This is a genomic window from Halomonas sp. HP20-15, from assembly GCF_033446685.1.
GTDB lineage: Bacteria > Pseudomonadota > Gammaproteobacteria > Pseudomonadales > Halomonadaceae > Modicisalibacter.
This window is the reverse complement of the sequence record NZ_JAWQLY010000001.1, coordinates 456,707-513,896: the sequence shown is the minus strand read 5'-3', so window position 1 is coordinate 513,896 and position 57,190 is coordinate 456,707. Positions and strand designations below refer to the sequence as shown.

The window sequence follows — 57,190 nt, the reverse complement described above, 5'->3', positions numbered from 1 at the left end:
CTACGGCCGTGAGGTGGATGCCTGGCATGGCTCGCTGAGTACAGGCGACGAGGATCTTGAGGTCGACTATCTGCGCCTGGGGCGGCTGGGCTGGTACTGCCTGACCCCCGATGGTCAGCAGGGCGGCGTCTGGCGCAGCGGCGAGCAAGGCTGGCGCTCGCTCGACGCTGACGCCTTGCGTGAGGTGCGCAAGGGCCTGCGTATCGCTCACGAGGAGCGCGCGCCGGCGATGCTCGACCTGCCGCTGTCGGTAACCCCCGAGCAAGGCCAGGAGCAGCCATCGCAGCAGGGTCAGGAGGACGCATCATGAGGCGATTGCTAGCGATGAGCGCATTGCTCGCTACGGTGCTGTCACCCGTGGCCCTGGCACAGCAAACCTCGGAACAGGCCGGTGGCGAGGCGACACCGTCGTTGTCCCGGGTGCTCGAGGATTTTCGCGCCGACAGTCAGGCGGCCACCGGCCGCGACAGGCAGCGCCTGGCGGCATTGCTCGATGACCGCGAAGCGCTCGAGGCCGCGCTGGGCGAAGCCCGGGCGCGGCTGACAGCGGCCCAGGGGCGGCGTGAGGCGCTGGAAAGCCAGCGCAACGAACAGCGCCGGCGCTTGAATCAGTTGCGCGAGCAGGCCGGCAATCAGACCGGCGATCTCGGCGGCGTTCAGGATGTCATCAGCCAGCGGATCGGCGCCCTGCGCGACGAGATCGGCGATAGCTGGCTCACGGTAGGCAGCGCCCTCAGCCTGCCCGAGCGGCCGGCCGACGATGCCTTGCTCAACCTCGAGGACCTGGCGACGCTCGGCGATAGCCTGGCGCAACTGACCGCGGAAAGTGGCCGCGTGGTGCGCTTCGAGGCGCCGGTGGCCGGGCGTAGCGGTGAAGTGACCCGGCGCGAGGTCATGCGTCCCGGGGCGTTCGCCGCCTTTAGCGAGGGTCAGTTGCTGCGCCAGCCGGGCGACGGCGATGCGCTGGCGGTGATCGAGCGTACACCCGACGAGGTGAGCGAGGCCCTGCGGGCCTATCAGCAGGGTCAGCGCGAGGCGCTGCCTCTCGATCCGAGCCAGGGTCAGGTGCTCAAGGCGCTGTCGCAGCGTCCCGACGTGTGGCAGCGCTTTCAGCATGGTGGCTACGTCGGTTATGTCATCGTCGCGCTGGGCGTGCTGGGGCTGTTGGTGGCGGTATTCCAGTACGCTTACCTGTTGCGTGTGTCGCAGCGCCTGCGCCGACAGCTGCGCGATACGACGACGCTCCACGACGACAACCCGCTGGGACGGATCCTCAAGCGCTTCAAGGCGCTGGGCGAAGGGCACGCTCCCGAGGCCCTCGAGGCGCGTCTCGACGAGGCGTTGCTCGCCGAGCAGCCGCGCCTCGAACGCGGCCAGCCGCTGGTCAAGCTGCTCGCCGCGGTAGCGCCGCTGCTCGGCCTGCTGGGTACGGTGACCGGGATGATCGTCACCTTCCAGTCGATCACCGTGTTCGGCACCGGCGACCCGCAACTGATGGCTGGCGGGATCAGCCAGGCACTGGTCACCACCGTGCTGGGGTTGATCACGGCGGTACCGTTACTGTTCGCGCAGACGGCACTGGCCAGCCGCAGCCGCAGCCTGGTCGGCCAGCTCGAGGGGCGCGCCAGCGCGGTACTGGCCGATCATCTCGAGGGGCGCCAGAGCCATCCGGAGAGTCGTCATGCCCATCCTGCTTGAGCCCTTGGCGCGGCTGGTTGAAACCGGCGGCATCGTGCTGGTGGTGATCGCCGTGGTGGCCATGGCGCTGTTCTCGCTGGCGCTGGAGCGTGGCCTCTACTGGCGTTTTACCCATCGCCGCGCGCGCCGCGAGCTGATCGCTCGCTGGACCTCGCGGTCCGAGCATATCAGCTGGAGTGCGCTGACCCTGCGCGAGGTCTGGACCCGCGAGCTGATCGCCCGCTTGCGCCGCCCGCTGCCGTGGCTAAAGTTGCTGGTCGCGCTGTGCCCGTTGCTGGGGCTGCTGGGCACCGTGACCGGCATGATCCAGGTCTTCGACAGCCTGGCGCTGACCGAGGTCGGCCAGGCCCGGGCGATGGCCGACGGCGTCGCCCGGGCGACGTTGCCGACGCTCACCGGCATGGCGATCGCGGTGGTCGGGCTGCTGTTCACTACCCGTCTCGAGCAGGTCATCCGTCGCGAGGACCAGCGCCTTCACGACCGGATGGCGCGCGCCGTGGAGGCAAATCATGCGTAGACGTCGAATGAGCAACGGCGACGAGGGCGCTGAGGTCAACCTCACGCCGATGCTCGATGTGGTATTCATCATGCTGATCTTCTTCATCGTCACCACCAGCTTTACCAAGGAGAGCGGCGTCGAGATCGAGCGTCCCGAATCGTCGGCCGCCAGCGCGCGCCCCGACGCCCAGGTGATGGTCGCCATCACCCCGCAGGGCGCGGTCTGGGTCGACGGCGAGCCGGTCGACGTGCACCGCGTCGGTACCGTGGTTGCCGGACTGGTCAGCGAGCGCGGCGGAGTCGTCGTGCAGGCCGACCGCGAAGCCACCACCGGGCTGCTGATCGAGGTCATGGATCGCATCCGCGAGGCCGGCGTCGACAACCTGGCGGTGGCGGCGACGCGGGGCAGTCCCTGATGCGTCACCTGCTCGGTTCGCTGGGCGGCGTACTGCTGACGCTGGTGCTGTTGACGTTACTGGCGCTGCTGGTCACGCCCCCGGTCGACGATCGACCGAAGATCGAGGAGCCGCTTTCGATGTCGATGGTCGAGGCGCCCCGGCAGCAGTCTCCGAACAACGCACCGGCGCCGGCCCAGGCGGCGCCCACGCCACCCGCCGAGGCACCGCCGCCCCCTCCGCCCGCGCCATTGCCAGCGCCCAGTCCGAGCAGCCCGGTCGCCTTGCCGACGCCCGAGGTACCGGCGATGGAAGTTCCCGAGGTGCCGCTGGACGCGGAACTGCCCGAGCTGACGACTCAACAGCCGAAGCCCAAGGCTCAACCGAAGCCGAAGCCCAAGGCTCAACCGAAGCCGAAGCCGAAGCCCGAGCCGGCGCCCGAGCCCCAGGCCAGCCCCGAGCGGGTCGCCGAGGCCGACGCGACGCATGCCAGCGAGGACTCCAGCCAGCGGAGCGAGCGGGATAGCGCCCAGGGACCGGCCAGTGCCTCGGGGCCGGTGGGCTCGCCGCAGCCGACGCGCAAGGTGCCGCCCGAGTACCCGGCGCGTGCGCAGCGACGCGGTCTGGAGGGCTATGTCGAGGTGCGCTTCACGATCCTCCCCGACGGTAGCGTCGACAGTGATTCGCTGCGGGTGACCGATGCCGAGCCGCGCAACGTCTTCGAGCGAGCGGCGATGCGGGCGATCTCGCGCTGGCAGTTCCCCGAGTCCGCGTCGCCCCGTGAGGCTCGTCAACGTCTGGTGTTCCGACTCAAAGGGTAGTCATGATGCATGCGCGCTTGCCCAAGCCCGCCGTCGTACTGTTGGCCGGCTTGCTGTCGTTGACGCTGCCGGGCCTGGCCTGCGCCGCGCCGGCGTTGCGCCCGGACATGGTGCAGAGCCTCGAGCGCATGCAGTCGCGTCTCGACGGTGGAGATCCCGCGGCCCTGGCTGACGATGCCCGCGCGGCCGCGGCACGCCTGGAGGGTGGCAACGCGGCCGATCGCTGGGCGCGGGCGCTGTTCCTGCAGATCGCCGCGAATGCCGAGCGGCGTCGTGACAACCCCGTTGCCGCGGCCGAGCTGCTGGCCCAGGCGCGAAGCCTCGACGGTATCGAGCGTGAGTACCGCCGCCGATGGCTGCATCAGGAGGCGCGGCTGCGGCTAAGTGCCGATCAGACCGCACGCGGCGTCGAGTTGCTCGGGCAGTGGCTGGAGCAGGACGAGGCAGCGGCCGATGACGGCAATCGCTGGTTGATGGCGCAGGGGCTGGCCCAGCTCGAGCGCTGGGAGGCGGCCGCCGAGTGGGTCGATCGCGCGCGGCGGGGAGCGGGCGCTACTGCGGATGGTCGGCGCCTGGAACTCGCGGCGAGCATCTATCAGCGTGCGGGCCGCGAGCGCGAGGCCCTCACGAGCCTCGATGCCTTGCTCGGCGCCGCTGAGGTGACAGCCGATACCTGGCGACGTGCCGCGGGCCTGGCCCAGCGGCTCGATCATCCCGGTCGCGCCGCGGCGATCTGGGAAGCCGGCTGGCGGCGTGGCGCGCTGCAGGGCGAAGCCGCCCTGCATCAACTGATCCAGCTGCACAGGGCCGGCGGTACGCCGGCGCGCGCTGCCGAGCACCTCGAGCGGGCGCTGGCCAACGGCCAGTTGGAAGATAATCTGGCCAATCGTCGGCTGTTGGCGCAGGCCTGGAGCGCGGCGCGTGATCGTGACGCGGCGCTCGAGGCATGGCACGCGGTAAGCGAGCGTAGCCAGAAGGGTGAAGACTGGCGTCAATTGGGCGAGCTTGCCTATGCCTGGGGGCGCTGGGAATTGGCCATCGAGGCGTTGCGTCGAGCACGTCGGGCGGGCGAGGCGACACCGCGCGACTGGTTGCTGGAAGGCGTGTCGGCACTCGAGCAGGGTGATCGCGAGGTCGCCAGGGCGGCCTTCGAGGCGGCCCGCCAGGCGGGTGCCGAGCAGGCCGAGGCATGGCTGGATTCGCTGCAAAGCCGCGCCGCTGGTGTCGGCGCGGAAAGTGCGAAGAAGGCGCGGTCGGGCTAGCCGGGCGACGGAAATCCTTCCAGGTCCAGATCGAGCCATACCGGGGCATGGTCCGACGGTCGGGTCATGCTGCGCAACGGATAGTCGATGCCGGCGTCGCGGACCCGCTCGGCGAGCGGGCGCGTGACCAGGATGTAATCGATGCGCAGGCCGCGCTTGGGATCGCGCTCGAAGCCGCGCGAGCGGTAGTCGAACCAGCTGAAGGTATCGCAATCCTCGGGGTGGCAGAGCCGGTAGCCGTCGTCCAGGCCCCATGTCCTAAGACGCTGTAGCCATTCGCGCTCCTCCGGCTGGAAGCTGGTCTTGCCTTCCCGCAGCCAGCGCTTGCGGCTGGACTCGCCGATGCCGATATCGATGTCCTCGGGCGAAATATTGAAATCGCCCATCAGGGCGAGCCGCTGATCGGGGCGGAAGTCGCGCTCGAGATGCTCGCTGAGCTTGGCGTAGAACGCGCGCTTGTGCGGGTACTTGACCGGATGAGCGATGTTCTCGCCCTGCGGGAAGTAGCCGTTCCAGACGATCAATTCCTCGCCGTCGTCGCCGCACAAGCGGGCGCCGATCAAGCGCCGCTGGGCGTCCTCACCATCTTCGGGCAGACCGTAGAAGACTTCTTCGGGTTCGCGCCGGCACAGCAGGGCGACCCCGTAATGGCCTTTCTGACCGTGGTAATAGACGTGATAACCTAGGGCGCGAACGGCCTCGAGCGGAAACTCGTCATCGTGGACCTTGGTCTCCTGCAGGCCGATCACCGCGGGGCGATGGCTTTCTATCAGCGCTTCGAGCTGATGCAGGCGCGCACGTAGCCCGTTGATGTTGAAGGATACCAGGCGCATCATGCATCTCCCTTCGGCGCGTCGCCATCGCGCGAATCGCTGCCGTGAAGGTCGAGCTTGCCCGCCTGCTGCTGGCGGGCAAGCTTGCGTGCAGCCTGAAGCTTGCGCTGCTGGCGCTTCTTCTCGGTGAAGCGACGCGACGAGACGATCTCGTCGGGATTGTCGTGGCGCCAACGGCGATAATCCTTGCGCTTGCCGGTGCGGATGGTCACCTTGTCGGCCAGCGAGCGAGTCTTCTTCTTGCGCGTCATGTAGGGCGGTTTCCTGAATCGTGCATTTGCGCATTCTACCAGCTCCCGGCCGGCTACCGACAGGTTGTGACCCGCGATGCGCGTGACGGGCTCTTGTTGCCAAGGGCTGGTACAATGGCGCCTTCATTATTTCCCATCGAACCGGAACAGAACTGCAAGCCTATGAGTGAGTCGGAAAAGACAGCCGCACCGGCCCAGAACCGCAAGCCCAAGCGTCGTCGCCGCAAGCCGCGCAAATCGCAGTCCAACTGGGATCTGCGCCAGTTCCAGGTGCCGCCGGTCGCCGGCAAGTGGCGCTTCCACGACTTCGACCTGCCGCTGCCGCTGATGCGGGCGATCCATGCGCTGGGCTTCGAATACTGCACGCCGATCCAGGCCGAGGCGCTGAGCCAGACCCTGCTCGGCGGCGACGTGGTCGGCAAGGCGCAGACCGGGACCGGCAAGACCGCGGCCTTTCTGATCGCCGCGCTGACCTACTTCCTCGAGGAGCCGGCGCCGGATGGCCAGAAGCCGGGTGCGCCGCGCGCGCTGATCGTAGCGCCGACCCGTGAGCTGGCGCTGCAGATCGAGAAGGACGCTAAGGCGCTGGCCCGCTTCACCTCGCTGAATATCGCCAGCGTGGTCGGCGGCATGGATTACCAGAAGCAGCGCGAACAGCTGGCTAAGAAGGTCGACCTACTGGTCGCCACACCGGGTCGCCTGCTCGACTTTCACGAGAAGCGCGACGTCGATCTCAGCCAGACCGAGGTGCTGGTGCTCGACGAGGCGGATCGCATGCTGTCGATGGGCTTCATTCCCGACGTCAAGCGGATCATCCGCCATACGCCCAAGACCGAGGAGCGTCAGACCTTCCTGTTCTCGGCGACCTTTACCGAAGACATCCTCAACCTAGCCAGCCAGTGGACGCATCAGCCGGCGCACGTCGAGATCGAGGTCACCGTCGACAACGCCGCCGACATCGACCAGCGCGTCTATCTGGTCAGCGACGACGACAAGCAGCGGCTGCTGGTCAACCTGCTCAAACAGGAATCCTTCGAGCGGGTCATGGTGTTCGGCAACCGTCGCGATCTGGTGCGCAAGCTCGATGAACTGCTGCGCAAGGCCGACGTCAATGTCGCCATGCTGTCCGGCGACGTGCCGCAGAATCAGCGCATCAAGACCCTCGAGCGCTTCCGCGAAGGCGAGCTCACGGTGCTGGTGGCGACCGACGTCGCCGGGCGTGGCATCCATATCGATGACGTCAGTCATGTCATCAACTATACCTTGCCCGAAGACCCGGAAGACTACGTGCATCGCATCGGACGTACCGGACGCGCCGGCGCCAAGGGCGTGTCGATCAGCTTCGTCGGCGAGGAGGACGCCTTCTCGCTGCCCGAGATCGAGCGCTATATCAACGACAAGCTGCCCTGCGAGCATCCGCCCGAAGGGCTGCTGTAGGGCTGTCGTAGGGATTTTGAAAGGATCGATCGATGCTCGACGAGGCCCTGAAGAACGAGATCCAGGCCGCTTATCGCCGGGTCCTAGAGGGCCTCGAGTTGACCCCGCGTTATGGTCAGCGGCTGATGATCGCCGAGATCGCGCGGACGCTGGCCGGCATCGAGGCCGACGACAGCGGGCGGCGGCTCTCCAACGAACACGTCTGCGTGCTCGAGGCCGGCACCGGTACAGGCAAGACGCTGGCCTATCTGCTGTCGGCGTTGCCGGTCGCCCAGGCGCGCGGCAAGCGGCTGGTGATTTCGACCGCCACGGTGGCGCTGCAGGAGCAGGTCCTGCATCAGGATCTGCCGGCACTCAAGCAACATAGCGGTCTGCAGTTCGACTACGCCCTGGCCAAGGGGCGGGGCCGTTATCTATGCGTCGCCAAGCTCGATCAGGCGTTGGATGGCACCGAGGAGAACCCGACCTACTCGTTGTTCGAGCAGGCCCTGGAGTCGCGCGACGGCGACGATTTCCACGGCCTGGTGCAGGAGCTCGCCGAAGCCTACGGTACCGGCCGCTGGGAGGGCGATCGCGACAGCTGGCCGGTGGCCATCGAGGACACCAGTTGGCGCAAGCTGACCACCGATCACCGCCAGTGCACCAACCGACGCTGCGGCCACTTCAGCGCCTGTGCCTTTTTCCGGGCCCGCCGGCATCTCGATCAGGCCGACGTGATCGTCGCCAACCACGACCTGGTGCTGGCCGATCTGTCCCTGGGGGGCGGGGTGGTGCTGCCGCCTCCCAAGGACTGCATCTACATCTTCGACGAAGGCCATCACCTGCCCGACAAGGCCCTCGAGCACTTCTATCATCGCTTCGGCGTCAACGCCACGCTGCGCTGGCTGCGCACTCTCAAGAAATCGCTGACCGAGTTGAATACTGCCCTGGCGGTGCAGCCGACCCTGGCGCGGCTGCTTGCGGGCTTTCCCGAGTCGATCGCCGCACTTGAGCCTCGCCTCGGCGAAGCCTATGCGCTGGGCCACAGCCTGGCCGAACTGCCCGATGGCGCCGGCGACGACACTCGCCATCACCGCTTCGCCATGGGCCGTGCGCCACAGGCTCTGCGCGAGTTGGCGGCGGCGCTGGTCACGCCGTTCGCCGAGTTGTCGCGCAATCTCGAGACGATGGCCGATATCCTGCGCGAGAGCCTCGATCCCGAGAAAGCCACCGGGCTCGAGCGCGAGCAGGCCGAGCCCTGGTTGCCACTGGTGGCGTTGCTGCACGGCCGCGCCCTCGAGGCGCATGCGCTGTGGCAGGCGATGGCCGCCGACGACAGCGAAGGCGAACCGCCGCAGGCGCGCTGGCTGACCTTCGACCAGCAGGGCGGCGAGAGCGAACTGACCTTCTCGGCGAGCCCGGTATCGGCGGCGGAGACGTTGGCGCGTTATCTCTGGGGCAGTTGCTACGGGGCGGTGGTGACCTCGGCGACGCTGACCGCGCTGGGGCGCTTCGAGCGCCTGCAGGAGCGGGCCGGACTGGCCAATCGCTACCGCTACCAGCGACTGCCGAGCCCGTTCGACTATTCCCGTGCGGTGCTCAGCGTGCCCCGCGAGGCGGTCGACCCGAGCAATCGCGATGCCCACGAGCGGGCGATCGGCGAGTTCATCGCCGAGCTCGGCGAACGCGAGGCGGTGCTGATGCTGTTCTCATCGCGGGCGCAACTACGTGCCGTCGAGAAGGCCTTGCCCGAGGCGCTGAGCAAGCGCGTGCTTGCTCAGGATCGTCTGCCCAAGCGCGAACTGATCGACCGCCATCGCAAGCGCGTCGATGCCGGCGAGGGCAGCATCATCTTCGGCCTGGCGAGCTTCGCCGAGGGCATCGACCTGCCGGGGCAATACCTGACCCATGTCGTCATTACCCGGCTGCCGTTCGCGGTGCCCGATGATCCGGTCGGCGCGACCCTGGCGGAATGGATCGAAAGCCGCGGTGGCAACCCCTTCATGCGCATCTCGGTACCCGATGCCTCGATCAAGCTGGTCCAGGCATGCGGGCGACTGATTCGCAAGGAAGCCGACGAGGGACGTATCACGTTGCTCGACCGGCGCGTGCTGACCCGCCGCTATGGGCAGGCGCTGCTCGATTCGCTGCCGCCGTTTCGCCGCGAGATCGATGGCCAGCCGAGCGCCTGATTGTTGATAAGAAACCGACAAGAACCACCGGGGCCTGCTCAATGCAGGCCCCGGTGGTTTGGCTCAGGCGAGTTCGACGGGTTGCCGCTTGTCGCTCAGGTACGCTTGCCGCGACGCTCGGCGAGTACCGGCTTGAGCTTGCCGGCCATGCGCTTGAAGGTGTCCTCGGTGGTCGGCCAGTCGATGCAGGCATCGGTGATCGACACCCCATATTCGAGCTGGGTCACGTCGTCGGGAATCGTCTGACTGCCCCAGCCGATGTGCGACTCGATCATCAGACCGATGATCGAGCGGTTGCCCTCGAGGATCTGATTGGTGACGTTTTCCATGACCAGCGACTGCAGTGCCGGGTCCTTGTTGGAGTTGGCATGGGAGCAGTCGATCATGATGTTGGCGGTAACGCCGGCCTTGCTCAGTTCCTGCTCGGCCAGGGCGACGCTGACGCTGTCGTAGTTGGGCTTGCCGTTGCCGCCGCGCAGCACGACATGCCCGTAGGCGTTGCCGCGGGTACGGATCACCGCGACCTGACCGGCCTGGTCGATGCCCAGGAAGTTGTGCGGATGAGCGACCGACTTCAAGGCGTTGACCGCGACGTCTAGGCTGCCGTCGGTGCCGTTCTTGAAGCCTACCGGGCTCGACAGCCCCGAGGCCATCTCGCGATGCGTCTGCGATTCGGTGGTGCGGGCGCCGACCGCGGACCAGCTGATGCAGTCCTGAAGATACTGCGGCGAGATCGGGTCGAGCGCCTCGGTGGCCAGCGGCAGCCCCATTTCGGTCAGCTCGACGAGCAGGCGGCGGGCGATATGCAGGCCCTCTTCGATCTCGAACGAGCCGTTGAGATGCGGATCGTTGATCAGCCCCTTCCAGCCGACCGTGGTGCGCGGCTTCTCGAAATAGACGCGCATCACGATATACAGACTGTCGCTGACCTCGTCGGCGAGCTTGCGCAGGCGGCGAGCGTAATCGCGAGCGGCCTCGATGTCATGAATCGAGCAGGGGCCGACCACCACTATCAAGCGTGGATCGTCGCCGTCGAGAATCCGCTGGATGGTCTGGCGTCCCTCGATGATGGTCTTTTCGGCGGTCGGAGAGAGGGGAATCTCCTGCTTGAGGGCATCGGGCGTGATCAGGACGTCTTGGGAGAGGACGTTGAGGTTGTTAACCTGCTGCTGGGACATTCAGCTACCTGCGATTCAGTCGGCAAAGGGAAAGCGTCTACTATCGCCCGGCTGCCGCGCTGAAATCAACGCCGGGGGCGATCGTCGAGACATGTGGCAGGCTGTCAATAGTGCAAAAAAATCGCTGTGCCTTGATGCGGGTCCCATAAACAGGAACACTTAGGCGCTAAATCGCTATCCAGCCCCAGGTCGAATCAATGAATCGTAATCGCGCCATGGCATTGCCGCGCTGCTTGCCGTCAGATCCGCTCATCGACGATGCGCGCCTGGAGAGGCATTGAATGGCCAACCGGGAAACCGACCAGCAGCTCGTCGAGCGCGCTCAGCGAGGCGATAACCGGGCTTTCGACCTGCTGGTCAAGAAATACCAGCACAAGATCATCGGCCTGATCGGCCGCTACGTGCACGATCATGCCGAAGTGCACGATGTGGCGCAGGAAGCCTTCATCAAGGCCTACCGGGCGTTGGCCAACTTTCGTTCGGAGAGTGCCTTTTATACCTGGATGTACCGGATCGCCATCAATACCGCCAAGAACCATCTGGTCTCCAAGGGGCGTCGCCCACCGGGCAGCGACCTGGACATCGGCGATGCCGAGATCGTCGACCACAGCGGCCGGCTGTCCGACATCGAAACGCCCGAGGCGTCGATCGCCCGCGACCAGCTCGAGGCGGCGGTGTTCGAGGCGATCGAGCAGTTGCCCGAGGACCTGCGCACGGCGATTACGCTACGCGAGCTCGATGGCCTGTCCTACGAAGACATCGCCAATATCATGCAGTGTCCGGTAGGTACGGTGCGCTCGCGGATATTCCGGGCGCGTGAGGCGGTGGATCGGCATATCCAGCCGCTGCTCGAGAACCCGCGCAATCAGGACCTGGTCCAGCAGTGAGCGTTGACAAATTTTTGCCGCCCGCGGCTGAACTGTCTGCGACCAATGGCGTCTCAGTGGGTATTCGCACGCAGGGGTGCGATATAAAAGATGAAAAAGGCGCGGTGGGATCGGCGGCGTCTCGGCATGTGGTCGGATGCTTCCGCCAGTTCGGGACATACAAGCGGGTCAGTTATCGGCCTCAAGCCTTGGCGACTGTGAGGGTGTGAGATGAATGACAAACTGCGGGAATCGTTGTCTGCGTTGATGGACAACGAAGGCGATGAGCTCGAGCTGCGGCGTGCGCTCAAGTCGCTCGACGATTCTCCCGAAACAGCCGACGTCTGGCGTCGCTATCATCTGGCACGCAGCCTCATGCAGCGCGACCGTGACATCGAGACTCAGGCCGACCTGTCGGCCGGAATAATGGCGCGGATCGCCGACGAGCCGGTCCCCGCGCCTGGCGAGTTCGTCGCGGTCAGGCGTAAGGGCGGCTTGTCATTTGCGGGTAGCGCCGCGGTGGCGGCCACGGTGTCGGTACTGGTGATTTCCGGCGTCCAAGTCTATAACGGCTTCGATCCGGCCACGCCGGACGACCTCGCTAGCCAGGCCCCGTCCGGCAGTGGCGCTGCAACCAATAGGAGCGGCGTCTCCTTGGCCAGTTCGACGCTGGACGCCGATACGCCGACCAGCCTGCCGCCGTTGTACCCCGCGTTCGGCGGAGGCGACGGTGGTGTGATGACCGTGGGCGCCGATCTGGGGATGCCGATGCTCATGGCGCCGAACCAGCGTCAATCGCTGCGTAGTGACGTCGAGCAGGCACGGCTGCTGCAGACATATCTCGAACGCCATGCGCAAGGCGCGGCCTATCGCTCCGGCGAGCCCTGGATGCCGCTACTGCGCGCCTCTGCCCTGGAACCGATGAGCCCGCGGTGATGTGCACGTCGAAGAGAGCAACACGCATGCCGGCGGCCTTGATGGCCGCCGTTTGTCTATTGTCGAGCGGTCTCGCTGCGGCCGACGAGACGCCATCGAGCGGTTTCGACTGCCAGCAACTGGCGCAGCGGGAGACCCCCGAGACGGCGATCGGCTGGCTGGAGCGAAGCCTCTGGGCCAGTCACTGCTACCTTTTTCAGGCCCGCGCCGTGCGTATCAGCGGCGAGGGGGTGCGTACCCTGGCGCTTTCCCACGAGATCCGCGATGGCGTCGAGCGCGAAGCGGCCAGTTATCTCGACGGCCCGGCCGTGGTCTACGAGCGCCATGGCCGCATCGCTCGAGACAGCCTGCCGGCGCTGGCTGTCCGCGGTGCTTCGCCACAGGCGAGCCTGCCGACCATCGAGGATCATTATCGCGTGTCGCTGGGCGGCGAGTCGCGCATTGCCGGGCGGCATAGCGTTCGTCTGGATATCGAGCCGCTCGATAGCCTGCGCTACGGCCATCGACTATGGCTCGACCGGTCGACGGGGCTGCCGCTCAAGCAGGTGTTGATCGACGTCGGCGGACAGATCATCGAGACCTTTCAGATGACCGAACTCGGCCAGCCGACGCTCTACACTGGTAAGGTCGAATTCGACGTCCTACCCGAAGCGCCGCCGCAACCCTGGCAACTTGGCTGGTTGCCGCCCGGTTATCATTCCCTGGCACTGCCTCAGGCATCGAGTATCGATTCGCTGCCGCTGGGCCATCGTCTCTATAGCGATGGTCTGGCGAGCTTCAGTGTCTTCGTCGAACCGCTGACAACGCCCGAGCGGGCACTCTACCCGGGGCTGCACCGTCTTGGCGTGTCGCACGCCGCCGTACGCCATCTGCGCGTCGCCGAGCGCATCTACCAGGTGGTGGTGATGGGCGAGGTCCCGCCGGAGATGCTGAGGCGCGTGGCCGTGCAGATCGACTACCGTCCCATAGCCGCATCCCAGGCGCGATCGGCTACGCCATGAACGCTGTCACGGCGGCCGGTATCAGCTAGGTCTGACGACGAGTCGGCTAATGATTTCATCGATCCCACTGAACTCTTGACCTGAGCCGCTATCAAACGGCTCGGGTGCATGCATGTCACTCTCGGTACTTGCCCCCGACGAACGGAGCGATCGCTCCAGAAACATGACGCAGGAGTTCCCGATGCAACGCATTACACGACAGCTCTCCATGTGGCTGATGGTGGTGCTGACCGCCGTCACGCTACAGGCGCAGGCGGCGCAGTCCAAGGATCTGCCCGATTTCACCCAACTGGTCAAGCAGGCTGCCCCCGGGGTCGTCAACATTTCCACGACCCGTGAGGTACAACGTCGCAGCATGGGCCCCTGGAGCGGTGGCCAGGGGCAGCAGGAGATACCGGAAATCTTCCGGCACTTCTTCGGCGATCAGATTCCCTTCGGCCCCCCCGGCGGTAACGGCGGCTCAGAAGAACGCCATTCGCTGGGCTCCGGATTCGTCATCAGCGAGGATGGCTATATCCTGACCAATGCGCATGTGGTCGATGGCGCCGATGAGATCGTGGTGCGCCTCAATGATCGTCGGGAACTCAAGGCCGAGCTGGTCGGCGCCGACAAGAAGACCGACGTGGCATTGCTCAAGGTCGATGCCGACAATCTACCGACGCTCAATATCGGCAACTCCGAGCAGCTCCAGGTCGGTGAATGGGTCGCCGCCATCGGTTCACCGTTCGGCTTCGATCATTCGGTGACCGCGGGTATCGTCAGCGCCATCGATCGTACGCTGCCCACCGACGCCTATGTGCCGTTCATCCAGACCGACGTGGCGATCAACCCGGGCAACTCCGGCGGTCCGCTGTTCAATCTCGATGGTGAAGTGGTCGGCATCAACTCGCAGATCTTCACTCGCAGTGGCGGTTTCATGGGCTTGTCATTCGCGATTCCGATCAGCGTGGCGATGGATGTCGCCGATCAGCTGCGCGAAAGCGGTCATGTCAGCCGTGGTTGGTTGGGCGTGGTGATCCAGCCGGTTTCGCGTGATCTGGCCGAGTCGTTCGGTCTCGACGGCCCGCGTGGGGCATTGATCGCCGATGTCGCCGAGGACGCACCGGCAGCCAAGGCCGGCCTGCAGGCAGGTGACATCATCGTCGCCGTGGACGGTCAGAAGATCGACCAGTCGAGCACGCTGCCGCGCCTGATCGGCAAGGTGGCTCCGGGCGAGAAGATCGAACTCGAGTTGTTGCGCAACGGCAAGCAACTGACCAAGACGGTTACCGTCGGCGATTGGCCCGAAGAGCAGCAGGCCTTGGCCGGCAGCGCACAGGACGACGATCCGCAGAGCCGTCTGGGCGTCGCGGTCAGTGCGCTGGAGAGCAGCGAACTCGAGCGCCTGGGCATCGATAGCGGGGTACGCATCGTCGATATCGACCCATCCGGTGCGGCGGCGGCGGCCGGCTTCAAGCCCGGCGACGTGATCGTCTCGCTGGATCAGAAGCCCATCGAGTCACCGCAGCAGTTGGCCGATGTCGTTGGCCAGATCGCCAAGGATCGTGTGGTTCCGGTGCGTCTGATGCGTGATGGCCGCTCGCTATTCGTGGCGTTGCGGCTGAATGGTAAAGACGCGGAGTGACCGACGCACGCCGCTTCCAGGCGAATGGACGGGGCCCCACGGGGCCCCGTTGCGTGTCGGGCGTCTGTGGTTCGCTGTCCTTGCCGTAACCTTGTCGGTACAATGCCAGCCAGACATTTCGACATGCCCCGACTGCGACGGCCCCGTCGCGCACTCAGGTGTGTTCATGAAACCGGGTTGGGCTTAATGAGCAGCAACGTGAATCACAGAGAAATCAGCCACATAAGAAATTTCTCAATCATCGCGCATATTGATCATGGCAAGTCGACGCTGGCCGATCGCATCATTCAGCTATGCGGCGGATTGAGCGAGCGCGAGCTCAAGGAGCAGGTCCTCGATTCGATGGATCTGGAACGCGAGCGCGGCATCACCATCAAGGCACAGTCGGTGACGCTGGATTACACCGCCGAAAACGGCGAGACCTACCAGCTCAACTTCATCGATACTCCCGGCCACGTCGACTTCTCCTACGAAGTGTCGCGTTCGCTGTACGCCTGCGAAGGGGCGCTGCTGGTGGTCGATGCCGCCCAGGGCGTCGAGGCGCAATCGGTGGCCAACTGCTACACCGCGATCACCCAGGATCTCGAGGTGTTGCCGGTACTCAACAAGATCGATCTGCCCCAGGCCGACCCCGATCGGGTCGCCCAGGAGATCGAGGAGATCATCGGTCTGGACGCCGTCGATGCCTGCCAGGTTTCGGCCAAGACCGGGATCGGCATGGAGGCGCTGCTGGAGCGCCTGGTGCGCGACATACCGCCCCCCAAGGGCGACTCGCAAGGACCTTTGCAGGCACTGATCATCGACTCCTGGTTCGACAACTATCTGGGCGTGGTGTCATTGATCAGGCTGTTCGACGGTACCCTGAAGAAGGGCGACAAGATTCGCATGAAGTCCACCGGACGCGATTGGGAAGCCACCGAGGTGGGCATCTTCACCCCCAAGCGCAAGCAGACGGGCATCCTGCGTGCCGGCGAGGTGGGTTTCGTTGTAGCCGGAATCAAGGACATCCACGGCGCGCCGGTCGGCGATACCATCACCCATGCCAAGACGCCGGATACCCCGCGCCTGCCGGGTTTCCAGAAGGTCAAGCCGCAAGTCTATGCGGGCATGTTCCCGGTCAGTTCCGACGACTACGAGGAGTTTCGTGACGCGCTCGAAAAGCTCGCGCTCAACGATGCCTCGCTGGACTACGAGCCGGAGAACTCCGACGCGCTGGGCTTTGGTTTCCGGGTCGGCTTCCTGGGGACGTTGCACATGGAGATCATCCAGGAGCGACTCGAGCGCGAGTACAACCTGGATCTTCTGACCACCGCGCCGACGGTGGTCTACGAATTGGCGATGAACGACGGCGAGCTGCGCTACGTCGCCAACCCCTCGAAGCTGCCCGACATGGCCGCCGTCGACGAGATGCGCGAGCCGATCGTGCGCGCCAGCATCCTGGTGCCGCAGGAGTACGTCGGCAACGTGATCGCCGAGTGCGAGCTGCGCCGCGGTGTGCAGCTCGACATGCAATTCCTGGGCAATCAGATCCAGCTGACCTACGAGCTGCCGATGTCCGAGGTAGTGATGGACTTCTTCGATCGACTCAAGTCGATCTCCAAGGGCTACGCTTCCCTGGATTACAGTTTCGAGCGCTTCCAGGCCGCCAAGCTGGTGCGCCTCGACGTGCTGATCAACGGCGACAAGGTCGACGCGCTGGCGGCGATCATCCATCGCGATCACGCCCAGGGGCGTGGTCGCTCGCTGGTCGAGAAGATGAAGGAACTGATCCCCCGGCAGATGTTCGACGTGGCGATCCAGGCGACGATCGGCAGCCAGGTGGTGGCGCGCTCGACGGTCAAGGCGCTGCGCAAGAACGTGACCGCCAAGTGTTACGGCGGCGACGTGAGCCGCAAGAAAAAGCTGCTCGAGAAGCAGAAGGCCGGCAAGAAGCGCATGAAGCAGGTGGGTCGCGTGGAAATTCCCCAGGATGCCTTCCTTGCCGTACTCAAGGTCAATGACTAGGAACTGATCACGCATGGATTTTTCGCTACTGCTGGTGGTGGCCGTGGCCGTCACGGGACTGGTATGGCTGCTCGACGCCACCTGGTGGCGCCGTCGACGCCTGGCGCAGCTGGCGTCGGCCGAGTCGGCGAGCGGCGCGACACTGGATGACGGCACCCGACGCAAGCTCGCCCGCGAGCCCTGGCCGGTCGACTATGCCCGGTCCTTCTTCCCGGTGCTGCTGGTCGTGTTGCTGCTGCGCAGTTTCCTGATCGAACCGTTCCAGATTCCCTCGGGCTCGATGCGTCCAACGCTGGAAATCGGCGATTTCATCCTGGTCAACAAGTTCACCTACGGCCTGCGCTTGCCGGTGGCCAACACCGAGGTCGTCGATCTGGGCGAGCCGCAGCGCGGAGACGTCATGGTGTTCCGCTTTCCCCAGGATCCCTCGGTCAATTTCATCAAGCGCGTGGTGGGTCTGCCGGGCGACCGCATTCGCTACGAAGGCAAGCAGCTCTACGTCAACGGCGAACCGGTGCCCAAGGAGTTGATCGACGAGAACCCCGAGCGCGCGCCGGGGGAGGTCGAGTTCAGGGAATGGCTGGGCGAGCACGAACACTCGCTGTACAACAACCCGCGCGACCCGGGCCCGCAGATGCGCGAGGTCACGGTGCCGCCGGGTCACTATTTCATGATGGGTGACAATCGCGACCACTCCAACGACAGCCGTTACTGGGGCTTCGTGCCGGAGGCCAATATCGTCGGCAAGGCCTTTGCCGTGTGGATGCATTGGGACGGTGGCCTGCCGAGCTTCAGCTCGGTCCGCCTGCTCCATTGAGCGCCCATGTCGCAACGTCTTCCAGTCCAATCGAGAGCAGTAGTTTCGTGAGCAACCCCCACAATGCCTTCAGCCGCCGCATCGGTTATTGTTTCCGTGATGCGAGCCTGCTGGAGCTGGCCCTGACCCATCGCAGCTACGGCGGGGACAACAACGAGCGCCTGGAATTCCTGGGCGATTCGATCGTCAACTTCGTCATCGGCGAGGCGCTGTTCCAGCGTTTTCCCCAGGCTCGCGAAGGTCAGCTTTCGCGGCTGCGTGCTCGGCTGGTCAAGGGCCAGACGTTGGCCGAGTTGGCCCGCGAATTCGAGGTTGGCGAACAGCTTCGGCTGGGGTCCGGCGAGATGAAGAGCGGCGGCTTTCGGCGCGATTCGATACTCGCCGACGCCATGGAGGCGGTGATCGGTGCGATCTACCTGGACGCCGGCATGGATGCGGTCAAGGCGCGTATCCTCGCCTGGTACGGCACCCGTCTGGAGTCGATCGATCTGCTCGATACCCAGAAGGACCCCAAGACGCGCTTGCAGGAATTCCTGCAGTCGCGCCAGGCGCCGCTGCCGCGCTATGACGTGATCTCCGTGGAGGGCGAGGCGCACGCTCAGACCTTCACCGTGGAGTGTCACATCGACATGCTCGACGACCACACCCAGGGTGTGGGCTCGAGCCGCCGTTATGCCGAGCAGGAAGCCGCGCAGAAAGCGCTGGTCCTGCTCGATCCGCGAGGAGGCCGACTATGAGCCAACAGACCTGTGGATTCGTCGCCATCGTCGGCCGTCCGAACGTCGGCAAGTCGACGCTGATGAACCGCATCCTCGGCCAGAAGATCTCGATCACCTCGCGGCGCCCGCAGACCACGCGCCACCAGGTCATGGGCATCAAGACCGAAAATGATGCGCAGTTCATCTACGTCGACACGCCCGGCATGCATATCCAGTCCAAGGATCGCAACAAGGCCATCAACCGCTTCATGAACCAGGCGGCGACCCAGGCGCTGCGTGATGTCGACTGCGTGGTCTTTCTGATCGATCGCACCCGCTGGACCCAGGAGGACGACGTGGTGCTGGACAAGCTCACCCACGTCAAGGCGCCGGTGATCCTGGCGGTCAACAAGACCGATCGCATGGACGACAAGAGTGATCTGTTGCCCTGGCTCGAGAAGCTGCAGGCCAAGCGCGAATTCGCCGCGATCCTGCCGCTATCGGCCAAACACGGCAGCAACGTTCCCGAGCTGGAGGGCGAGGTCGCCAAGTACCTGCCGGAAAGCATCCATTACTTCCCCGACGATCAGGTCACCGACCGTAGCCAGCGCTTCCTGGCCGCCGAGTTGGTGCGCGAGAAGGTCATGCGTCAGCTCGGCGACGAGTTGCCGTACCAGATGACCGTCGAAATCGAAGAGTTTCGCGACGAGCAGCGGATCATCCACATCAGCGCGCTGATGCTGGTCGAGCGCCCCGGTCAGAAGAAGATCCTGATCGGCGAGAACGGTGAGCGGATCAAGAACATCGGCCGCGAGGCGCGCCTGGAGATGGAGCGCGCCTTCGGCGCCAAGGTGATGCTCAATCTGTGGGTCAAGGTCAAGCGCGGCTGGTCGGATGACGATCGGGCGCTCAAGAGCCTGGGCTACAACCTGGATTGAGCGGCATGCAGCCCCAGCCGGCGTATCTGTTGCACAAGCGTCCCTATCGAGAGACCAGTGCGCTGGTCGATCTGCTCACCCTGGAGCACGGCCGGGTACGCGCGGTCGCCCAGGGCGTGCAGCGTGCCGGGAGCAAGAGTCGTTCGCGACTCCAGCCGTTCGCGCCGCTGCATGTCACCTGGAGCGGCAACAACGAGCTCAAGCGCTTGCGGCTGATGGAATCCGGCGGCTCGGCGAGCCTGCTGGCGGGAGAGGGGCTACTGTGCGGTCTGTATGCCAACGAGCTGTTGACCCGCCTGTTGCCGCCGCTGCTGCCGGTCGCCGAGGTGTTTGCCTTCTATTCGGCACTGCTCGGCGAGCTGCCGACCCCGGCGCGTCGCGCGTCGGCGTTGCGCCGGCTCGAAATCACCCTGCTCGAGGCGCTCGACGCCGAACCGGTTTTCCGCGATCTGGACGAGCGTGAACTGGACCCTCAGGCGCGCTATGTCTATCGCGCCTCGCAACGTCACTTCCAGCGCTCCGATGACGAATCGGGCATCGACGGTCGCACCCTGCGTCTGCTCGCCCAGGGCGACTGGGCGAGCCCGGGGCTGGCGGGCGTCGCCAAGTCGCTGACGCGAGCGGCGCTGGCGCCGCTGCTGGGGACGACGCCGCTGCGCTCACGCGAATTGATGCGACAGCTGGCTGCACGTCGGCGACACTGATTGAGCGCATTTCTTCCCGATCCAGCCCTACCAAGGAGACAAGCATGCAGCCCCCGCGGATCCTGCTCGGCGTCAACATCGACCATATCGCCACCCTGCGACAGGCGCGCGGCACGCGCTATCCTGACCCGGTCCAGGCCGCGTTGCTGGCCGAAGAAGCCGGCGCCGACGGAATTACCCTGCATCTTCGCGAGGATCGGCGGCATATTCAGGACGCCGATGTGGTGCGCCTGGCCGACATGCTCAACACGCACATGAATCTGGAAATGGCGGTCACCGAGGAGATGATCGCATTCGCCGAGCGCGTACGCCCGGCGCATGTCTGCCTGGTACCCGAAAAGCGTGAAGAGCTGACCACCGAGGGCGGGCTGGATGTGGTCGGTTCGCGTGCCGCGATCGCCGCGGCCTGCGAACGGCTGACCGCCGCCGGTTGCGAGGTGTCACTGTTCATCGACCCCGAGCCGGAACAGATTCGCGCCGCTTTCGAGACCGGCGCTCCGGTCGTCGAGTTGCATACCGGCGCCTATGCCGAAGCCCGTGGCGAGACCGCGCGCATCGAACATGGACGGGTCGCGGCGGCCGCCGAGCTGGCCCTCGAACTGGGGCTGGTGGTCAATGCCGGGCACGGTCTCAATTACCACAATGTCGAGGCGATCGCCGCCATACCCGGGCTCAACGAACTCAACATCGGCCATGCAATCATCTCCCGTGCATTGTTCGTGGGGCTCAAGGAAGCCGTCGCCGAGATGAAGCGCCTGGCCATCGCCGGCTACGAGGCCGGTTTCGTGGCGGCGCTGGACGACGGCCACGGACACGATCACGGCGAAGCCCACTAGCCGCGGCGCCAATGGCCGGCAGCTCGACCCGACGGGAGGCATGCCGCAGGCGTCGCGCTAGGCCTGCGTGGCCTGCCAGTCGCGCAAACGCTGCATCGCCTCCAGCAGGGTGACGAACACATCGTCGACCGCCTCGATGCCCTGAGCTCGCAGGCGCGATTCCAGGGTCTCGGCGACCAGCGCCAGTTGCGGCACGCCGCAGTAGCGGCAAGCGCCGTTGAGATGATGCACGGCATCGAGAAACGCCGTGGTGTCGTTGGCCGAGTAGCTGTCCCTAAGCTCGGCCTCGCTATCGTCGAGGCTCTCGAGCAAGCCTTCCAGCATGCGCTCGGCCAATTCCTGACGGCCACCGGCGAGGGTCACGCCCAGCTCTTCATCGATCACCGGCAATTCGTCGTCGACGCGGGGTGCGGTGGTGTCGGGCCGTGCCGGCGCCGACAGCGTCAGGCCCAGATAATTGGCGAGCAAGTCCTCGAGCGCATCGGTATCCAGCGGTTTGGTGAGCACCGCCTGCATCCCGGCATCGATCAATTCCTGCGAGTCGTCGGGCATGGCATGGGCGGTCAACGCGACGAACGGACAGTGGGCCCAGGCGCCGCCCAGGCGGCGTAGCGCCGTCATCGTCTCCAACCCACTCATGCCCGGCATGCGAATGTCCATCAACACCAGGTCGAAGTGCTGGCCGCTCGCCAGCGCCAGCGCTTCCTCGCCGCTTTCAGCCAGTACGCTGGCGACGCCGAGCTGGCTCAGCAGCTCGCCCACCAGCAGGCGGTTGGTCTCGATGTCGTCGACCGCCAGCACCCAGGGCTTGCCGGGTTCCTGATCGAGGGGGGCGGGTTCCTGATCGAGGGGCGCATGGGTCAAAAGGGCGGTAGGCGTATCGCTGAGCAGCGGCTTGAGCGCCTGGGCCAGCCGGGTCCGGGTCAGCGGTTTGTAGAACAACCGGGCGCCCTCGGGCAGGGCGAGCGCTTCGTCGGTGGTTTGCGGCTCGCCATTGACCAATAGCAGCAGGCGACAGGGCAGCGTGCCGAGCTGCTGGCGGAGCCGCGATACCTGAGCGCCAAGACCGCCCTGGCTGAGTGCCACGATGACCAGTTGAGTACCCGTGGCGAGCCCCTCGGCGGTGGGCGGCGCGGTCAGTATCTGAACCTCGGCGCCCCAGCCGCGCAGCAGGTGCGCGAGGGCCTGGCGTGTCAGGGTGTGCGGCTCATGGATCGCGATGCGCACGGCGTCGAGGTCGATGGCCGGCGGACGTTGCACGGCGCGCGGGGCGATACGCAAGGGCAGCGAGACGGTGAAGGTCGTGCCCTGTACCGGTTGCGTGTCGGCGACGATATCGCCCCCCATCTGCTCGACCAGTTGCTTGCAGATCATCAGCCCCAGGCCGGTACCGCTGACATGGCTGGAGCTGACCGTCGAACTCTGGGTGAACGGCTGGAACAGATGCTGACGCACGTCGTCGGCCAGCCCCGGGCCGGTGTCACTGATCCTGACGCTGAGCGTGGTTTTGCTGCCCAGCGATCCCTCGACCTGAACGCGCACGATCACTTCGCCACGCTCGGTGAACTTCACGGCGTTGTGTACCAGGTTGGTGAGCACCTGCTTGATGCGCAGCGGATCGCCGAGCAGGGCCCGGGGCACGTCGTCGTAGACCAGGCTCAGCAGCTGCAGGTCTTTCTGCTGGGCATCGGGAGCCTGCAGAACGAGCACCTCGTCGACCAGTTCGGCCATGTCCAGCTCGACCGAGGCGAGCCGCAGCTTGCCGGCTTCGATCTTCGAGAAGTCGAGGATATCGTTGATCAGCGACAGCAAGTTGGTCGAGGCCATTTCGATGTGCTTGAGCCATTCGCGCTGATGATCGTCCAGTTGACTGCGCCCCAACAGCCGGCAAAAGCCGATGATGCCGTTGAGCGGGGTGCGGATCTCATGGCTCATGTTGGCGAGGAACTGCGATTTGACGCGGTTGGCTTCCAGCGCCCGGCGGCGTGCCCCATCGAGCTCGATGTTCTGGATCTCGATGGTATCCATCGATTCGCGCAGATCGGCGGTGGCCTGTTCGACCTGCTGGCGCATGTCCTCCTGGGCGGCCTGAAGATGCTCGCCGAGTGCGTTGATCGCGGTGCTGGTGGTCGTCAGCTCACGGGCGCCGCCAGGCCGCAGGCGGAACTCGTAGTCGCCGGCATAAAGCCGTTGCAGGGCGTCGCGCTGATCGTCCAGGGTGGCGAACAGGCGCCGATAAAGCAGATAGCAGAGCCCGCCAAGCAACAATGCCGCCGCCAGCCAGGCGAGCATGAACCGGGTCAATTGCCGGTAATAGGCCAGATCGAACACGCCGTCGCGCAGCGTCAAGTCGAGCCACAACGGCGATTGAGGATCATTGCGAGTCGTCAGCGGTAGCTGAAGATGCCAGCGCTCGGCGTGTTGGATGAGGCCCGCTCGGGGAGGACCTGCCGACACGGGCCGTACCGTGCCGACATGATTGAGAAGCTGGCCGTCGTGCGATCGGAGGGTCGCCCCGCGTACTTCATCGAGGCTCAGCAGGCGTAATGCCAGCCTGTTGGCTTCGGCCCGCGGATCCTGTGCGGCTGGGTCGCGCAGCAGGGCCAGGCTATCGGTCAGCCGTGAAGTCAGCGCGGTGCGGCGAAGCTCTGCGTCCTGCTGCAATTGCCAAACGCCGAACAGCAACAGCAGCAGTAGCGGCGCGACCAGCAGAACGAGACACAGGCGAAGACGCAAAGACATTAGGCTTCTCGTTGACGACATGATGCGCAGAGTATGCCATAGCCGGGCAGTCTGCCTGTCCAGTGCCGGATGGCAAGGATATAATGCGAGTAATTTTTATCGCTGCGGTCCGGGTCGTACAGGGATGCGGTCGCTGGCGATGGGCTTAAAGGAAGCGTAGATGGAATTTCCCACTCTCGAAGACACGGTCGGTAACACGCCGCTGGTGCGTCTGCAGCGCATCACGGCCGGCCGCAACAACATCCTGCTGGCCAAGCTGGAAGGCGACAACCCCGCGGGCTCGGTCAAGGACCGTCCGGCTTTGTCGATGATCCGCCAGGCCGAGGCCCGCGGTGAGATCAAGCCCGGCGATACCCTGATCGAGGCGACCTCGGGCAACACCGGCATCGCCCTGGCGATGGCCGCGGCGATCAAGGGTTACCGAATGGTGCTGATCATGCCCGACAGCGCCACCGGGGAGCGCAAGCAGGCGATGGCCGCCTACGGCGCCGAGCTGATCACGGTGACCAAGCAGGAGGGCATGGAAGGCGCCCGCGACCTGGCCGACCGCATGGTCGCCGAGGGCGAGGGCAAGCCGCTCAACCAGTTCGCCAACCCCGACAATCCGTTGGCGCACTATCGCGGCACCGGCCCGGAGCTGTGGCGTCAGACCGAGGGCACGCTGACCCACTTCGTCAGCTCGATGGGCACCACCGGAACCATCATGGGTGTATCGCGCTATCTCAAGGAGGTCAGCCCCCAGGTGCAGATCGTTGGCCTGCAGCCGTCCGACGGCGCGAGTATCGCCGGCATTCGTCGCTGGCCCGAGGCCTACCTGCCGAGCATCTTCGATGCCTCGCTGGTCGACAGCGTACTCGATATCGGCCAGCACGAGGCCGAGGAGCACATGCGTCGCCTGGCTCGCGAGGAGGGAATCTTCGCCGGCGTCTCGTCGGGTGGCGCGTTGGCCGGAGCGCTGCGCATTGCCGAACGCCTCGAGAATGCCGTGATCGCGTTCATCGTCTGCGACCGGGGCGATCGCTACCTGTCGACGGGCCTGTTCGCGCCCGGCGTCTAAACATGGCCATGTTGGGAAAGAAACGGCCCGCGCGCCCGACGCGGCCGACCGCAGCGACTACCGCCCCTGCGCCCGACGATGCCGCCTTGCCCGAGCACGGCGTGCTTATCGAGCGACTCTCCCACGAAGGACGCGGCGTGGCGCGTGGCGCCGACGGCAAGACCCTGTTCGTCAGCGGCGCATTGCCCGGCGAGCATGTGGAGATCGCCGTGCATCGCCGCCGCAAGCGTTTCGACGAAGCCCATGTGCGTCGCTGGCTGCAGCGCTCGCCCGAGCGCGCCACGCCGCCGTGTCCGCATTATGCGCAGTGCGGCGGTTGCGACCTGCAGCACCTGGCGCTGGCGGCACAGCGGCGACATAAGCGTGAGGTGCTCATCGAGCAGTTGAGTCGCCAGGGAATCGAGCTGGCCGAGCCGCCCTCGCTGCTGGCGGGAGCCGGTCTCGGTTATCGCAGGCGGGCGCGGCTCGGCGTCAAGCTCGACAGCGACGGCGATGTGCATCTGGGCTTTCGCGCCCGGGCCAGCCATCATCTGGTGGATATCGACAGCTGTACGATCCTGGTACCGCAGCTCGAGGCGTTGATAGCGCCGCTGCGCGAGCAGCTCGCCAGTCTCGACGCGCCACGCCACGTCGGTCATCTCGAGCTGCTTGCCGGCGATCGCCTGCGCGTCGTGGTGGTGCGCCAATTGCGCGACAACCCCGCCGACGCGCATGCCTGGCAGGCCTGGGGAGAGGCCCACGACGTGCATGTCGCCTGGCTGGTGGGCCGCGAGTCGCCGACCTGGCGCTGGCTCGGCGAACCGGTCGAGCTCGATTATGGTTTGGCCTGCAATGGTTTGACCGGCCATGCCTTGACCTGCGACGAGCGCCGGCTAAGCCTGAGTTATGCGCCCGGCGACTTCCTGCAGATCAATGCCGAGGTCAACCAGTTGATGGTCGATACGGCGCTCGACTGGCTGGCATTGAGCGGCGAGGAACGCGTGCTCGATCTGTTTGCCGGAGTGGGCAATTTTTCGCTGCCGCTGGCCCTGCATGCCGCTGAAGTGACCGCCGTGGAGGGCAGCCCGGCGATGGTTGAGCGCCTGCGCGACAACGCTCGGCGCAACGCCCTGACGAATGTCGTGGCGTGCCAGGCCGACCTGGCCGCGCCGCCCGATCTCGAGCCGCGACCGGATCTGGTGGTACTCGACCCGCCTCGTGAAGGCGCCGAGGCGGTATGCCGAGCGTTGGCGGCCAGCGGCATCGCACGAGTACTCTATGTGGCCTGTGATCCGGCCACGCTGGCGCGCGATGCGGCACGTCTCGTGCGTGCCGGTTACCGCATCAGCCGCACGGCGGTCGCCGACATGTTCGTGCAGACGGCGCATCTCGAGTCGCTGGTACTCTTCGAGCGCGATGCTCGGCGCGACACGCATCGCTAACCGGCGACTCGGGCTCGGCGACGATGCGATGCAATAGAACAACGACGGGAGGAACCCGAGGCGATGGTCAAGGTTCGTGAAGACCAGCCGCTGACTGGCCAGGGGCGCGTGGACATCGCGCGTTGGCTGGAGCGACTGCAGGACGACGTGGCGCTGCGCGACGTCGACGGCATGAAAGTGGCCTGCGAGCTGGCCGACCGGCTCGCCCGCGAGGCCGAGAAGCCGCACAAGGCCTGGCTCGAGGACGGTTCGAGTTTCCGCACCGGGCTGGAGATGGCCGATATCCTCGGCGAGCTGCGCCTCGACCAGGAGGTACTCGAGGCGGCCGTGTTGTATCGCGCGGTGCGCGAGGGGCTGATCGCGCTCGAGGCGATCGAGAAGCGCTTCGGCGCGAACGTCGCCAAGCTGATCGACGGCGTGCTCAACATGGCCGCGATCAGTCAGCAGCAGACGCCCAGCCAGGGGCTCTCGCAGCACAACCAGCAGGAAAACCTGCGCAAGATGCTGGTGACCATGATCGACGACGTGCGCGTCGCGCTGATCAAGATCGCCGAGCGCACCTGCGCGCTGCGCCAGGTCAAGGATGCGCCGCGCGACAAGCAGCTGCGCGTGGCCCGCGAGGTGTTCGACATCTATGCGCCGTTGGCTCACCGGCTGGGCATCGGCCATCTCAAGTGGGAACTCGAGGACCTGTCGTTTCGCTACCTGCACGAAGTGGACTACAAGGCGATCGCCAAGCTGCTCGCCGAGAAGCGCGTCGATCGCGACCACTACATCCAGGACGTGGTCGGCACGCTCAAGTCGCTGCTCGACCAGCACGGCATCGCCCGCTACGACGTCACCGGCCGGGCCAAGCACATCTATTCGATCTGGCGCAAGATGCAGCGCAAGCACATCGATTTTTCGGAAGTCTACGACGTGCGCGCCGTGCGTATCCTGGTGCCCGAGGTCGCCGACTGCTATACCGCGCTGGGGATCGTCCACTCGCGCTGGCACCACGTGCCCAACGAGTTCGACGACTACATCGCCAATCCCAAGAAGAACGGCTACCAGTCGTTGCATACCGCAATGATCGGCCCGCAGAACAAGGTGCTGGAGATCCAGATCCGCACCTTCGCCATGCACGAAGAGGCCGAGCTAGGGGTCTGCGCGCATTGGCGCTACAAGGGCCACGATGTCGGCGGCAAGAGCCGCAGCTACGAAGAGAAGATCGCCTGGTTGCGTCAGGTGCTCGAGTGGCAGGACGAGGTCGGCGATATCGGCGATCTGCGCGAAGGACTGTCGAGCGACGTCGCGCCGGATCGCATCTACGTGTTTACCCCCGACGGGCATGTCATCGACCTGCCGCGGGTGGCCACACCGATCGACTTTGCCTATCGCGTGCATACCGAGATCGGCCACCGTTGCCGTGGTGCCAAGGTCAACGGGCGGATCGTGCCGTTGACCTACCGGCTCAAGACCGGTCAGCAGGTCGAGATCCTCAACGCCACCAAGGGCGGACCGAGTCGCGACTGGCTCAATCCCAGCCTGGGATTCGTCAAGACCTCGCGGGCGCGCGCCAAGATACAGTCGTGGTTCAAGCACCAGGCGCGGGATCAGAATCTCGACGAGGGGCGGGCGCTCTTCGAGAAGGAGTTCCGGCGCCTGGATCTCGAGGGGTTCGATCTCGCCACGCTGGCCAGCGCGGTCAACTACCAGAGCCCGGACGACATGTACGCCGCGATCGGCGCCGGCGACCTGCGCATCGGCCAGGTACTGCACCAGGCACAGCAACTGTTCGGCGATACCGACGACGAGGAGCAGCTCGATCGGCTGCTGGCCAAGCCCAAGCGCTCGGCCAAGACGCCGGGCGAGGGCATCACCGTGCTCGGCGTCGGCAACCTCAAGACCACCATGGCCAACTGCTGCCATCCGGTACCGGGCGAGCAGATCATCGGTTACATCACCCAGGGCCGCGGCGTGACCATCCATCGCCAGGACTGCCCCAACATCCTGCAACTGCGCAGCGAGGAGCCGGGGCGCATCGTCGACGTCGAATGGGGCGACCAGGCGCGTACCCAGTACCCGGTGGTCATGCAGATCGAGGCCTGGGATCGCTCCGGCCTGCTGCGCGACGTGACCAACGTGCTGAGCAACGACAAGGTCAATGTGATGGGCGTCAATACCGCCACCGACAAGGACGACAATGTCGCGCGCATGACCATCAATCTGGAAGTCGATGGCCTCGAGTCGCTGGGGCGGATCTTCGCGCGCATCCAGCAGTTGCCCAACGTCATCGACGTCAAGCGTCTGCGTAGCGGCGCTCAAGGAGCCAAGCGATGAGTTTGACCAATGCCCGGCCACGCTATTCGCTCGACGACCTGCTCGAGCTGATGGCGGTACTGCGCGACCCGCAGTATGGCTGCCCGTGGGACGTCAGGCAGCAGTGGGACACCATCGTCCCGCACACCATCGAGGAAGCCTACGAGGTCGCCGACGCCATCGAGCGGCGCGCCTTCGAGGAGCTGCCCGGCGAACTCGGCGATCTGTTGTTCCAGGTGGTCTATTACAGTCGCTTCGGCGTTGAAGAGGGGCGCTTCGATTTCCACGACGTGGTCGATACGCTGACCGCCAAGATGCTCGCCCGCCACCCGCACGTGTTTCCCGATGGTACCCTGGGTTCGCGGCGTACCGGGGTGAGTGCCGCCGAGGTGGAAACCGCCCAGATCCACTCGCACTGGGAGGCGCGCAAGGCCAGCGAACGCGAAAACCGAGCCGCCATCTCGGCGCTGGACGACGTCCCGCTCGCACTGCCGGCCCTGTCGCGCGCCAATAAGTTATCCAAGCGCGCGGCACGGGTCGGCTTCGACTGGCCGGATACCCGGGGTGCGATCGCCAAGATCCGCGAGGAACTCGCCGAGGTCGAGGCGGCGCTGGCCGCGAACGATGACGCCCATGCCCGCGAGGAGGTCGGCGATCTGCTGTTCGCCGCGGTCAATCTGGCTCGCCGGCTCAAGGCCGACCCCGAGCATTCGCTGCGTGCGACCAACAACAAATTCGAGCGGCGTTTCCGGCATGTCGAGCGACGGCTGGCCGAAGAGGGCCATGCCCCCGGCAGTGCCTCGCTGGAGGAAATGGACCGGCACTGGGAAGATGCCAAACGCCGCGAACGGAACCCGACCGAGGAGAGCCTCAATGAGTGACGACTTGCACGAATCGCTGCGCGACAACGTTCGCGTGCTGGGTGACTGCCTGGGGCATACCATCGCCGACGACCTGGGGCCTGGCTTCGTCGACAAGATCGAGGCCATCCGTAGTCTGGCCAAGGGCGGCCGTCAGGGCGAGGGCGGCTCACAGCGCGAGTTGATCGAATACCTGCGGGCGCTGCCCGAGCACGATCTGCTGCCGGTGACCCGCGCCTTCAATCAGTTCCTCAACCTGGCCAACATCGCCGAGCAGCACTATCGCGCGCGGTTTCGTCGTGTCGAAGATTACAAGCCGGGCTTTCAGCCGGTACTCGGAGAATTGCTCGACCGCGCCAACCGGGCCGGCTACAGCCCACGCCAGCTGGTCGAGACGCTGGCCGGCATGCGCGTCGAGCTGGTGCTGACCGCGCACCCCACCGAGGTCATCCGACGCACGCTGATTCAGAAATACGACGCCATCGACGAATGCCTGACCTCGATGGAGGGCGCCATCGATTACCCCGAGAAGGCCTCGCGGATCCAAAGCCGCCTGCAGGAGTTGATCAGCCAGGCCTGGCACACCGACGAGATACGCCACGAACGGCCCACGCCGGTGGACGAGGCCAAGTGGGGCTTCGCGGTGATCGAGAACTCGCTGTGGCAGGCGGTGCCCGATTTCCATCGTGATCTCGACAACTTGCTGCTCGAGTCCGCCGGCGAGCGCCTGCCGCTGGACGCCGCGCCGCTGCGCTTCGCCTCCTGGATGGGCGGCGATCGCGATGGCAACCCCAACGTCACCGCCAAGGTCACCCGCGAGGTGCTGCTGCTGGGGCGTTGGATGGCGGCCGACCTGTATCTGCGCGACCTCGAGCAGTTGAGGGCCGAGCTGTCGATGTGGAAGGCCAACAGCGCGCTCAAGGCCGAAGTCGGCGATGAGCCCGAGCCGTACCGGGCGCTGCTCAAGCGGCTCACCGCACGCCTCGAGGCGACCCGCGACTGGGCGCAGGCATGCCTCGACGGCGCCCCCTACGAGAGCGGTCCGATCATCGAGACCCGCGATCAGCTCTACGCGCCGTTGCTGACCTGCTACCGCTCGCTGTGCGACGTCGGCCTCGACACCATCGCCAACGGAGTGCTGCTGGATACCCTGCGCCGCGTCGCGGTATTCGGGGTCTCGTTGACCAAGCTCGATATCCGCCAAGAATCGACGCGCCACACCCAGGTCTTCGACGAACTGACCGACTATCTCGGCCTGGGTCGCTACCAAGAGTGGGACGAGAGCCAGCGCCAGGAATTCCTGCTCAAGGAGCTGACCTCGCCGCGCCCGCTGATTCCGCGACGCTGGGATTGCTCCACCGACGCCCGCGAGGTAATCGACACCTTCCGCGCGATCGCCAACGAGCACCGCGAGGCGCTGGGCACCTACATCATCTCTATGGCCGGCCAGCCTTCCGACGTGCTGACCGTGGCGCTGCTGATGAAGGAGGTCGGCGGCGACGTGCGTCTGCCGATCGCGCCGCTGTTCGAGACCCTCGACGACTTGAACCGTGCCGGCGAGGTCATCGACCAGCTGTTGTCGCTGCCCGGCTACCGCAAGCTCGCCGGCGACAGCCAGGAAGTCATGATCGGCTATTCGGATTCGGCCAAGGATGCCGGCCAGTTGGCCGCCGCCTGGGCCCAGTACCGCGCCCAGGAAACGCTGGTCAAGGTCTGTCAGCGCCATGGCGTCGACCTGACACTGTTCCACGGCCGCGGAGGCACCGTGGGACGCGGCGGCGGCCCGGCGCACGCGGCGATCCTGTCGCAGCCGCCCGGCTCGGTCAACGGCAGCCTGCGGGTCACCGAACAGGGCGAGATGATCCGTTTCAAATTCGGCCAGCCCGATATCGCGCTGCGCTCGATGGAGATCTACGCCTGTGCGGTGCTCGAGGCGACGCTGTTGCCGCCGCCTTCGCCGCAGCCACAATGGCGCGATGAGATGGACCGCCTGGCGGGTATCGCGCACGGCGCTTATGTCGGCGTGGTGCGCGAGGACCCCGATTTCGTGCCGTATTTCCGCGCGGTCACCCCCGAAGGCGCGCTGGGCAGGCTACCGCTGGGCTCGCGGCCGGCCAAGCGTCGTCAGGAAGGCGGTGTCGAATCGCTGCGGGCGATTCCGTGGATCTTCGCCTGGACCCAGACCCGGCTGATGCTGCCGGCCTGGCTGGGCAGCGGCGAAGCTTTCGCGACCCGGCTCGAAGAGCCCGATGGCCTGGCGCGCCTGCGCGAGATGCGCGAGAACTGGCCGTTCTTCGGTACCTATCTGGACATGCTCGAGATGCTGCTCGCCAAGGCCGACCTGAACATCGCCGAATACTACGAGCATCGGCTGGTCGACGAACCGGCTCTGCAGGCGCTGGGCGGAGCCTTGCGCGAACGGCTTCGGCGGCTGCATGGCGTATTGCTGTCGGTGCTCGACCAGGACGAGTTGCTCGAGGGCACGCCGCTGATCCGTCAGGCGATTGAGGTGCGCAATCCCTACATCGACCCGTTGCATGGCCTGCAGGCTGAGCTACTGCAGCGTAATCGCGACGCCGACGGGGCGATCAGCCCGGCGCTGTCGCGGGCGTTGATGGTGACTATGGCGGGGATTGCCGCCGGTCTGCGCAATACGGGCTAAGACGGGCTGCGCGTCGGCCATGCTGCGTTGGAAACGGCTTCGAAATGCTCATTTACTAAAGTAAACTCGGGTGCGAGCCCAGTCCGTTTCTCAGCCGTTTCCGCCTTGCCTGGCTCTAGCTCGCTCCGTCTTAATACTTCCCGTTCCCGCCCTGATTGCTTCGCTCGCTGGCGCATCGCGGGCTGCGCGTCGGTCGGTAGCGAGCAATAGGCTGCGAGCTTCGCGGTCAGTCCGGTGTGTCCCGATAAAGTCTCTGCAACACCGGCACGTCGAGCCCATGGCGTGTCGCGGCCTCGAGCAGCGGCGCGAGGATCGCCTCGCGCTCGGTGGGCCGCCCGGCGAGCACGTCCTGCAGCATCGAGGCGCGGTTGCCGGCGGTCGATTCGATCACCCGCCAGACCATCGCCGCCCAGCCCGACTCGGGGGGCGCGATGCCTTCCGCGTCCATGATCGTTGCCGATTCGGCGACGATCGCCTCGATCCGAGGACGAAAGGCCGGTTCGCGCAATCGACCGTTGGCGATTCGGTGGCGTGCCGCCAGCGGGTTGATCGCGGCATTGACGACGAGCTTGTGCCACAGGCGCCGGTGAATGTCAGTACACGCCTCGCTGGCCAGCCCGGTGCTGTCGAGCACGCTGGCAACCTGTGAAGCCAAGGCGCTGTGCTCACCGTCGAGATGGCCGATGAAGGTATGGCCGTGACCGGCGTGCACCACGCCATCCGCGCCGTCGACATACGCGCCTTCGCTGGTGGTGGCGCAGAGTACCGGTCCGGGCCAGCGCCGGGTCAGCGGCTGCTGAACCTGGTAGCCGTTCTGCCACAGCACCAGCGGCGTGTCGGGGGCGATATGCGGCATCAGTTCGCGCAGTGCCGGCTCGACGGCGTGGCTCTTGGTGGTGATGTGCACCATCGCCGGCGTCGGCGGCGCCTGGTCGATGCGCAGCCGTGCGATACCCAAGGCGCTCTGCACGCCCTCGGGATCGGTCAGCAGCAGCGGCTCCCGGCTCGCCTGGCGACCGAGCAGCGCCAGTTCGACGTGACTCGCCAGGCGACAGGCCAGCAGTCGGCCCAGCGAGCCGGCGCCCAGGATCAGCCAGGGACCGGCGGAAGGGGTTGTACTCATGACTGCTCCGTGCGGCGCTTGCCGCGTGTGCTCGGCTTGCGCGTGCCACGGCGTTTGCCGGTCGACTGACCGGTATCCGATTTCGAGCGCCTGCCCCCGGTGGCCCGACGGCGCTTCGGTGGCGCGCTGGCAAAGCCATCGGCGCTGCCCAGGGCCTGGCGCATGCGCTGGGCGTCGGCCGCCGTCAGCAGCTGACGCACGTCGCCGACCAGGGCGTCGAGAAACGGTGCCGGCTGATCGTCGCCCTCGGCGATCGCCCGCAGCCGCTGCTCCCATAGCGCGGTGCGCTCGGGGCGCGTGGCGGCGTCGGGCAGCGCGGCGATCAGCGCCTGGCCGGTGCGGGTGGCGCGCAGGGCGCCGGCCTGACGCACCAGGTAGCCGCGGGTCAGCAGTGTCTCGATGATGCCGGCGCGGGTCGCCTCGGTACCCAGGCCGTCGGTATCGCGCAAGGTGCGCTTGACCGCCGGATCGTCGACGTAGCGGGCGATGTTCATCATCGCCTTGATCAGGCTGGCGTCGGTGAACGGTTCGGGGGGGCGGGTCTCCTTGTCCTCGATGCCCGCCTCGCCGATCGTGGCCGGCTCGCCCTCGGTCAGCGGCGGCAGCGGCGGCGCCTCGTCGCGGGTGGTGAACAGCGGCTTCCAGCCGGCCACGCGGATCTCGCGGCCCTGGGCGCGAAAGCGTTCGTCGAGGACGCCAAAGGTCGCCTTGACCTCGCGGGTCTCGAGCGGCGGGTAGAACTGGGCCAGCACGTTGCGCGCGATCAGCCGGAAGACGTTCGCCTCGGCGTGCGACAGGCGCGCCAGGTCGGCCGGCTTGCCGGTGGGCGCCAAGGCGTGGTGGGCGCCGACCTGCTTGTCATTGAAGGCCTTGGAGCGGCGGCTGAAATCGGCGCCGGCCAGCCATTCGCGCAGCGTGTCGTCTTTCTGGCAGGCGCCGGTCAGGGTGCGCCTGGCCTCGCTCCAATGCGCCTCGGGCAGGTGGCGGCAATCGGAGCGCGGGTAGGTGATCAACTGATGGCGTTCGTAGAGCGCCTGGCAGGTATCCAGCACCTGCTTGGCGGATAGCCGGTGGCGCCGCGCGGCGTCGACCTGCAGCGCCGACAGCGAGTAGGGCAGCGGGGCCGCCTGGCGCTTGTCCTGGCTCTCCAGGCGCTCGAGCCGGCCCTGCGCCCCCGGCAACTTCGCCAGCAGCGCCTCGGCGGGCGCTCGCTCGAGCAGGCGGCCCTGATCATCGAGCGGATGATGCTCGGCGGGTTGCCACCAGCCGCGCACGCTGCCGGCGGCGACCCGGAAATCCGCCCACAGCACATGGAAGGGGCGCGGCTCGAAGGCGGCGATTTCAAGGTCGCGACGCGCCACCAGGCCGAGTACCGGGGTCTGCACCCGGCCCACCGAGAGTACGCCGTCATGGCCGGCCTGGCGCCCGGTCAGCGTCCAGGCGCGGGTCAGGTTGATGCCGTACAGCCAGTCGGCGCGGGAACGCGCCTCGGCGGCACGAAAAAGCGCCTGGTAGGCCCGATTGTCCTCGAGACCGGCCAGCGCGCGCTGTACCGCCGGGCGGTTGAGATCGCTGATCAGCAGGCGTTGTACGCGGCCACGCCAGCCGAGATGTTCGATCACTTCCTGGACCAGCAACTGGCCCTCGCGATCGGGATCGCCGGCATGGATCACCTCGCTGGCCTGCTTGAGCAGACCGCGCAAGACCTTCAACTGGCCGCGCGCCTTGGGACGCGGCGTCAGCCGCCACTGGTCGGGAACGATCGGCAGATGATCGAGGCGCCACTGCTTGAAGCGTGCTTCATAGGCGTCGGGGGCGGCCTGCTCGAGCAGGTGGCCGAAACACCAGCTGACGACGTCGTCGCCGACGCGCAGCGCGCCTTCCATGCGCTGCGGGGCGCCGGGCAGGGCATCGGCGATGGCGCGGGCCAGGCTGGGTTTCTCGGCGATGATCAGGCGCATGGCGAGCCTCCGACGAGGGATTTTCGATATGTATCTTTATACAGCCAGAGACATTATGCCCGAGCCGTGACGGCGAATCACGACTTGCTCGAGCCGAGTGCGCGCTTGGCCTGAACCAGCGCGCGATACCAGTCGCGGCGCGGCGGACTGACCGCCGGCGGGCGCTGGCTGAGGAAGCTGATATTGCGCGAATCGTTGCGCGAATGGCTGGCCTGGTAGTTGCTCAGCATGTTCAGCGTGGCCTCGCGGGCGCCGTACTGGTCGATCAGAAAGCGCTTGGCGGCGGGATCGAGATCGACCCGGTAATGGCGGACCAGGGCGAGCGCCAGCGATTCCGCGGTGCGCGACAGGTCGACGTCGATCTCCTTGACCATCGCCGCGCCCAGCGCCGCCTTGGCGGCGGCCGACAGGTTGGGTTCGAGCTGGCCGAAATCGGCGGCATTGGAGCCGTTGATGGCGCGCTGCACTTCGGGGCGCGACAACTGGATGTGCGGCTCCAGCGCCAGGGCGATCTCGATGGCCAGGCGCTTGGCGGCGTCGACACCCACCGCGATGCGCGAATCGCGCTCGAGATGCGCGCTGCGCGCACGCTGCGGCTCCTCGATGCCGGTGGCGCCGAGATGCCGGGCGAGATGCTTGCAGACTTCGGCCTTGGCGGCATCATCGAGGGCGATGATGTGCTCGCGCAGGCGCAGGCCGCGGCGTCCGGGGCCCAGCCGCAGGCGCGTCTGTTCGTCGCCCAGGTGGGCGCTGATCTGCTCCCAGCGCTCGGCGCGCTTGAGCAGCAGGGCGTGGCTGCGCCCGACCGCCTCGTAGGCGCTGAAGGCGGCCTTGTAGAGGCGCATGGCGTTGGTCAGCAGCTCGGCCTTGTGGCGCAACTGGCTGCGTCGTTCGGGCGGGCCGCCAGCGAGCGTCGGGGCCAGGTGCTGGGTCTGCTCGGCCAGCGCGTCCATTGCCTGGAGCGAGCGCTCGAGCAGGACGTCGGCGCGCAGGCCGGCGGCGGCATCCTCGATCAGCGTCCCCGATTGCTCGGCCAGGTAGGCGGTCAGCGCCTTGAGTCGCGACAGCCCGGTGGCCTGGGCGATGCGATAGCGGGCGCGGGCTTCCTCGAGCCCATCCAGGGCCTGGGCCAGACGCCAGCGGCCGCGGTACTCGAAGGTCAGCATGGGGATCTTGCGGCCGCTGATCAGCTCGAAGGCGAGGATCAGCATCTCCTCGACATCCTGCAGCGTCATCAGCAATTCGTCGTCGCCCTCGATGGCCGCCAGCACGCGCTCGATGAAGTTGGTGTCGCGCGGCACGCCGTCGCGCAGGTCCGGGGCGTGCCCTTCGAAGCGCTGGCGCAGCAGCGCCGTGGCGTCCGGGGCCAGCTCGGCGATCTCGGCAAACTGCGGTTCGAGCGTTTCGCCGTAGAGCGCGACCAGATCCTGAATGCGCGCATGCAGGCCGACCCGCCGGTAGATGTCGATCTGGGCGATCACCCGTGCGCTGTCGCGATCGTCGAGTAGCTCGATGGCCGCCAGCTCGACACCCTCCGGCGAGAGATCCTGCTTGCGCAACAGCATCGCCGCGGCTTCGCGGCGCCGGGCATCGCCCTCCAGGCTTTCGACGATCAGGTTGCGGGTGACCAGCAGCAGCTCGGGCAGGCTCTTGATGACCCGCTCGATCTTGTGGGCGGTGCGTTCGGCGCGGCGGCCACCGGTCAGATTGTGGGCCAGGTTGGCGATGATCCCCGCGGCGCCGGTGATCACCGTGTAGGAGATGAAGAAGATGTAGTTCTCGGCGGTCGGCGCCTTGCCGTAGCCGAGCAGGTAACCGCCCCAGGCGCCGAGCAGCGTGACCGGTCCCGCAGTCCACAGAATCTGCAGCAGGTTGACCGTCCAGGGAACCTTTTCCACCGCCGCGGTGATGCGGCGTATCTCGTCGCGACCCTCGCGTTCCAGGCGCACCTGTGGGGTCTCGACAACGGTTCGGGAGGCTCGACGAAACGGCAAGAGCAAGGTGTCGCTTCCTCATGGCTGGGCGGCGGCTGGGCGGCAGGCGCTAACCCTAGCACCGCACACCGGAGTGCGCTATAGACGCCGGCTGGCCGATGGGTCGCCGGTGCCGAGCCATGTTAGACTGAGGCCGATTTTCCAAGGAGAAAGCCATGCTGGCGATGTGGGTGGAACAGCTGCTGGGATATGCCGGGGGCGCGCTGGCTGCCATCCGTGATCATGAGCATTATCCGTCGCTGATGGTCTGGGCGCGCCAGGAAGGCGTGAAGTATGTGGGCGACGACATAGGGATGGCCCAGGCGCTGGCGCCCGAGCTATGGAACCAGACTCCGCTGGAACGTCAGGATTTCGCCTGTGAGCCGCTGGCGCGGCCGGGCCCCAGTGAGCCGTGCTGGTGCGATTCGGGACGCAAGACCAAGGATTGCTGTGGTGCGGTGACGCTGCCCGGAGCGATTCCCGCGCACCTGATGTGGATGCTCTCGCTGCGCGACTGGAAGGGCGAAACCCTCAAGGCGGCGCTCGACAGTGGCCGGGCGCCGGCCCAGGCGCTGCTCGAGGCCGGCCTGATCGCCGCCGAAGGCGGTCAACGCGGGCGTGCCCAGCAGGTGCTCGAGACCCTGTTCGATGCGGCCGACTGGGACCAACTGCCGGAGCAGACAGAGCCGGCCTTCGAACTGCTCATCGATATCTATCAGGAGCGCGGTTTCCATCGCAAGAAGACCGCGTTGCTCGACGAGATTCTCGAACGCGGCCCGCTGTTCCTGCGCGGCGTGGCGCTGGAGCGGTTGTGCCTGATGCATCTCGACAGCGACGACCTGGCCAGCGCCCGCGAGGCCTTCGTGCGCGCCCAGCAGACGCTACCCGACTCGCCGACGCTGGCCTACATCGAGGCCATGCTGCTGCTCCACGAAGGCCACCCGCGTGAGGCGCGCGAGCGGGCGCGGTTCTGGTTCCGCCGCCTGGCGCGCCAGGGCGACCTGGACCCCGACCAACTGCAGTTTCTCGCCGAGCTGGCCGACAACCCCGGCGCCACCCTGGCCGAGCAGATGGTCAATTCCGAAGAGGGGCTGGCCGAGCCGCTGACCAACCTGCAGGCGTTGCTCGAGGCGCTGCCCACCGCGCCGTTGCTGCATTTCGAGACCAACGCCGACGGCAATCTGGAATACCATTCGGCGGCTCGTGAGGACACCCTGCATGCCGCCTGGCAGTCCGAATTCAAGGTCCAGATCGACGAGGACGCGGCGCTGGGCTTCCAGGACGAGCCGTGGCCTCACGCCGGCGACTGGCTCAATGCGCTCTGCTCCCACCCCGAATGGCTGGATTCGCCGCGGGTGGTGCAAATGCTGAGCATGGCGCTGGCCAGCCGGTTCGGCAGCCTGCCGTGGATGGCCGAGAGCTTTTTCGCGCCGCTGGCGGCGCGCTTCGAGCGCTGGCTCGACCAGCTCGAGGCGGTGGGCGGGCGCTTCGCCTGGGACGATGCCGACAACGCCGTGCTGCTGCGCACCGGGCTGGCGCTGGTGGTGGGCATGGAGCGCGGCGATCGCGAGCGTTCGCGTCACCTTGCCGAGCGTCTGCTGGTGCTCGACGATCATGACAGCCTGGGCCTGCGCGAACTGGTGCTCGATCAGTTGCTGCGCGAGGGCCGCGACGAGGAGGCGGTGACGCTCAGCGATCAGCCGCCGGCTGACGAGGAATCGCCGCTGCTCGGTGTGTTGATGGGGCGCGTACTGGCGCTGTATCGTCTCGAGCGTTTCGACGAGGCCCGTGATTCGCTGGTCGCCGTGCAGGACACCAACAGCCATGTCATCGCCATGATGTGCGCCGAAAGACCCAAGCCGGTGCCACTGGCCGTCGAGATCCCCGAGCCCGGCACCCGCGCGGAAGCCTGGCAGTACCGGGCGTTGATGCGCGATCAGTGGCTGGCCACGCGCGGTGCGCTGAAGTGGCTGGACGAGCAGCGCCGCTGTGTCACGGGTTCCCACTCGAGTTGATCAGTCGCCCGTCGGCTGGCTCATCTGGCCGCTGTCGATCACCCCGGGTTGGCGGCCGAGCCGCCAGGCGAGCCAGATCGCCGGCAAGCCGAGCAGCGCCGCCCACAGGAAGAAGACACTGTAACCCTGGTCGGCGACGATCACCCCCGAGAAGCCGCCGATGAATTTGCCCGGCAGGGTCATCAGCGATGAGAACAGCGCATACTGGGTCGCCGTGTAGGCCCGTGAGGTCAAGCTCGACAGAAAGGCGATGAATACCGTGCTGGCCAGGCCGTTGGCGAGGTTGTCGCCGACGATCGTCACCACCAGCATGGGCAGTTGAGCGCCCGACAGCGCCAGGGCGACGAACAGCAGATTGGTCGTCGCGGCGAGTGCCGCGCCGATCACCAGCATCGTGGCGACTCCGTAGCGCACCACCAGCACCCCGCCGAGCACTCCGCCGACGATGCTCATGGCGATGCCGAAGACCTTGGTGACATTGGCGATCTGCGACAGCGAGAAGCCCAGGTCGATGTACAGCGGATTGGCCATCGCCGCCATCGACAGGTCGCTGATCCGGTAGATCCCCACCAGCAGCAGCAACCACAGTGCCTGACGACCGTAGCGGCCGAAGAAGTCGGTGAACGGACAGACGATGGCGCCGATCAACCAGGCGCCGCAGCGGCGCTGCCAGCGAGGCCGGTTTTGGGCCTGGCGCAGGAACACCCGCACGCGCGGTTCGTGGACGAGCTGTACGGACAGCGCGGCGCGCGGTGGCTCGGGGCGCAGCAGCACGGTCAGCATGCCGACTCCGACCAGTGCGGCCATGCTCAGGTAGGCGGCGTGCCAGGACGCCATATCGGCGATGTACAGCGCGCCGGCGCCGGCGGCGAGCAGCCCGCCGCGGTAGCCGATGATATAGGTCGAGGCCATCGCCGCCTGGACCGTCTCGCTGGCCGATTCGATGCGAAAGGCATCGATCACGATGTCCTGGGTTGCCGAGCCGAAGGCGACCAACAAGGCGAGCAGGGCGACCGCCGCCAGGCTGTTGCGCGGATCGACGCTGGCCAGACCCACCAGGCCGGTGGCAATGATCGCCTGGGCCAGCAGCATCCAGCCGCGGCGTTGGCCCAGCCAGCGGGTCATCAGCGGCAGCGGCAGGCGATCGACCACCGGTGCCCAGAACAGCTTGATCGAATAGAGGATGCCGATCCACGAGAAGAAGCCGATCGCCGCGACCTCCACGTCGACGTCGCGCAGCCAGGCGGTCAGGGTCGAGAACACCAGCAGAAACGGCAGGCCCGCGGAGAAGCCCAGAAACAGCATGGCGACGACCGGAGGCTGGCGATAGACGGCCAGCGCGTCGCGCCAGGAACGGCTTGGGGTGGTGCGGGGCATGCAAGGGCTCTCCTGCCGATGACGGGTGGTCGCACGACTGCATCGAGGGCATCAATGTGCGCGATCAACGATGCTAGACTGGCAACGGCCAGCGGGTAACTTACGGGGTTTCCGCAGGTTGGATCAATCGCCGATCGCTCTACGGCGACGGCACAGGAATAGTGGCACTGCGCGAGGATGCCCATGAGTGAATCGAATCACAACCAGGCCACGGCCAATCCCGACGCCATTCCGCGCTGGTATCTGATCCAGTGCAAGGGCGGCGAATCCTTTCGTGCTGCCGAGCATCTGGACAACCAGGGGTACGAAATCTTCCACCCGGTACTACAGGTCCAGAAGAAGCGCCGCGGCAAGCTGTGCTGGCTCGACGAGCCGCTGTTTCCCTACTATCTGTTCATCCGCCTGGATCGGCTGGACAGCAACTGGCGGCCGATACGCTCGACGCGGGGCGTGCTCAAGCTGGTGGGCTTCGGTGAAGAGCCGCTACCGGTCGATGATGCCCTGATCGCGACGCTGCAGGACAGCGCCGGCCAACAGCCCGAAGCGCGTACCGCCAACGTCTACTTTCGTGCCGGCGAAACGGTCGAGATCAGTGACGGGCCGTTCCGCGCCCTGCAGGCGGTGTTCGAAAGCCAGAAAGGCGAGGAGCGGGCGATCGTGTTGCTCAATCTGTTGCACGGCCAGCAGCGTCTGGAGATGCCGATCGGCCATCTGCGCCGTCAGTAAGTCGCCGAACTCGCGATCCTAGGAGAAACGATGCCCATTGCGTTGCAGCAGGTGGTCTCCCTGCACTACACCCTGTACGGTCCCGATGGCCGTTTGCTCGACGATTCGCGCCGGCGCGATGCACCGCTGCGCTACCTGCATGGTCACGACAACATCGTTGCCGGCCTCGAGCAGGCGCTGAGTGGTCATGCGCCGGGCGACCGGCTGACGGTCGAACTCTCACCCGGCCAGGCCTATGGCGAACGCGACGAGGCATTGATTCAGGATGTGGCACGCAGCGCCTTCGGCCAAGGCGGTGAGCTTGCGACGGGCATGCGCTTCCAGGCCCAGGGGCCGGACGGTCCGCGCGCGGTGACGATCGTCGCGGTCGGCGAGACTCAGGTCACCGTCGACGCCAACCATCCGCTGGCCGGGCAGGCGCTACGCTACGAGCTCGAAGTGCTGGACGTGCGTAGCGCCACCCGCGCGGAACTCGCCAAGGGCCATCCGCTGGAGGATGGTGTCGAACCTGCGCAGGTCGAGGATCGCAAGATGCCTTGAGTGGTGGATGGCCCTTTTTCGCGCTGCCGATCGCTGCTGGGCTCATGCTTCTTCGGCGAGACGCTTGAGACGGGCGAGGAATGCCTCCGGCGCTTCCGGACGGGCCAGGTAATAGCCTTGCAGTCGCGATACGCCGTGGCGACGGAGGAAGATCAACTGGCTTTCGGTCTCTATCCCCTCGGCAACCAGCCGCAGCTTCATGGTTTGTGCCAGGGCGATGATCGAGCGTGCCAGCGGCGCATCGTCACTGTGCTGCAACGGATCGATGAAAGTCTTGTCGAGCTTGATCTCGTTGAGCGGAAATTCCTGCAGGTAGCGCAACGAGGAGTAGCCGGTGCCGAAATCGTCGATTGCCAGCTGTACCCCCAACTGACGCAGCTGTTGCAGTGTGGCGGCAAGCTCGGGGGTCGCCAGCAGCGACTCGACGATTTCCAGTACCAGCCGCTGCGGCGCGAAGCCGTTGCTGGCCACCACACCCTCGATACGCGCGGCGAAGGCGCTGTCGGCGAGCTGTTGAATCGATACGTTAACCGATAGCGTCAGGTCGGTGTCGGCCAATGGACCGCTCAACAGCGACGCGGCCTGGTCGAGTACCCAGTCGCCGATCGGTCGCATCAGATTGCAGCGTTCGGCATCGCCGATGAAGTATCCCGGGGCGAGCAAACCGCGTTCGGGGTGTTGCCAGCGCAGCAGCAGTTCGGCGCCGTACAGCGTGCCCTGATCGGTGAATTGCGGCTGTAGGACGATGCGGAACTGCTGCTGAGCCAGGGCGGTACGCAGTTCCTGTTCGATGCGCAGACGCTGCGCCGCCCATTCACTGAGTTCCGGCATGTATTCGAGAAGTAGCCGCTGATCCTGCTGTCGCGTCTGCTTGAGCGCCAGTTCGGCGGCTTGCAGCACCTCGTCGAGACTATGACCATCGCGCGGATAGTGAGCGACCCCGGCAAGAAAATGCAGTTGGCAGGGGTGATCGGCGCTCAGCCAGGGTGTCTCGGTCAGCGCCGTCAGCGTTTCCTCCAGGCGCTGCAGCAGCCAGGCATCGGGGCTGTCGCCGGGTAGCAGTATCGCCAGATAGTTGCCCGGCAGGCGAGCCAGGCGCGGTGCGCGGCGCTGCGGCATCAAGCGTTTGCGCAGGGCGCTGGCGACCTCGCCGAGGGTCTGGTTGCCGGCTTCCTGACCGAACTGCTGATTGACCTGGCGCAGGCCGCCGATACGCACCACGACCAGGTGGTAGGCCGACAGCGCAGCGCCCTGGCGGTCGATGGCGCGAGTCAGGCCGCGTAGGTTGGGCAATCCGGTAATGGTGTCGAAGTGGATCTGCTGGTCGAGGTCATCCTCGATCTCGCGGCGGCGCAGCGATTCGGCGAATTGCGACAGCAGGCCCGATACGCCCATCACGGTGTTGATCTCGTCGGGCTGCCAGTCACGCGGCTGGCTGTCGCCGCAACACAACACGCCGCGCAACTCGCCGCCGACGAAGATGCCGACATCCAGCAGCGCGGCGATGCCATGCTTGTCCAGGTAGTCTTCGAGCCCGCCCAGCCGCGTGTCCTCGAAGGCATGATTGGCGGCTACGTAGGGCATGCGGTGGAGAGTGTCGAAGTAATGGTTCAGTTTCTGGCGTTCGAGGCGGTCATCGATGGGCGAGGCGGGCAGGCTGCAGCGACAGGTCAGCGTCTGGCCGGCATCGTCGAAGAACCAGATGCTGATGCGCGGCGTACCCAGCAGCGCCTTGAGCGACTCGAGCACGGCTGCGAGAAAGCGCGGCTCGGGCACATTCTGCTGGTGCAATTCGCGCAGGTGGCGCCACACCCGTTGCTGTTGATCCAGGCGTTGCTGTGCCGGCGAAGCATCGCCGTTGTCGGTCGAGGGGGGCGGATCGCTACGGACAATCCGCCGCAATGCCAGAAAAACGATGACTCCGAGCGGGATCATCGCAAGTGCGAGCGTGACCAGCGCGGTAGTCAGCAAGTCGTCCCTGAACGAGGCGCCATGGTATTGCGCGGCCCCGTATAGACTCGCAGCGGCCGCCGCCAGGCTCGCCACGAGCGACCACAGGAACAGCCTTTGGATCTTTCGGTAGCTGCATTTCGTCGCCAGCTGCAAGCGCTGCCGTTCGTTTATCATCAGCCTCAGCCTTGTCATTCAAGGAGTTGCAAAGGCCGGTGATCGACTTCGCCATGCTCGCGGCTAGTGGGCGCTGAGTCGATTCGATCACCCGGGTCGCCGTCTTGGCGGGGTCGGTTGGTCCAGCTCTGCGCGAGTCTGCCGGGTTACACCGTTGACGGTCAATTTCACGTTTGACGTCAGGAACCTGCGGCGCTGCGCCCGGCCGGCGCCGGATTGTCGTCGAGCCAGCCGAGCACGGCGTCTGCGTCCAGGGCCGCCGAAATCAGAAAACCCTGGGCCTGATCGCATCCCGCTTCGGCGAGCAGTGCCAGGTGTCGCTGGCTTTCGACCCCTTCGGCGATGACCTGCAGGCCGAAGCGGTGGGCCAGGACGATGGTCGCGTCGACGATGAGCGCATCATCGGGCTGGTTGGGCAATTCGAGAACGAAGGACTTGTCGATCTTGAGGACATCCAGCGGCAACCGGCGGAGCTGTGTCAGCGACGAATAGCCGGTACCGAAATCGTCGATGGCGATCTGGATGCCCATTTCGCGCAGCTCACCCAGCAGGTGTGCCGCCAGGGCCGGTTCGCGCATCATCGATTGCTCGGTGACTTCGAGCATCAGCAGCCGCGGATCGACGTTCCGTTCGGCCAGCCAGCCGGCAATTCGCTGACTCAACTGGGCATCCTCGAGATCGACCGCCGAGAGATTGGCGGCGATATGTTGCGGGCGCCCCTGAGCCGCCCACTCGGCCATCTGGGTGATTACCTGCTGAAGCATCCAGTCGCCGAGTAGCGCCATGTGGCCGGAAGCGACCGCCAGCGGCAGAAAGGTATCGGGCTGCAGCAGCCCGAGCTGCGGATGCTGCCACTGCAGCAGCGCCTCGAAGCCGGCAATGCGGCCGTCGGCGATATGGATCTTGGGCTGATAGACGACGCGCAACTGATCGTCCCGCACGGCCAATACCATGTCGCGTAATAGCTGCCGTTCAAGGTCGTAGCGGTGATCGAGCCCTTCCTGGTAGGCGCGGTAGCCGTCATGAGCCTGGCGAGCCAGCGACAGGGCGATGCCCGAGCGACGCAGCAGACGGCGTGCTTCCTGGCCATGCTCGGGATAGTTGAGTGCCGACAGCGAGAGCGAAGGAATCAGCGACGTGCCCTCGAGTTCGAGCGGCTGGCAGAGCACCTGGCGCAGGCGCTCGTGGAGCTGTGCCGGGTTGGCGGGGTGCGCGACCAGCATCAGGAATTCGTCGCCGCCGAGCCGATAGACCCGGCCTCGGTGAAACTGCAATTGCAGCAGTCGTTGCGCCAGCGCCACCAGCAACTGATCCCCGACGTCATTGCCGAGATGCTGGTTGATGGTCTTGAGGTTATTGACGCTCATGCGCAGCAGGACGAAGTTTTCGCTGTGCTCGATGAGCCGGTCGATTTCACCGAGCGCTGCCTGGCGAGTGCCGATGCCGGTCAGCGGATCGATGTCGGTGGCCTGCAGGCCCGCCTTGCGGGCCTGCAGCCAGGCTTGCAGCGTGCGCAGGTGCGCGGGGCGCTGAGCGCCCGGCACCGGGTAGCGGTCGGGATCGTCACTCCCCGCCAGCAACCGATCCGCAGCCTTGCCGGTGGCCAGCGCCAGCTTTAGCAACCCCAAGCCCAGATGCCGACGCAGACCGACGTTAAACGCACTAGCCACTCCGTGAACGAGGCGATGGGAGGGGCGGCGATGGGTGCGACTCATGGTGTATCTCGTCTTACCGGATGGGGCAGGTGCAAGTCACTCTAAGGTACCCGATGGCGGAAAAAGTTTCTCGATTCTCGGTGGTCGGCGCCCACGATCGTCTAGCGGCCAGTTTCGGCAGCGTGGCTTAGCCGGCCAACAGCGCGAGCAGTTCTCGCATCGTCGAAAAGGCTTGGGCGAACAGGAGTTCCAGAAAGCGCCCGTAATCCTGCATCAGTACCGCGATCAGCACCAGCCCGACGGTCAGTGTCATGGGAAAGCCGATGGAGAAGATCGTCAGCTGCGGTGCGGCGCGATTGAGGATTCCCAGTGACAGGTTGATGATCAGCAACGCTGCGACCACCGGCAGGGCGAGCAGCAGCCCGGAGGTGAAGATGGTGCTGGCATAGCGGGCGACGAATTCGAAGGCATCGGGATTGAGCGCCTGAATGCCGATCGGCAGGGTCCGAAAGGATTCGGCGAGAATTTCGATGACCACCAGGTGGGCATTGAACGCCAACAGCATGAGTAGCGCGATCATGTACAAAAACCGCGACAGGACCATGGTATTGGCGCCGGTATCCGGCGAGAAGAAGGTGGCGAAGGCCAGGCCCATCTGCAGGCCGATATATTCGCCGGCAGCCATGACCACGGCCAGGGCGATGCGCATGATCAGACCGATCGCCACGCCGATCAGGGTCTGCTCGACCATGATGCCCAGCCCTTCCCAGGAGATGATCGGCACCTCGGGGAGCGGTGGCAGTGTCGGCGCGATGACGTAGGCGAGTAGGGCAGCCAGAGCGATCTTGGACTGCCTGGGTATGCTGTTGTGCCCCCACAGCGGTGCCGCCATGATGAAGGCGGCTAGACGCGTGAAGGGCCAGAGGAAGGCGACGATCCAATCCTGCAACTGGCCGAAAGTGACCTCGAGCATGCTGCCCGGCCTACCCGAGCATGTGCGGAATGTTCTTGAACAGCTCGGTGGTGAACTGGGTGATCAGTTGGATCAGCCAGGGGCCGGCCAGTACCAGGGCGGCAAAGACTCCGAGAATCTTGGGGATGAACGACAGCGTCATCTCATTGATCTGGGTCGCGGCCTGGAACAGGCTGACCAGCAGGCCGATGGTCAGCGCCGTGAGCAGCAGCGGGGCGGCCAGAAAAAGGGTCACTTTCATACCCTGGTAGGCCATGCTCATCACCATTTCCGGTGTCATACAGAGGCCTCCTGAAGGCTTTGAGTGGCGGCTCGTGTCGTGTGGGAGAGCCGGGAAAACAGGATAGGCTGATTCAAATGTAGAAACTCTCGGCCAGCGAGCCGATCAGCAGTTGCCAACCATCGACCAGCACGAACAGCATCAGCTTGAACGGCAGCGAGATGGTTGCCGGCGGCACCATCATCATCCCCAGCGACATCAGCACGCTGGCGACCACCAGGTCGATGATCAGAAACGGAATGAAGATGGTGAAGCCGATCTGGAAGGCGGTTTTGAGTTCGCTGGTCACGAACGAAGGCAGCAGTACGCGCATCGGCACGTCCTCGGGCCCTTGAAAGGTACCGGCATCGGCCAGCCGCGCGAACAGGGCGATGTCCGGTTCGCGGGTCTGGGCCATCATGAACTCGCGGAACGGCTGGCTGGCCTGCTCGATGAACACGTCGAAGTTGATCTGCTGATCGGAGAACGGCTGCCAGGCCTGGTCGTAAACCTGCTGTAGCACCGGCGACATGATGAAGAACGTCAGGAACAGTGCGATGCCCAGCAGTACCTGATTGGGCGGCGCCGACTGCGTGCCCATGGCGGTGCGCAGCAGGCCGAGCACGATGATGATGCGGGTGAAGCTGGTCATCATCAGCAAGATCGCCGGCAGGAAGGCCATCGAGCTGAGCAGCAGCAGAGTCTGCAGGCTCAGTGACCACTGCTGACCGCCGCCCTCGAGCGGTCGGCTGGTCAGCCCGGGCACCGACTGGGCCAGTGCCTGCTGCGAGACGAGAGCCAGAATGGCCAACAGCAGCAGGGCGACGAACCGTCGACCGGCGGTGGCATTTCGCGCTCGCGCGGGGTTCTCGATCGAACATCGTTGGGCTGGGCGCAGGAAGTTCATTGTTCGCCCTCCCCAGAGCCGGAGCGGTTGTCGCGCCGTCCCAGCGAGCTGCGCGCATTGGCACGCAGCGCCGTGGCGAAACGCGCGGCGAAGCCCTGTGCTTCGACAGCGGCGCTTTCATCACGTTCGGGTTCGCTCGGCGCCGGCAGTTCGTGCAGCGTCGTGACCTGTCCACCGCCCACGCCCAACACCAGCCAGGTGCCCTCGACCTCGACGATGACCACTCGCTCGCGTTGGCCGATGGCGGTGCTGGTCACGACCTTGAGATGACGGTCACCCCGCCCGCGTCCGGCGTTGAGGCGTCGCAGCAGGTAGCTGCAGGCGAAGATCACGGCGATGACCAACCCCAGGGCGAGTGCCGTCTTGCCGAGCACGGCGAGGCCCATCAGGTCGCCTTGTGCGCTGCCGATGGTCTCGGCAGCGCTCTGGGTTGCGGAAGTTTGACTCATCGGTTGAGCTTTTGAACGCGCTCGGAGGGTGTGATGATTTCGGTGATGCGGATGCCGTACTTGTCGTCGACCACGACGACTTCGCCCTGGGCAATCAGATAGCCGTTGATCAGGATGTCCATGGGCTCACCGGCGAGGCCGTCGAGCTCGATGACCGAGCCTTGGGCAAGCTCCAGCAACTGCTTGATGGTCAGGCGGGTGCGGCCAAGTTCCACGGTCAGCTTGACCGGGATGTCCATGATCATCTCGAGATCGCGCATCGAGCCATTGACACCGGTCACACCGTCAAGCGGCTTGAAGACCGAGTCGCCGGCGGCCCGGGCATTGCTGGGTGCCGGTTGGGGCTCTTCGTCGACTTGATGTTCGGCTTCTTCCTGCTCGGCGAATGCCGCCGCCCAGGGGTCGTCGGCGGCAGCGTCGCCTTCCGAAGCCTGCTCGGCCATGGCGCTTGCCCAATCGTCGTCGGAGTTGGTCTGGTCGGGGTTCTTCGGGTCAGTCATTATCGGATTCCTTGGCTCCGGCGGTCAGGCCGGGGGCAAAAAACTTGGCATTGGATGCCGCATGGTCGATCAGACGGCGCACGCGTAGCGCTCGCTGGCCATGCTGGCTGCCGTATTCACACTGCATGACCGGGACGCCGTCGACTCGGGTGGCGACGATGTCCGGCAACTCGATGGGCAGCACGTCGCCTTCCTTGAGCGACATCACGCGGCCCAGGGTGGTCGTGACGTCGGCGAAGTCGGCGGTCAGTTCTACCTGGGACTCCTTGATCTCGCCGGCCATGCGCTGCCCCCAGTGACGATCCTCCTCGGCGTTGCTGTCGGTCAACGGCCCCGACAGCAGATCGCGGATCGGCTCGATCATCGAGTAGGGCATGCAGATCTGGAAATCGCTGGACAGGTTGCCGACTTCCAGGTGGAAGCTGCTATTGACCACGATTTCATTGGGCGAACTGGTGATGTTGGCGAAGCGCACCTGCATCTCGGAGCGGATGTAATCGATCTCCAGCGGATAGACCGATTTCCAGGCGTCGTGATAGGCGTCGATCGCCAGCCGAAGCAGACGCTGGATGATGCGCTGCTCGGTGTGCGTGAACTCGCGACCTTCCGACTTGGTCAGGAAGCGCCCGTCGCCGCCGAACAGGTTGTCGACCACCATGAACACCAGGTTGGGCGGAAAGACCACCATGGCGGTGCCGCGCAACGGTTTCATGCCGATCAGGTTGATATTGGTGGGTACCGGAATGTGCCGCGCGAAATCGCTGTAGCTCTGGTAGCGCACGCTATCGACGGTAATGTCGGCACTGCGCCGCAGCAGATTGAACAGGCTCATGCGGAACTGGCGGGCGAAGCGCTCGTTGATGATATCCAGCGCATGCAGACGCTCGCGAATGACCCGGTGCTGGGTGGCCGGGTCGTAAGGACGTACGCGCGAGCCAGCCACCGAATCCTGGGCTGTGGTCTCTTCCTCGCCGCTGACGCCCTTGAGCAGGGCGTCGATCTCATCCTGCGAGAGCAGATCGTCTTGAGCCATGATGTCCTATTGCACAATGAAGTCAGTATAGAGTACGTCATCGACGACCAGCGTCGGCGGCGGATCGCTAAAGGGCTTGTCGAACAGCGCCAGGATCTCCCGGGACAGCTTCTCCTTGCCCTGCGGCGTTATCAGGTCGTCGGCGTTCTGGCTGGACAGCAGCATCAGCAGCCGGCTCCTGACCTGCGGCATATACGTCTTGACCAGCTCACTGCTTTCTTCGTCACCGACCTTGAGGGAAAGGCCGATATACAGCAAGCGCTGCGAATAGTCGTCGCTCTGAATATTGACCGTGAACGGCTGTACCGGCACGAAGATCGGCGGTTCCGCTTCGGCAGGCGGCGCGGCTTCTGCTACTTCCTCGCTGGCTACTGAGCGGGAATCGAGCAGAAAGTACACCCCGGCCGAACAAGCCACGGATAACAGGATAATCAGCAATCCTAGCAGCCACCAGGGCTTGCTCTTCTTGCCTTCGGTCTTCGTCTTGGCCATTGCTTACGCCGTCGTTGATCGGTGATGGGAGGAGTATGCCGGCAGCGGGGCCCTCGGAGTGGCCGAAAAAGGCTGCCGATTTACGGCTATCTCGGAGTTTTGCGAAACGCTCCGTGACCCGGGGTGACGGCGGCTGATGCATTCAGGCATATCGGCCGCCGGCCAGGTTAGTGAAGTACTGGCATCGCCGGGTTCGCCCCCGGCACGCCAATCAGGCGTAGAGATCCACGCCGCTGATGGCGAGGCCGCCTGCATCGCCGAGCGCCCTGCCATCGAGGACATCGCCCGTGACGCTATTGGCTCCGCTACCCATGGCGGCGACACGACGCGCATCGGCGGTGCCGTCATGGCCCTGTTCCTGGCCTTGCTGCTGGTCGCCGACCATCGCTTCGCCCAGTTGGATGCCGGCTTCGCCGAGGGCCTCGCGCAGTTGCGGAATGGCCTGCTCCAATGCGGCACGTACGTGCGGGTTGGTCGACATGAACTGGGCCTGGGCCATCTGGTCGTCGACCTTGAGATGGATCGACAGCGGACCTAGCTCGGCCGGGTGCAGATGCAACTGGACGCGTTGATCGCCGCGCTGCTGCATATTGACGAGCTGCTGGCCGAGACTCTGCTGCCATTCGGCCGAGGCCAGCGGGGCGCTCAGGGTCGGCGTCTGGGCGACGCTGGCGCTGGCCGTGGCCGCGGATTGACCCGCACCGAGGCCCGCGCCGGCATGCAGGGGCATGACGCTCGAGGTTTCCGTCGTGCCCGTGCGAGCGGCAGTCAGGGTTTCGCTGACGCTCGTCAACCAATCGCCGCCTTCGGCCTGCTCCTGTGTCCCGGCAAACGAGGTGCCCTGAGTCTGCAATTGCTGCGACCAGTCCAGCGTGGCGCCGCCGACCGTGCCCGCGTTGGCCGAACTTGTATTGCCCGAAACGGAAACGCCTGACAGGGCTCCCGAGGAGTCTTTATTCCCGGTCAAGGTCGCGGTCACGCCTGAACCGGACAGCGCCGACTGGCCGCTCTTGAGATCGGTGGTGTCGAGAACCGCGGTCTTCTGGCCAATGCCGCCGGCCTGGCTCAGCAGGCTACGCTCGAGACCACCCTGCTGGCTCATTTGCGGTGCCAGGGCGATGGCCTGACCCAGCGGATTGAGCGGGGTGTTGTCGCGGAAACGGGCGAGGGCATCGAGGCGCTCCTGGATGCCCGCCAGCTCGTCGCCGGCGAAACCCGCGACCAGCCCGTTGCCGGTACCGCCGGCGTTAGCCTGCGCGGTCGCCGAGGCGAGCAGGTCCGCCTGGCTACCTGGCAGCGCGCTTTCCCCCGCAATTAGCGCGGCGTTGCCCTGGGCAGGCAGGCTCAGCAAAGCCTGTGCCTCGTCGTTGATTAGTGCCCCGGCATCATCGAAGTCGCCTTGCTCGTCGGTATGGGCTTCATCCGGGCGATTCGCTGCACTGCGCGAGTTGCCCTCGGCGCCGCCAGCCGTCTTGCCGGGCTGGTTGGCTTGCGCGAACAACTGGGCGAAACCGCCGGTAGCCTGGCCGTCCTGGGCGGGCCGGCTGCCCGAGGCCGGTTGACTGGAAGAGACTGCAGGCAGAGGTGACATGGCCATGTGACGGGCCTCCTTACTTTTTCAAGTAGAGCCTAGTGGCTCGACCCGTGTCGGGATTCGTTGTGTTGACGGCGCAACATCAGGCCGCTGGCCATTTCATCGTTGTGACGCTGCTCCTGACGCGAGGAGCGCTGTTGCTCGCGCTGCTGGCGCCGATCCACCAGGGTGTCGTAGGCGGAGAGCTTGCGCTGCTCGTCCTGCCAATGCTGCTGTCCCCGATTGAGCTGATTCTCGCGTTCGCTCAATGACTGGCGGGCGCGCTCGATGGCATTGTCCAGCGACGCCAGGAATTGCTGGTAATTCTGCCAGCTATCGGGGCCGATGCCTTGAGCCATGGCTCCCTGCAAGCGTTCGCGATATTCCTGGCGATAGCGAAAAAGCGTATCCAACTGGGCCTGGGCATCGTGACGCGCGCGTCGCAGCTCGGCCAGCTTAAGGCTGGCAGTGTCGCGCGAGTCGCGGGTCAGCGAAATCAACGTGTCCAGTGGTGTCGCTTGAGTCATGATGATTTACCTGGTGTGGTCAGCCTAGCTTTGCCCAGCATACCCATTCAGGCGTTGACCAATCCGTCCAATACCTGCCGTGTTTCGTCGATATTCGCGCGTTCGTCGATGCGCTGCTGCAAGAAGCGCTCGAGCGCCGGGAACATGGAGACCGCCTGGTCGAGCTGCGGGTCGTGCCCCGGGGTATAGGCGCCGACGCTGATCAGGTCGCGGTTGCGCTGATAGCGCGAGACCAGCTGCTTGAACTGCTGGGCCCGGCGGTGATGCTCGCCGCTGACGATGGCGGTCATTGCCCGGCTGATCGATGCCTCGATATCGATGGCCGGGTAGTGGCCGCCTTCGGCGAGCTGGCGCGAGAGCACGATGTGGCCGTCGAGAATCGCCCGCGCCGAATCGGCGATCGGATCCTGCTGGTCGTCGCCCTCGGTCAGCACGGTATAGAAAGCGGTGATCGAGCCGCCGCCTCTGGGGCCGTTACCGGCGCGCTCGACCAGGCTGGGCAGCTTGGCGAACACCGAGGGCGGATAACCCTTGGTCGCCGGCGGCTCGCCGATCGCCAGGGCGATCTCGCGCTGGGCCATGGCGTAGCGGGTCAGTGAGTCCATGATCAGCAGCACGTTGCGCCCGGCATCGCGGAAATCCTCGGCGAGCCGCGTGGCGTAGGACGCGCCCTGCAGGCGCTGCAGCGGCGAGGTATCGGCGGGCGCGGCGACGACCACCGCGCGGCGGCGCCCCTCTTCGCCGAGGATGTTCTCGATGAAGTCCTGGACTTCGCGTCCGCGCTCGCCGATCAGCCCGACCACGATCACGTCCGCCTGGGTGTAGCGGGCCATCATGCCCAGCAGCACCGACTTACCCACGCCGGAACCAGCGAACAGCCCCATGCGCTGTCCACGGCCGACGCTCAGCAGGCCATTGATGGCGCGAATGCCGACGTCGATCTGAGTATCGATCGGGGCCCGCGCCATGGGGTTGAAGGGCGGGGTGGCCAGTGGCGCGTGGCGCACGTCATGCAACGCGCCCTTGCCATCCAGTGGCCGGCCGTTGCCGTCGACGACGCGGCCCAGCAGCAGATCGCCGAGCGGAAAGCGCCGTGCGCTGCTGTTGGCCTCGTGGCCGTCACCCAGCGGCAGTACCCGCGAGCCGGGCAACAAGCCGCTGATCTCCTCGAGCGGCATCAGGAACAGCTTCTCGCCGGAGAAGCCGACCACTTCGGCCTCGGCGTAGCGCGCAGAGGGGCTGCCCGGGCTGCTCGATTGCGACGAGAGCTCGATGCGACAGGCGCTACCCAGGGGGATGCGCAGGCCGACCGCCTCGAGTACCAGGCCGGTGGCACGCACGATGCGTCCGCTGGCGCGATAGTTGGGCAGCGCACTGACACGTTGGTGGACGCCACCGAGCGCACTGCGCCAATGGCCCTGGTGGCGGTTGGCTTCGCCGGCGCTCATGACGGCTTCTCGTTGGTGTCGATGACGGAATTGCGACGACGAACCTGGTTGGCGATGGTTTCCCAGCGCGATTCCAGGGTGGCGTCGAGATCGCCGTTGGCGCTGGTCGCGCGGCAGCCGCCGCGGCTCACTAGATCGTCGGGCTGCAACTGCCAGCCGGCGGCCTCGAATTCGTGGCCGAGCTGAGCCTTGACCAGGGCCAGGTCGGCGGGATGCAGCCACAGTCGTGGCCGCCCGGAGAGCGACGGCTCGACGTGCAGCAGCTCGCGAACGATATCCAGAATCGCCTCGGGGCGTGCCTCGAGGGCCTCGCCGGCGAGCTGGCGACCGGTCGCCAGCGCGAGATCGACGAGGTGCTCGGCCATCTCCTCGTCGAGGGCGGCGAGTGCCTCGCCGAACTGCGCGGCTAGCGGCAACAACGGTTCCAGCGTTTCGCGGGTCTGGCGCTGCATCTCGACTTCGCCGGCTTCGCGGCCTTCCTTCAGACCGGCTTCGTAGCCCGCCTGCTGGCCCTGTTCGTAGCCTTCCTGATAGCCGGCCTGATAGGCCTCCTGACGGGCCTGCTTGCGCATCGCGTCGAGTTCGGCCTGACGCTGGGCGGCCTGCTGGCGCACCCGCTCGCGGCGTTCGCGCTGGCTGCGCAGCTGATCGGGGCTGCCCAGTTCATCCATCCGCCAGCGCCGCCAGGCGCCGTCGTCATGTTCGGGGCTGACCAGGTGATCAGACATAGCTGTCGTCGCCTCCGCCCAGGGCTATTTCGCCGCTGTCGGCGAGTCGGCGCACGATCTGCAGGATGGTCTTCTGTTCGGTCTCGACCTGGGACACACGGATCGGCCCGCGGGCCTCGAGGTCTTCCTGCAGCATCTGGGCGGCACGCTGCGACATGTTGGCCATGAATTTCTCGAGCAGCGCATCCGGCGCGCCCTTGAGTGCGACGACCAGCGAGTTGGTGTCGACTTCCTTGAGGATCAGCTGGATGCCGCGATCGTCGATGTCCATGATGTTCTCGAACAGGAACATCTCGTCGATGATCTTCTGGGCCAGGTCCTCGCTGTGGGCGCGCACGGTCTCGATGACGACCTCTTCCTGAGCGGAGTTCATCAGGTTGAGGATCTCGGCCGCGGTTCTCACGCCGCCCATCTTGCTGCGCTTGAGGTTCTGGCCATCGAGCATGCCGCCGAGCACTTCGGTGAGCTCCTGCAGGGCGGCCGGCTGGACGCCGCTGAACGTGGCGATACGCAGCACCACGTCGTTGCGCAGCTTGTCGTCGAACAGCTCGAGGATGCTCGCCGCCTGATGGCGCTCGAGGTGCACGAGGATCGTGGCGATGATCTGCGGATGCTCGTCGCGGATCATCTCGGCGACCATCGACGGCTCCATCAGATTCAGCGAATCGATGCCCGAGGCGCTGCTGGTGCTCTCGAGGATGTCCTCGATCAGGCTCGAAGCGCGATCGCTGCCCAATGCCTTGGTGAGCACTGTGCGGATGTGGTCGCTTGAGTGCAGGTTGACGGCGGTGAACTGTTCGGCCTCGTCGTGGAATTCGGCGAGCACCTGAGTCATTTCCTCGTGGGAGACCTGGTCGAGCTTGGCCATCTCCATGCTGATCTCCTGAACCTCCTTGGCACCGAGGAACTTGAAGATTTCGGCTGCGCTGTCTTCATCGAGGGAGAGCAGCAGGATTGCACCGCGGCGGGCGCCGGTCATTTCGATCATTTGTCGTTCATCCAGCTTCTGACGATCATGGCTACCAGCCGCGGATCTTCCTGGGCAATCTCGCGGGCATCCTTGAGGTTCTGCTCGTAGGCGTTGGCGCGGCGACGGCGGCGCGGTGGTGCCTCGGCGGCTTCGCTCAGTGCATCGCTGTCGTCATAGTCCTCGTTGCCGCCGACGGATACCGCGGTCGGGCTACGCAGGGCGGCCGACTGGTTCGCGGGCAGGGCTGCGCTCTGACGCTTGATCAGCGGACGCAGGACCATGAACCACAGGAACAGCGCGGCCAGAGCGACCAGCAGGTAACGGCCCAGGGTCATCGCCAGTTGCAGCACTCCCGGGGTCTGCCACCACGGCACTTCCACGATCGTCTCGTCGCTTTCGGTGAACGGGCTGTTGACCACTTCTATGGCATCGCCGCGCGCTTGCGAGAAGCCCATGGCCTGGCGCACCAGTCGCTCGATCTGCGCCAGCTGCTCGTCGCTGAGCGGCTGCTTGACGGTTTCGCCGGCCTCGTTGAGCCCCTCGCGATAATCGACCACGACCGCTACCGAGAGGCGCTCGACGCCGCCGCGCTCGAACTGGACGTGTTCGACGTGGTGATCGACCTCGTAGTTGACGGTGTCGTTGCGGTCCAGGCGGCTCGGTGGCGTGTTCGCCTTGTCGGTGGCCTGGGCATCGTTTTCACCGCCGTCTGCGGCGTCGGCATTGTCACCTTGTTTGGCTGCGCCATTGTCGATCGGCGAGGCCGCCGTCCCCGGCGGGGTATTGGAAAGCGCACCGGGGATGCCGCTGGGCGCCACATCGCCGCCGGTGTACGACTCACTTACCTGGCGGCTGCGAACAGCAGCCTCGTTCGGCGCCTGATTGGGAGAGTAGCGCTCGGCGGTCTGCTCGCGCTTGGAAAAGTCGACCTGCGCCGCGACTTGGGCGCGGACGTTGTCTGCGCCCAGGATCGGCGCGAGGATGCGCTCGATATTCTTCTGGTAGGTCTTTTCGATTTCCTGGACGTAACTCAGTTGTGTGCCGTCGAGGCCGCCCAGTTGGCTGCCGTTGCGCGACAGCAGCCGACCGTTCTGGTCGACCACGGTGACCGCCTCGGTGGCCAGTTGGGGAACGCTGCTGGAAACCATGTGCACGATGGCATTGACCTGGCCTTCGCCGAGCACCCGACCGGGTTCGAGAGTCAGCACCACCGAGGCCTTGGCGGGTTCGCTCTCGCGCACGAACACCGAGGGCTTGGCCATCGACAGATGCACGCGGGCCTGGGCGACCGGCCCGAGCGCCTTCATGGATTGCGCCAGTTCCCCTTCCAGCGAACGCTGAAAGTTGATCTGCTCGGCGAACTGGCTGATACCGAAGGCTTGGTTGTCCATCAGTTCGAAGCCCACGTCGCCGCCCTTGGGCAGGCCCTGTTCGGCGAGTTGCAGGCGCAGTGTGTGGACCTGGTCGGCGGGTACCAGCAGCGCACCGCCGCCCTCGCTGAATTGATAGGGAATGCCACGGGCGTCGAGTTCGTTGATGATGCTCCCGCCGTCGGCGTTGCTCAGATTGCTATACAGCACCCGGTATTCGGGGCTGCGCGCCCACAGCAGCAGCACGGCGATCAGGGCGATCGCCGCGGCAGCGGCAATGATCAACGGAATGCGTGGATTCGTACGCAATTGCGTGAGCAGACCTTGCGCGGAGGAACCTTGAGCCGAGGCATTGGCGGCCCGGCCATGGTTCTCTCGAGCATTGCTCTGCTGCGAAGAGGCGACGTCGCTCATGAGCGCCCTCCGGTAGGTAACGGGGGCGTCAGGACGGCG

At 65.8% G+C, this 57,190-nt stretch carries 49 protein-coding genes (1 of these 49 only partly in view); 26 read left to right on the top strand and 23 right to left on the bottom strand.

The window, feature by feature from the left end; translation table 11 throughout:
- The 6 genes in view from R6258_RS02375 to R6258_RS02350 are tightly spaced (at most 2 nt apart) and all read left to right on the top strand, a layout consistent with a single transcriptional unit that may run on beyond the window.
- Positions 1-310: the 3' portion of a DUF3450 domain-containing protein gene (locus tag R6258_RS02375; RefSeq protein ID WP_318446883.1), read on the top strand. 548 nt of this gene lie to the left of the window's left edge; 310 of the gene's 858 nt are visible here — the last part of the coding sequence; the start codon falls outside the window, past its left edge; its stop codon occupies positions 308-310.
- The gene (locus tag R6258_RS02370) at positions 307-1,698 is read left to right on the top strand and encodes a MotA/TolQ/ExbB proton channel family protein (protein WP_318446881.1); all 1,392 of its coding nucleotides are present in this window, start codon (positions 307-309) and stop codon (positions 1,696-1,698) included. The genes R6258_RS02375 and R6258_RS02370 overlap by 4 nt, the downstream gene beginning before the upstream one ends.
- Positions 1,682-2,215, top strand: a complete 534-nt coding sequence (locus R6258_RS02365; RefSeq protein ID WP_318446879.1) for a MotA/TolQ/ExbB proton channel family protein — start codon at positions 1,682-1,684, stop codon at positions 2,213-2,215. Before R6258_RS02370 ends, R6258_RS02365 begins: the two co-directional genes overlap by 17 nt.
- The gene (locus R6258_RS02360) at positions 2,208-2,612 is read left to right on the top strand and encodes a biopolymer transporter ExbD (protein ID WP_318446877.1); all 405 of its coding nucleotides are present in this window, start codon (positions 2,208-2,210) and stop codon (positions 2,610-2,612) included. The genes R6258_RS02365 and R6258_RS02360 overlap by 8 nt, the downstream gene beginning before the upstream one ends.
- Complete coding sequence (locus R6258_RS02355) at positions 2,612-3,412, top strand: TonB family protein (RefSeq protein WP_318446876.1); 801 nt, start codon at positions 2,612-2,614, stop codon at positions 3,410-3,412. Before R6258_RS02360 ends, R6258_RS02355 begins: the two co-directional genes overlap by 1 nt.
- Before the next feature lie 2 nt (positions 3,413-3,414).
- Positions 3,415-4,674, top strand: coding sequence for a hypothetical protein (locus R6258_RS02350; protein ID WP_318446873.1), 1,260 nt, complete (start codon positions 3,415-3,417; stop codon positions 4,672-4,674).
- Here R6258_RS02350 and xthA read toward each other — a convergent pair.
- Positions 4,671-5,507 carry an exodeoxyribonuclease III gene (gene xthA, locus R6258_RS02345; protein WP_318446909.1) on the bottom strand — a complete coding sequence of 279 codons (837 nt, stop codon included), beginning with the start codon at positions 5,505-5,507 and terminating at the stop codon, positions 4,671-4,673. The genes R6258_RS02350 and xthA overlap by 4 nt on opposite strands.
- Positions 5,507-5,758, bottom strand: a complete 252-nt coding sequence (locus R6258_RS02340; protein WP_318446870.1) for a hypothetical protein — start codon at positions 5,756-5,758, stop codon at positions 5,507-5,509. Before R6258_RS02340 ends, xthA begins: the two co-directional genes overlap by 1 nt.
- Before the next feature lie 162 nt (positions 5,759-5,920).
- On the opposite strand from R6258_RS02340, the gene rhlB reads away from it, so the two are divergent.
- Together rhlB and dinG are read left to right on the top strand one after the other, a co-directional pair.
- Complete coding sequence (gene rhlB / locus R6258_RS02335) at positions 5,921-7,195, top strand: ATP-dependent RNA helicase RhlB (RefSeq protein WP_318446868.1); 1,275 nt, start codon at positions 5,921-5,923, stop codon at positions 7,193-7,195.
- A gap of 32 nt (positions 7,196-7,227) precedes the next feature.
- On the top strand, positions 7,228-9,366 hold the full coding sequence (dinG, locus tag R6258_RS02330; RefSeq protein WP_318446865.1) for an ATP-dependent DNA helicase DinG: 2,139 nt from the start codon (positions 7,228-7,230) through the stop codon (positions 9,364-9,366).
- A gap of 95 nt (positions 9,367-9,461) precedes the next feature.
- Here dinG and R6258_RS02325 read toward each other — a convergent pair whose 3' ends face one another.
- Positions 9,462-10,544 carry a 3-deoxy-7-phosphoheptulonate synthase gene (locus R6258_RS02325; RefSeq protein ID WP_318446862.1) on the bottom strand — a complete coding sequence of 361 codons (1,083 nt, stop codon included), beginning with the start codon at positions 10,542-10,544 and terminating at the stop codon, positions 9,462-9,464.
- Between the two features lie 281 nt (positions 10,545-10,825).
- Here R6258_RS02325 and rpoE point away from each other — a divergent pair, with 281 nt between their 5' ends.
- The 10 genes from rpoE to pdxJ all read left to right on the top strand — a co-directional run bounded on the left by rpoE (position 10,826) and on the right by pdxJ (position 20,968).
- On the top strand, positions 10,826-11,431 hold the full coding sequence (rpoE, locus tag R6258_RS02320) for an RNA polymerase sigma factor RpoE (protein ID WP_318446860.1): 606 nt from the start codon (positions 10,826-10,828) through the stop codon (positions 11,429-11,431).
- 210 nt (positions 11,432-11,641) lie between these two features.
- Positions 11,642-12,346 (top strand): sigma-E factor negative regulatory protein, encoded by a 705-nt coding sequence (locus R6258_RS02315; RefSeq protein WP_318446858.1) that lies wholly within the window; start codon positions 11,642-11,644, stop codon positions 12,344-12,346.
- A 26-nt stretch (positions 12,347-12,372) separates the two neighbouring features.
- Entirely contained in the window at positions 12,373-13,347 is a 975-nt protein-coding gene (locus R6258_RS02310; RefSeq protein WP_318446856.1) for a MucB/RseB C-terminal domain-containing protein, read from the top strand.
- 181 nt (positions 13,348-13,528) lie between these two features.
- Positions 13,529-14,971 carry a DegQ family serine endoprotease gene (locus R6258_RS02305; protein WP_318446854.1) on the top strand — a complete coding sequence of 481 codons (1,443 nt, stop codon included), beginning with the start codon at positions 13,529-13,531 and terminating at the stop codon, positions 14,969-14,971.
- Positions 14,972-15,169: 198 nt separating this feature from the next.
- Complete coding sequence (gene lepA, locus R6258_RS02300) at positions 15,170-16,975, top strand: translation elongation factor 4 (protein WP_412176343.1); 1,806 nt, start codon at positions 15,170-15,172, stop codon at positions 16,973-16,975.
- A 13-nt stretch (positions 16,976-16,988) separates the two neighbouring features.
- Positions 16,989-17,792: a signal peptidase I gene (gene lepB, locus R6258_RS02295; protein ID WP_318446848.1), complete on the top strand. Its 804-nt coding sequence runs from the start codon at positions 16,989-16,991 to the stop codon at positions 17,790-17,792.
- A 47-nt stretch (positions 17,793-17,839) separates the two neighbouring features.
- Complete coding sequence (rnc, locus tag R6258_RS02290; protein WP_318446847.1) at positions 17,840-18,529, top strand: ribonuclease III; 690 nt, start codon at positions 17,840-17,842, stop codon at positions 18,527-18,529.
- Complete coding sequence (gene era, locus R6258_RS02285) at positions 18,526-19,428, top strand: GTPase Era (RefSeq protein WP_318446845.1); 903 nt, start codon at positions 18,526-18,528, stop codon at positions 19,426-19,428. Before rnc ends, era begins: the two co-directional genes overlap by 4 nt.
- Before the next feature lie 5 nt (positions 19,429-19,433).
- Positions 19,434-20,132 (top strand): DNA repair protein RecO, encoded by a 699-nt coding sequence (gene recO / locus R6258_RS02280; RefSeq protein WP_318446843.1) that lies wholly within the window; start codon positions 19,434-19,436, stop codon positions 20,130-20,132.
- A gap of 44 nt (positions 20,133-20,176) precedes the next feature.
- The gene (pdxJ, locus tag R6258_RS02275; protein WP_318446840.1) at positions 20,177-20,968 is read left to right on the top strand and encodes a pyridoxine 5'-phosphate synthase; all 792 of its coding nucleotides are present in this window, start codon (positions 20,177-20,179) and stop codon (positions 20,966-20,968) included.
- A 57-nt stretch (positions 20,969-21,025) separates the two neighbouring features.
- Here pdxJ and R6258_RS02270 read toward each other — a convergent pair whose 3' ends face one another.
- Positions 21,026-23,710: an ATP-binding protein gene (locus R6258_RS02270; RefSeq protein ID WP_318446837.1), complete on the bottom strand. Its 2,685-nt coding sequence runs from the start codon at positions 23,708-23,710 to the stop codon at positions 21,026-21,028.
- A 160-nt stretch (positions 23,711-23,870) separates the two neighbouring features.
- Between R6258_RS02270 and cysM the strand changes: the two genes are divergently transcribed.
- The 5 genes from cysM to ppc all read left to right on the top strand — a co-directional run bounded on the left by cysM (position 23,871) and on the right by ppc (position 32,011).
- On the top strand, positions 23,871-24,767 hold the full coding sequence (cysM, locus tag R6258_RS02265) for a cysteine synthase CysM (protein ID WP_318446834.1): 897 nt from the start codon (positions 23,871-23,873) through the stop codon (positions 24,765-24,767).
- Positions 24,768-24,769: 2 nt separating this feature from the next.
- Entirely contained in the window at positions 24,770-26,188 is a 1,419-nt protein-coding gene (gene rlmD / locus R6258_RS02260) for a 23S rRNA (uracil(1939)-C(5))-methyltransferase RlmD (RefSeq protein WP_318446832.1), read from the top strand.
- Between the two features lie 63 nt (positions 26,189-26,251).
- Complete coding sequence (relA, locus tag R6258_RS02255) at positions 26,252-28,510, top strand: GTP diphosphokinase (RefSeq protein WP_318446830.1); 2,259 nt, start codon at positions 26,252-26,254, stop codon at positions 28,508-28,510.
- The gene (gene mazG / locus R6258_RS02250; RefSeq protein WP_318446828.1) at positions 28,507-29,370 is read left to right on the top strand and encodes a nucleoside triphosphate pyrophosphohydrolase; all 864 of its coding nucleotides are present in this window, start codon (positions 28,507-28,509) and stop codon (positions 29,368-29,370) included. Before relA ends, mazG begins: the two co-directional genes overlap by 4 nt.
- On the top strand, positions 29,363-32,011 hold the full coding sequence (ppc, locus tag R6258_RS02245; protein ID WP_318446826.1) for a phosphoenolpyruvate carboxylase: 2,649 nt from the start codon (positions 29,363-29,365) through the stop codon (positions 32,009-32,011). Before mazG ends, ppc begins: the two co-directional genes overlap by 8 nt.
- A 226-nt stretch (positions 32,012-32,237) precedes the next feature.
- On the opposite strand, the gene R6258_RS02240 is transcribed toward ppc, so the two are convergent.
- The 3 genes from R6258_RS02240 to R6258_RS02230 form a co-directional block, all read right to left on the bottom strand.
- The gene (locus R6258_RS02240; protein ID WP_318446824.1) at positions 32,238-33,134 is read right to left on the bottom strand and encodes a ketopantoate reductase family protein; all 897 of its coding nucleotides are present in this window, start codon (positions 33,132-33,134) and stop codon (positions 32,238-32,240) included.
- The gene (locus R6258_RS02235; protein ID WP_318446822.1) at positions 33,131-35,095 is read right to left on the bottom strand and encodes a DNA topoisomerase III; all 1,965 of its coding nucleotides are present in this window, start codon (positions 35,093-35,095) and stop codon (positions 33,131-33,133) included. Before R6258_RS02235 ends, R6258_RS02240 begins: the two co-directional genes overlap by 4 nt.
- A gap of 77 nt (positions 35,096-35,172) precedes the next feature.
- The gene (locus R6258_RS02230; protein ID WP_318446820.1) at positions 35,173-37,044 is read right to left on the bottom strand and encodes a hypothetical protein; all 1,872 of its coding nucleotides are present in this window, start codon (positions 37,042-37,044) and stop codon (positions 35,173-35,175) included.
- A 200-nt stretch (positions 37,045-37,244) separates the two neighbouring features.
- On the opposite strand from R6258_RS02230, the gene R6258_RS02225 reads away from it, so the two are divergent.
- Positions 37,245-39,083 (top strand): SEC-C domain-containing protein, encoded by a 1,839-nt coding sequence (locus tag R6258_RS02225; protein WP_318446818.1) that lies wholly within the window; start codon positions 37,245-37,247, stop codon positions 39,081-39,083.
- On the opposite strand, the gene R6258_RS02220 is transcribed toward R6258_RS02225, so the two are convergent.
- Positions 39,084-40,460 (bottom strand): AmpG family muropeptide MFS transporter, encoded by a 1,377-nt coding sequence (locus R6258_RS02220; RefSeq protein ID WP_318446816.1) that lies wholly within the window; start codon positions 40,458-40,460, stop codon positions 39,084-39,086.
- A gap of 183 nt (positions 40,461-40,643) precedes the next feature.
- Here R6258_RS02220 and rfaH point away from each other — a divergent pair, with 183 nt between their 5' ends.
- Together rfaH and R6258_RS02210 are read left to right on the top strand one after the other, a co-directional pair.
- On the top strand, positions 40,644-41,186 hold the full coding sequence (rfaH, locus tag R6258_RS02215) for a transcription/translation regulatory transformer protein RfaH (protein WP_318446814.1): 543 nt from the start codon (positions 40,644-40,646) through the stop codon (positions 41,184-41,186).
- 30 nt (positions 41,187-41,216) lie between these two features.
- On the top strand, positions 41,217-41,726 hold the full coding sequence (locus tag R6258_RS02210) for a peptidylprolyl isomerase (RefSeq protein ID WP_318446812.1): 510 nt from the start codon (positions 41,217-41,219) through the stop codon (positions 41,724-41,726).
- 42 nt (positions 41,727-41,768) lie between these two features.
- On the opposite strand, the gene R6258_RS02205 is transcribed toward R6258_RS02210, so the two are convergent.
- The 15 genes from R6258_RS02205 to fliF all read right to left on the bottom strand — a co-directional run bounded on the left by R6258_RS02205 (position 41,769) and on the right by fliF (position 57,151).
- A complete protein-coding gene (locus tag R6258_RS02205; RefSeq protein WP_318446810.1) occupies positions 41,769-43,853 on the bottom strand; it encodes a GGDEF and EAL domain-containing protein in 2,085 nt (694 codons plus the stop codon).
- A gap of 179 nt (positions 43,854-44,032) precedes the next feature.
- Positions 44,033-45,568 (bottom strand): bifunctional diguanylate cyclase/phosphodiesterase, encoded by a 1,536-nt coding sequence (locus R6258_RS02200; protein ID WP_318446808.1) that lies wholly within the window; start codon positions 45,566-45,568, stop codon positions 44,033-44,035.
- A gap of 127 nt (positions 45,569-45,695) precedes the next feature.
- Positions 45,696-46,481, bottom strand: a complete 786-nt coding sequence (fliR, locus tag R6258_RS02195) for a flagellar biosynthetic protein FliR (protein ID WP_318446806.1) — start codon at positions 46,479-46,481, stop codon at positions 45,696-45,698.
- 10 nt (positions 46,482-46,491) lie between these two features.
- On the bottom strand, positions 46,492-46,761 hold the full coding sequence (gene fliQ, locus R6258_RS02190; RefSeq protein ID WP_318446804.1) for a flagellar biosynthesis protein FliQ: 270 nt from the start codon (positions 46,759-46,761) through the stop codon (positions 46,492-46,494).
- A 73-nt stretch (positions 46,762-46,834) separates the two neighbouring features.
- The gene (gene fliP / locus R6258_RS02185; protein ID WP_318446802.1) at positions 46,835-47,647 is read right to left on the bottom strand and encodes a flagellar type III secretion system pore protein FliP; all 813 of its coding nucleotides are present in this window, start codon (positions 47,645-47,647) and stop codon (positions 46,835-46,837) included.
- Entirely contained in the window at positions 47,644-48,096 is a 453-nt protein-coding gene (gene fliO / locus R6258_RS02180) for a flagellar biosynthetic protein FliO (protein WP_318446800.1), read from the bottom strand. Before fliO ends, fliP begins: the two co-directional genes overlap by 4 nt.
- On the bottom strand, positions 48,093-48,596 hold the full coding sequence (gene fliN / locus R6258_RS02175) for a flagellar motor switch protein FliN (RefSeq protein WP_318446798.1): 504 nt from the start codon (positions 48,594-48,596) through the stop codon (positions 48,093-48,095). Before fliN ends, fliO begins: the two co-directional genes overlap by 4 nt.
- The gene (gene fliM / locus R6258_RS02170) at positions 48,589-49,629 is read right to left on the bottom strand and encodes a flagellar motor switch protein FliM (RefSeq protein ID WP_318446796.1); all 1,041 of its coding nucleotides are present in this window, start codon (positions 49,627-49,629) and stop codon (positions 48,589-48,591) included. The genes fliN and fliM overlap by 8 nt, the downstream gene beginning before the upstream one ends.
- 6 nt (positions 49,630-49,635) lie before the next feature.
- Entirely contained in the window at positions 49,636-50,121 is a 486-nt protein-coding gene (gene fliL, locus R6258_RS02165) for a flagellar basal body-associated protein FliL (RefSeq protein ID WP_318446791.1), read from the bottom strand.
- A gap of 211 nt (positions 50,122-50,332) precedes the next feature.
- Complete coding sequence (locus R6258_RS02160; protein WP_318446788.1) at positions 50,333-51,718, bottom strand: flagellar hook-length control protein FliK; 1,386 nt, start codon at positions 51,716-51,718, stop codon at positions 50,333-50,335.
- Positions 51,719-51,750: 32 nt separating this feature from the next.
- Positions 51,751-52,221, bottom strand: coding sequence for a flagellar export protein FliJ (fliJ, locus tag R6258_RS02155; RefSeq protein ID WP_318446786.1), 471 nt, complete (start codon positions 52,219-52,221; stop codon positions 51,751-51,753).
- A 47-nt stretch (positions 52,222-52,268) separates the two neighbouring features.
- Positions 52,269-53,669, bottom strand: a complete 1,401-nt coding sequence (gene fliI, locus R6258_RS02150; RefSeq protein ID WP_318446784.1) for a flagellar protein export ATPase FliI — start codon at positions 53,667-53,669, stop codon at positions 52,269-52,271.
- Positions 53,666-54,397, bottom strand: coding sequence for a flagellar assembly protein FliH (gene fliH, locus R6258_RS02145; RefSeq protein WP_318446782.1), 732 nt, complete (start codon positions 54,395-54,397; stop codon positions 53,666-53,668). The genes fliI and fliH overlap by 4 nt, the downstream gene beginning before the upstream one ends.
- Positions 54,390-55,376 carry a flagellar motor switch protein FliG gene (fliG, locus tag R6258_RS02140; protein ID WP_412176348.1) on the bottom strand — a complete coding sequence of 329 codons (987 nt, stop codon included), beginning with the start codon at positions 55,374-55,376 and terminating at the stop codon, positions 54,390-54,392. Before fliG ends, fliH begins: the two co-directional genes overlap by 8 nt.
- Before the next feature lie 5 nt (positions 55,377-55,381).
- The gene (fliF, locus tag R6258_RS02135) at positions 55,382-57,151 is read right to left on the bottom strand and encodes a flagellar basal-body MS-ring/collar protein FliF (protein ID WP_318446778.1); all 1,770 of its coding nucleotides are present in this window, start codon (positions 57,149-57,151) and stop codon (positions 55,382-55,384) included.
- Positions 57,152-57,190 lie beyond the last annotated feature (39 nt).

What these genes read in the sequence shown, in the direction of transcription:
- R6258_RS02370 (WP_318446881.1), top strand. Translation starts at nt 307, where the DNA reads ATGAGGCGATTGCTAGCGATGAGCGCATTGCTCGCTACGGTGCTGTCA.
- R6258_RS02365 (WP_318446879.1), top strand. Translation starts at nt 1,682, where the DNA reads ATGCCCATCCTGCTTGAGCCCTTGGCGCGGCTGGTTGAAACCGGCGGC.
- R6258_RS02360 (WP_318446877.1), top strand. Translation starts at nt 2,208, where the DNA reads ATGCGTAGACGTCGAATGAGCAACGGCGACGAGGGCGCTGAGGTCAAC.
- R6258_RS02355 (WP_318446876.1), top strand. Translation starts at nt 2,612, where the DNA reads ATGCGTCACCTGCTCGGTTCGCTGGGCGGCGTACTGCTGACGCTGGTG.
- R6258_RS02350 (WP_318446873.1), top strand. Translation starts at nt 3,415, where the DNA reads ATGATGCATGCGCGCTTGCCCAAGCCCGCCGTCGTACTGTTGGCCGGC.
- xthA (WP_318446909.1), bottom strand. Translation starts at nt 5,507, where the DNA reads ATGCGCCTGGTATCCTTCAACATCAACGGGCTACGTGCGCGCCTGCAT.
- R6258_RS02340 (WP_318446870.1), bottom strand. Translation starts at nt 5,758, where the DNA reads ATGACGCGCAAGAAGAAGACTCGCTCGCTGGCCGACAAGGTGACCATC.
- rhlB (WP_318446868.1), top strand. Translation starts at nt 5,921, where the DNA reads ATGAGTGAGTCGGAAAAGACAGCCGCACCGGCCCAGAACCGCAAGCCC.
- dinG (WP_318446865.1), top strand. Translation starts at nt 7,228, where the DNA reads ATGCTCGACGAGGCCCTGAAGAACGAGATCCAGGCCGCTTATCGCCGG.
- R6258_RS02325 (WP_318446862.1), bottom strand. Translation starts at nt 10,544, where the DNA reads ATGTCCCAGCAGCAGGTTAACAACCTCAACGTCCTCTCCCAAGACGTC.
- rpoE (WP_318446860.1), top strand. Translation starts at nt 10,826, where the DNA reads ATGGCCAACCGGGAAACCGACCAGCAGCTCGTCGAGCGCGCTCAGCGA.
- R6258_RS02315 (WP_318446858.1), top strand. Translation starts at nt 11,642, where the DNA reads ATGAATGACAAACTGCGGGAATCGTTGTCTGCGTTGATGGACAACGAA.
- R6258_RS02310 (WP_318446856.1), top strand. Translation starts at nt 12,373, where the DNA reads ATGCCGGCGGCCTTGATGGCCGCCGTTTGTCTATTGTCGAGCGGTCTC.
- R6258_RS02305 (WP_318446854.1), top strand. Translation starts at nt 13,529, where the DNA reads ATGCAACGCATTACACGACAGCTCTCCATGTGGCTGATGGTGGTGCTG.
- lepB (WP_318446848.1), top strand. Translation starts at nt 16,989, where the DNA reads ATGGATTTTTCGCTACTGCTGGTGGTGGCCGTGGCCGTCACGGGACTG.
- era (WP_318446845.1), top strand. Translation starts at nt 18,526, where the DNA reads ATGAGCCAACAGACCTGTGGATTCGTCGCCATCGTCGGCCGTCCGAAC.
- recO (WP_318446843.1), top strand. Translation starts at nt 19,434, where the DNA reads ATGCAGCCCCAGCCGGCGTATCTGTTGCACAAGCGTCCCTATCGAGAG.
- pdxJ (WP_318446840.1), top strand. Translation starts at nt 20,177, where the DNA reads ATGCAGCCCCCGCGGATCCTGCTCGGCGTCAACATCGACCATATCGCC.
- R6258_RS02270 (WP_318446837.1), bottom strand. Translation starts at nt 23,710, where the DNA reads ATGTCTTTGCGTCTTCGCCTGTGTCTCGTTCTGCTGGTCGCGCCGCTA.
- cysM (WP_318446834.1), top strand. Translation starts at nt 23,871, where the DNA reads ATGGAATTTCCCACTCTCGAAGACACGGTCGGTAACACGCCGCTGGTG.
- rlmD (WP_318446832.1), top strand. Translation starts at nt 24,770, where the DNA reads ATGGCCATGTTGGGAAAGAAACGGCCCGCGCGCCCGACGCGGCCGACC.
- relA (WP_318446830.1), top strand. Translation starts at nt 26,252, where the DNA reads ATGGTCAAGGTTCGTGAAGACCAGCCGCTGACTGGCCAGGGGCGCGTG.
- mazG (WP_318446828.1), top strand. Translation starts at nt 28,507, where the DNA reads ATGAGTTTGACCAATGCCCGGCCACGCTATTCGCTCGACGACCTGCTC.
- ppc (WP_318446826.1), top strand. Translation starts at nt 29,363, where the DNA reads ATGAGTGACGACTTGCACGAATCGCTGCGCGACAACGTTCGCGTGCTG.
- R6258_RS02240 (WP_318446824.1), bottom strand. Translation starts at nt 33,134, where the DNA reads ATGAGTACAACCCCTTCCGCCGGTCCCTGGCTGATCCTGGGCGCCGGC.
- R6258_RS02235 (WP_318446822.1), bottom strand. Translation starts at nt 35,095, where the DNA reads ATGCGCCTGATCATCGCCGAGAAACCCAGCCTGGCCCGCGCCATCGCC.
- R6258_RS02225 (WP_318446818.1), top strand. Translation starts at nt 37,245, where the DNA reads ATGCTGGCGATGTGGGTGGAACAGCTGCTGGGATATGCCGGGGGCGCG.
- R6258_RS02220 (WP_318446816.1), bottom strand. Translation starts at nt 40,460, where the DNA reads ATGCCCCGCACCACCCCAAGCCGTTCCTGGCGCGACGCGCTGGCCGTC.
- rfaH (WP_318446814.1), top strand. Translation starts at nt 40,644, where the DNA reads ATGAGTGAATCGAATCACAACCAGGCCACGGCCAATCCCGACGCCATT.
- R6258_RS02210 (WP_318446812.1), top strand. Translation starts at nt 41,217, where the DNA reads ATGCCCATTGCGTTGCAGCAGGTGGTCTCCCTGCACTACACCCTGTAC.
- R6258_RS02205 (WP_318446810.1), bottom strand. Translation starts at nt 43,853, where the DNA reads ATGATAAACGAACGGCAGCGCTTGCAGCTGGCGACGAAATGCAGCTAC.
- R6258_RS02200 (WP_318446808.1), bottom strand. Translation starts at nt 45,568, where the DNA reads ATGAGTCGCACCCATCGCCGCCCCTCCCATCGCCTCGTTCACGGAGTG.
- fliR (WP_318446806.1), bottom strand. Translation starts at nt 46,481, where the DNA reads ATGCTCGAGGTCACTTTCGGCCAGTTGCAGGATTGGATCGTCGCCTTC.
- fliQ (WP_318446804.1), bottom strand. Translation starts at nt 46,761, where the DNA reads ATGACACCGGAAATGGTGATGAGCATGGCCTACCAGGGTATGAAAGTG.
- fliP (WP_318446802.1), bottom strand. Translation starts at nt 47,647, where the DNA reads ATGAACTTCCTGCGCCCAGCCCAACGATGTTCGATCGAGAACCCCGCG.
- fliO (WP_318446800.1), bottom strand. Translation starts at nt 48,096, where the DNA reads ATGAGTCAAACTTCCGCAACCCAGAGCGCTGCCGAGACCATCGGCAGC.
- fliN (WP_318446798.1), bottom strand. Translation starts at nt 48,596, where the DNA reads ATGACTGACCCGAAGAACCCCGACCAGACCAACTCCGACGACGATTGG.
- fliM (WP_318446796.1), bottom strand. Translation starts at nt 49,629, where the DNA reads ATGGCTCAAGACGATCTGCTCTCGCAGGATGAGATCGACGCCCTGCTC.
- fliL (WP_318446791.1), bottom strand. Translation starts at nt 50,121, where the DNA reads ATGGCCAAGACGAAGACCGAAGGCAAGAAGAGCAAGCCCTGGTGGCTG.
- R6258_RS02160 (WP_318446788.1), bottom strand. Translation starts at nt 51,718, where the DNA reads ATGGCCATGTCACCTCTGCCTGCAGTCTCTTCCAGTCAACCGGCCTCG.
- fliJ (WP_318446786.1), bottom strand. Translation starts at nt 52,221, where the DNA reads ATGACTCAAGCGACACCACTGGACACGTTGATTTCGCTGACCCGCGAC.
- fliI (WP_318446784.1), bottom strand. Translation starts at nt 53,669, where the DNA reads ATGAGCGCCGGCGAAGCCAACCGCCACCAGGGCCATTGGCGCAGTGCG.
- fliH (WP_318446782.1), bottom strand. Translation starts at nt 54,397, where the DNA reads ATGTCTGATCACCTGGTCAGCCCCGAACATGACGACGGCGCCTGGCGG.
- fliG (WP_412176348.1), bottom strand. Translation starts at nt 55,376, where the DNA reads ATGACCGGCGCCCGCCGCGGTGCAATCCTGCTGCTCTCCCTCGATGAA.
- fliF (WP_318446778.1), bottom strand. Translation starts at nt 57,151, where the DNA reads ATGAGCGACGTCGCCTCTTCGCAGCAGAGCAATGCTCGAGAGAACCAT.